Raw genomic sequence first — 55,367 nt, 5'->3', positions numbered from 1 at the left:
ATGTTTTAGCAGTTCTTCCTGCGGATTATAAAGCAAATTTAGAGGCTATTACTTGCGAATTTGACGGTACTAAAACCTCTTTGGCAAGTCCTGCGGAAGTTAGCGAACTTACAGATTGCGTTATCGGCTCGGTTCCGCCCTTTAGTTTTCATGAAAGACTTGAGCTGATCGTTGATAGCAGGCTATTTAAAAGATTTGACGAGATAGCCTTTAATGCGGGCTTACTTGATCGCTCTATCATCTTAAGCACGAAAGACTATAAGCGAATAGTAAAGCCACGAATCGTGAATTTTGCCAGCAAAGAATAATTTATAGTTTTGGCTAGCAGATATATTAATTTCATACTGCTAGCCAAACTTAAAAGACAAGGAAATAATTCATCTTCGTCTTTTGCTATTTAATTTCATCCAACTATAATATTAGCATCCGTAAAATCAACTGCGCCGTTGCTAGAAGTTACAGTGCCCAATAAAGAGACATCATTACTATCAAATACCGCATCGTTATTTGCTGCAATTTTGTAAATTTGAGTTTTATCCGTTCCTTTTACTATTACTACTGCGGTTTTAGATGCTGGTGCACTCATATTAAATTTCTTTCCTGCCCCAAACAATTCCGTAAAATCATTTCCACCAAAGTCCTTTGCTTCCAAAACCTCATCAAGATGAATTTCATATACTTTGTTGTTTTCTATCTCTTTATTCGTAGTAGTAGCAGCCAAATTTAACTCTTTTGCCTTCATTTCTAATCCACTAAAATTTATTTTGTCTTTAGCTACATTAAATTCACTTATAGACAGATTTAAAACATCATTTGCAAGGATAAAAGTTTCATCGGCATTGCTTGCCTCTATATTACCCTTAACTTTTGAAATTTCAAATTTACCTTCTCCTTCAAGTTTTGCTTTAACTTGAGTAAACTCGTCTATGGTTATCTTGATTGTAGAGCCTTGTTTCATTGTAAATTTATCGACGTTTTTATGAATAGCAATTCTTTCATCGGAACTATCAATGTCAGTTATCTTTATTTTATCATCCTCGGATAAAATATCCAAAGCATAATTAACCTTTTCCGCAGTTAGCGTGATCTCCTTACCGTCGCTTGATTTGATAAGTTTGATATCCTCAAAAAGCAAATTAAGTCCCCCTAATTCATTTTTTACAAAATCTTCTATCTCGGCGGCGGTTGATTTTGTGATCTCCATACTCATTGATTGGATCTTATTGCTTAGACTCTCGGACAAATCTTTAGCATCTTGAATAGACATAGGTTCGATTTTTGATATAGCATATGGTGTTAATTTTAATGCATTTCCACTATTTGCTATACTTTTTAGTTGCTCTACCGTAAAAGGATTTTCGTTTATTAAAGATATTGTTTCTTCCTTGATCTTGGCGGATAAATTTTTTATATCGTCACTCAAAAATTCTTCCAGTTTAAGCGGAGAAATTTTTCCTATTGATTTATCTTTTAGTTTATCTTTATGCGGCACTAGAGATTTTATATCTTGATAGCCAATGTTTTCATCTGATTTTAACTCTATCGCCCCATCTTGAATCTTATTTCCAATACCTCTACTCAATATATCCAATAATTTGGAGTGAGTTATTTCAGTAACTTTTTTTATCATTTGATTTTGTCCAAACGTAAAAGTTACTTCTCCATCAATCACAAGCGAATCGTCTTCATTTACAAAGTTATATATATTACCGCTTAAGAATTTCTCTTTGGTCATAGTCTTCGCTTGTTCGAAGGTTATATTATCGTCTCCCTTATCATCTGTAAATTTAAAATAATCTTTCTTAGACTCGACTACGGATACTTTTTTTATTCCGCTGAATACATAAGTCTTATCTTCAGTGATAAGCCAATCGCTATCTTTTGAATTATTCAAAACATAATCAATATTATACTTATTCAAATCGGACTTATTTATCTTTTTTGCTGAGTCAAAACCATAAATATCGCCGTTTGAGAATTTAACTCGACCAACAAATACTCCTCCCGTACTATCAAACAAGTCGATAGGTTGCTCTCCCCGAGCATCTGCAAAGTATTTCCCAAGAGCGTCTTTATATAAAGAGTCATATATGGTTCTAAAAGCAATACCGCTGTTGTCATCCAACAAATTTGCAAATCCGTCTTTATCGCTTATCTTTTGCAATCCCTCTTTAAGAATATTTTCTTGCAAGATAAATTTACCGGCTACAGTTCCTTTAGCCGACTCACCCACTTTTATTTTTCCTAAATTTACATTTTTAAATTCTATTATAACATCATCGTCTCTCTTTCCCGAAACGTCTCCGTATATTATAATCAACAAAGAATCGCCTTTCATTACAAATGCTTTTTTATTTGCGGCATTAATATCAGGCTGATCGTTTCTAGTTATAGACTGAGTATTATCTATAAAATCTATTATATCTCCGGGTTTAGCATCTATAACAAAACCTCCTTTTTTAAGATTAGCATCGGCGGCTATTTGATACGTGGTAACTCCGTTTTTTACTACTTTATATATGTTTGAGACTTCGTCGCCATCTTTTATATTTGTGGCTTCTGCTCCATTTAAAGTCCCTTCTATAAGAGTCTTTCCATCATTTTTTGTCACGTATCCATCTTGAGAATTAAATATCGCACCACTAAAATCTCCCGCTTTTACACCGTTTTCTTGATCTTTTACTACAAATTTATCACGATTTGAAGTTATTACGGACAATACGTCTTCATCTTGGTCAAGTCCTTCTTTTGTCGAGTCGTTGGATGGATTTTTTATATTATAAATTTCCGCTTTTAAATTTTTATAGCCGTTTTTTAAAAATACTTGTTCGCCTCTTAATATTATCTTATCGCCAACTTGCAAATTAGCATCTGCATTATTGTTACCTTTAATATCTATAAAATAGTGTTTGCCGTCTTTTGTAACTCTAGCTGAAAATCCACCTGCTTTTTGTACTAAGCTAACTTCAACCTCTTTTACATCATCGTTATCGTTCGGATTGTTAGGCTTATCAGGTTTTGGCTTGTCAGGCTTTGGCTCATCAGGTTTTGACTTGTCAGGCTTTGGCAAAGGTGGAGTTGTATTATTTCCCAATTCTTTCCTTATCTCATCAGCACTTTTATGCAGGGTCTCTGTTAAAATTTTTATTTTATCGTTTAGTTCGGTTGATTTTTGAAGTTTAGCATTATCTATTTTTAAACTGTTTTTTTGACTGTTAATCGCATTTCTTATGTCTTCTTGTTTAGAAGACGAGCCAATAAGATTATTTATATCTATAAAAGGCTTAAGCTGCTCTTTTATATCTTTTCCTAAAGCAATATCGCCAATACTGTCTGCGACAGCATTTGAAGCTATTATCTTATTAACCAAAAGCTCATGAGCCGCTTTAGTAGCCGGGTCTTTATCCTGCGCGTATTTAGTATCAAGTGCCGCTTTTAAAAGCTCTGAAACTACAGCTCCTCTATCTAGACCTTTATTTAAAGCATCCACCCAAAAAGCCTTACCTTGAGCATCCGAATTAGCATCTTTGTTTAAAGTAGTCTTATATATGTGAGCTATAAAAGCCTCGTTCGAATTCATCGAATTTCCAAAGAAATCCTTAGATGCTTGTGTTTCAAGCATCTTTTGAGCTGTTGTTGCAAAATTCCAATTGTTAGCCTTTGCACTATCTTGCCAGTATTTATTACCGACACCTTCACTCGCTCTACCGAACAAGCTTACGTATAGAGCCGATACTTCTGATTGAGTTAAAGTCATTATATAATCCTTTTAAATTTATTTAAAAATCGTTAATTATACATAAAAATAAAAAAGAAGCAAAATTTTATTAATTTTTACTTTGATGCGATGTTATTATTTTAGTGTTAAATGAATATAAAATTTAACACTAAAACAGATTATTCAAGAAGAAGCCGAGCCTGCTTTTATACTTTTAATAAAATTTTTATTTGATTTTAGTTTTTTGTTATAATCAATCTACTTAATACCCAAAAGGAGTAAAAATGTATCATTTTAGCTTTTATAACCCAGTTAGGATAGAATTTGGTGAAGGCAAAGAGCAAAATATCGGCGCTTACATGAGAGAATTTGGTGCTAAAAAGGTGCTTTTGCTCTACGGAAGCGAGCGCATAAAGCGCACGGGGCTATTTGACGTAGTGGCAAAAAGCCTTAAGCAAGAGAGGATAGAATTTGCCGCACTTGGCGGAGTTAAGAGCAATCCCGTGCTAAGCAAAGTAAACGAAGCCATCAAGCTCGCAAGAGAATTTGGTGCAGATAGCGTGCTAGCTGTAGGAGGCGGCTCGGTGCTGGATTCGGCTAAGGCTATCGCGGCAGGAGCTTGTTATGAGGGCGATGTGTGGGACTTTTTCACAGGCAAAACTCCAAAAGCTGCCCTTAAAATCTTTGACATCATGACTTTGGCTGCGACTGCAAGCGAGATGAACAACGGCGCGATCGTGACAAAAGAAGAGACCAAACAAAAATACGCCATAAGCGGCGAGGTGCTTTTCCCAAAGGTTTCAGTCATCAACCCAAGGCTTCAAGCAACCGTCACAAGCGAGTATCTGGCCTACTCCGCAAGCGATGTGATCGCGCACTCCATCGAGGGGTATTTCACCGCTAGCATCCATCCGCAAATCATAAATTTGCAAGTTGAGGCCAACATCAAAACGATAATAAGAACGACAGAAATTTTGCTTGAAGATCCAAGCGATTACGACGCGAGAGCCGAGTTTGCCTGGGCTGCGACAATGGCACTAAATCACATGACTCGCGCAGGAACAAAAGGTATAAGCTTTCCAAATCACATGATAGAGCATGCCATGAGCGCGGTAACTGATTGTGCGCACGGAGCAGGGCTTTCGGTGGTGATGCCTGCTTGGATGAAGTGGTATAAGGATAAAAATTTGGCGCAGTTTGAGCGGTTTGGACGAGAAATCTTTGACGTAAATTCGGCAGACGAGGGCATAAGAGCGCTTAAAGCTTGGTTTGATAAGATAGGCACGCCAACTAGCCTTAAACAGCTAAACATAGATAAAAGCGCACTAGAAGAGATCCTTGATGTCGCCGCGCAAAATGCCGTAGCTTGGAGAATGGATAAAATTTACACTAGAAAAACGATAGAGGAAATTTTAAATTTGGCAAACTAACACTAACTAACAAGCCGTGTTAGCGCAAAACAGGAGCAAAAATGATAAAGAAAGTAGAGCCTGCGAAGGCATATAGGCTCGTAAATACCGGTCCAACCTGCCTGATAAGCGCCAAATTTGATGGCATAGAAAACGCGATGAGTGCGTCTTGGGTTTGCGCGCTGGATTATGACAAGATAAGTGTGGTGGTTGATTCTGGCGCATTTACTCGCTCACTTATAGAAAAAAGCGGATATTTTGCCGTTAGTATTCCATGCGTCAAACAGGCGAATTTGGTTATGAAGCTAGGCTCCATTTCAAGGCATCAAAACGCCGCTAAAATGCAAGATGTAAGGCTCTTTTATCAAAACAGCTTTGACGTGCCGTTAGTTAGCGACTGCATAGCTTGGTTAGTTTGTAAGGTGCTAACAAACAAGCAAAACCAGAGCGAATTTGACCTATTTATGGGCGATATCGTGGGAGCATGGGCTGACGAGCAAGTATTTAAGGATGGCAGGTGGAAATTTGACGAGTGCAAGGAGGAGTTAAGAAGCCTTCACTACGTAGTAGGCGGCGAATTTTACACGCTTGGCAAAAGGATAAACGTAAAGATTTAATCACTCCATAAACTCATCGAAAAAATCCTTATCGACTTCGCAAATTTCGATATTTTGCCTGACCTCAACGCCCACCTTATACTTTATCATCAATTCCGCAAGTCGCTCGCCGTCAATGAGAGCTATAGAGTGATCCTGCAAGTTTTTCGCATAATGCTCGGCATCTTTAGTAAATTTTGAAGTAGTGATGAAAACGCCCTTTTTCGTCTGCTTATCTAAAATAGCTCCTGCAAATTTATTAAGCTCGGGACGGGTGATGCTTCCTTACCAGCGCTTAGCCTGAATATAAATTTTAGAAATTCCAAGCTCATCTTCGTTTATTATCCCATCTATACCGCCATCGGCTCCATCTTTTGTGAGTGTGCCTTCGCCGTAACCCATCTTAACCAAAAGATTTTTTACCAAGTCTTCAAAGAATTTGGGACTTTTAGCGTTTATCTCATCTAAAATTTGAGTCTTTAGAAGCTCTTTGAGCGCGATATCGGCACTATTTATAGCTTCTATCGGAGTTATATCTTTGTAATTTTGTTCGTTTGTGGATAACGGCTTATTATGTTTACTACTTTTGGTTTTGCTATAAACCTCGTCATACCAAGAGCTAAATTTAGCCTCAGAGTTCTTATCGGAGCAAATTTTTACACCAAATTCTGTTATCTTAAAAGTTCCTCGTCCTATCTTACTGGCAGGTCTTTTATTTTTTGGCAAATTCATAACCTCTTGTATAGAGGCAAGATAGCTTAACGCCCAACTAGCCCTGCTTACGTATAAAAGCACTTTGCCGCTTGGTATTTTAAGCTCCTTTTCATCATAGCTAAGTTTAAAATATTTCGCCACGAATTCATAAATTTCTTTTCTATCGGCTTTGCTTTTAGTGCCAAGAAATCTAAGTATCGGCAGCATCATCTATTTATGACTTGGCACCATATAAATTCTCCTTTACGTTATAAACCACTCCTGAGCGGGGCTTTTATCCTCAAATGGTTTTGTGATGATAGTTTTTTCGCCGACTTTAGCGCTATACTCGCGCTCTTTATCCGCTCTTGTATAAGCAAGCGCAAGCCTCACGGCAAATTTAAGATCCTCCTCATCGGCATTTAAATTTACAAGACTAACCGCGCCCACGACGCTATCGTCAAATTTTATCTGCACAAATTTGGGATTTTCAAGTGTGAGCAGTTTTTCATTATCGCTTTCATCACGCCCGATAACCATCTTTGAGCCGTTTTTAAGCCGCAAATGCCGCCCTATCCTAAGAAGCTGCATATCTTTTAGGCTCATATCTTTATCAAATTTTAAAAAGTCTTTTATCTTGTTTGCAAAGCCTTCAACCGTGAGCAAGCACCCACCCGCAGGGCTTTCAAAATCCACAAAACCGAATTTCTTAGCAAGTGCTATCTGAGGTTTTCTATCTCTTCCGCTAAGTCCAAGCAGACGCTCTCTATCCACCCAGCCTTCGCGCTCGGGTTTGGTTGGCTTCATAAGAAGTGCCGACATCGGACGCAAGATAAGATCGTCTTCATCTCTAGCCAAGGTCTTTACATGCACCATCGCATCGCGCCTTTGGCTCATCGGGCGCTGCCCAAGAACCTCGCCCGTAGCGATAAAGCTCGCACCCTCATCCTCCATCATACTAAGAGCCGTCTTAAACATATACGCGTGACAATCAATACAGGGATTAAAATGCTTGCCATAGCCAAATTTCGGGTTAAAAAGCACATTTTGCAAATATTCGCTTCTGATATCGACTATCTTTAACTCCGCTCCCGCCATCGCCGCACGCTTTTTAAGCACCTCAAATTTACTCTCGCCCGCGCCAAATCCTATATCAATATGAATAGCAAGCACATCTACGCCTTGCTCCTTTAAAAGCCTGATAGCAAGCATACTATCAAGCCCACCGCTAAATAAAACTAACGATTTCACTTTTTAAATTTTTCCTCCAAATCTTCTAATACTTTTCTTATTTTTTTTAAAGTGATCTCTTTTTTTTCATAAGGTATATTTGAAGCCAAACAATTAGCCCGCATATCTTTGTAATAATCAATTTTAAGCCTATAAATAGCTTTTAGTACTGTCGCTTCATCTTGTAAAACATCAACGTTAAATAGCAAAATTTCGCGTAAAATAGGCTCATCCTCATCCGATCTTCGCAATACCGCATCAAATATATCACCGTATCTCAAAAAATACTCTCGCCTTACTAAATCTAAAACCATATCGCTTAAATTCTGATTTTCTAAAATTGTCTTAATAAGCTGAATTTCTACGCTTGAACGAAGCGGAATTTTCATGCCGTTTGTTTGATATGCAATTTGATATTCCTGCTGAGAAACGAAATCTTGAGAGTTAAGATTTTGCCTTGTAACACCGCTTAAACGAAAGGAATTCATATCTATCTTAAGCAAATTTGCCACAAGCGGCGCATAAGAATTTGCGATTATCGGCTTTAAACTCATCGTAAATTCACGCACCTCTTCAAGAGCCTTTTGCTTTTGTATCGGGCGGGTTAGGTCAAATTTGGCCACTAAATTTCTTATATAAAACTCTCCGATCTCAACTCCGCTTTCAAACATATCGCCAAGCTCTTTTATCTTGCCTGCTACGACCATATCGGCAGGATCGGCTCCGCCTTCAAGGATAACGACACTTCCGTCTATCTCGTTTTGCGCAAGCAAGTGAGCAGATTTAACCGCTGCGTTTATGCCCGCACTATCACCGTCAAAGCAAAGCACCACGCTTAGCTCGCCTCGTTTTAAAAGCGGCAAGTGCTTTTGCGTAAGAGCCGTTCCAAGCACTGCTACGGCGTTCGTAAATCCAGCATGATGAAGCATAATCACGTCAAGATAGCCTTCGGTGATGATGATTTGATTTTTGGTGTGAATGTCGCGTTTTGCCAAGTGGTAACCGTAAAAAAGCGTTGATTTATCAAAAATTTCACTCTGAGGCGAATTTACGTATTTAGCCTGATGTCCCGAAAGCGTGCGTCCGCCAAAGCCAACAAGCTTGCCCGTGTGCGTGTAGATCGGAAAAGTGATACGCTGGATAAAACTTGCGTAAATTCCGCTTTCGTTTTGCTTGACGATGCCTGCTTCAAGCGCTTCGTTTGGCAAAATTTGCTCGTTTTCAAGCAGTCTTATCGTCTGAATGCTATCAGGTGCAAACCCAAGTTCAAATTTCTCACAAAGCGCATCCGTAACACCCCGCGAGTATAGATACTCTATCGCCGCAGGAGTCTTATAAAGCAAACTGCGATAGTAGGCGTTTGCTTTTTCAAGGACGTGTTTATTTTCTTTCACATTTTCACGCTCGTTTTTTACGTAATTAAGCGTGAAATTTGAAAGCATTGCGATCTTTTCGATAGCTTCCGGATATGTAAGCTTCTCGTAATCCATCACGAATTTTATGACGTCTCCGCCCGCCTTGCACGAAAAGCAGTGAAATATCCCGCGGCTTGGGCTCACGCTCATGCTCGGGTTTTTATCGTCGTGAAACGGACATACGCAGACGTAGTTTGAGCCTGATTTCTTAAGCGGGATATAGTGCCCTACGATGTCGATTATATCGGCTTGTTCTTTGAGTTTTTCAATGGATTTTGGATCTATCATAAGCGAGATTATACAATCACTTGTTTGATTTCACACTGAACCGCTACCTAAAAGCCATGCGGGCAATCTTTGCTAAAATTTATGAAGCTAAACTGGGCACCAAAGACAAGCGGGAATAAAACCAAACGACATTTTTGCTATAATAAGCTTAAAAATTTAGCGTTGGAATTTACATTGGATATATTTTTTATAGAGTTTAGAGATCCGATTTTCGGGCTTGTCGTGTTTGTTTCGCTTGTCCTTATGATAGCCGTTTTAAGCTACATCTGGGGTGTTTTTAGAAACAAAGACGAAAAGCAGGAGCTGGAGAAATTTTTAAAGAAATTTGACAAAACCGAAGGGCTTAGCAGCGAGCATAAAGATATGCTTGTCAAATTTGAAGTAGATAGTGCCTCTCTTTGTTTTCTAGCAAACACGTTTGCAAAGAGCGGTTACTTCGAAAAGGCGATAAACATCTACTCGATCGCACTTAGCAAAGCAAAGAGCAAAAGCGAAAAAGAGCCTATTTTTACGGATTTGGGGCAGGTATTTTTCAAAGCGGGTTTTTTGCAAAAAGCTAGAGATATATTTTTAGAAGCGTTAAAGCTATCTCCGCGCAACCAAACCGCGCTTAAATTTCTAACAGTCGTTTATGAAAAATTAAAAGAGTATGACGAAGCGCTAAACGCTCTTGATGCGCTTGAAGAGCTTGGACTTGACGTCAAATCCCAAAAAGCCTATATCGATATCATGAAAATTTTGATAGATAGGCAGATGAGTCTGGAAGAAAAAACCGATAAAATTTTAAAGCTTAAAGACAAATTTACTCTTGCCAATCGCATGGCTCTTGAAAACTGGCTGCAAAAAGGAGCGGATATCGTAAATTTCCCTGATTTTCCGCCATTAAAAGACGTTTTTGATATCATCTACAGACAAGAGCGGGCGGTAAATTTAAGCGATGAAGAGTATAAATCGCTATTTTACGCTAAAAATTTAAGCGACGAGCCGGCAAAAGAGCTTGGATTTGAGCTTGAAGTGATGACGAATTTAAAAAAAGCGGGCTTTAACAAAGCCGATCTTAGCTTTAATTACATCTGTAAAAATTGCAAAAACTCCTTTCCGCTTCATTTTTACCGCTGTCCGATCTGTCACGAGCTAGGAAGCGCTCAAATTTTGCCTCATATCACGGAAAAATCCAATGAAAACAGTATGCCTTTTTAGCGACGGCTCATGCCTTAATAACCCGGGCGCAGGTGGTTGGGCATATATCCTAGAATACGGCAAACACATAAAAGAAGCAAGCGGAGCCGAAGCCATGACAACTAACAATCAAATGGAGCTTAGGGCTGTTATCGAAGGTCTAAAAGCTCTAAAAGAGCCTTGCGTCGTTAAGCTTTACACCGATAGCTCATACGTGGCAAACGCGATAAACGAGTGGCTTGAAGGCTGGGTAAAAAAGGCATTTAAAAACGTAAAAAACGTCCCGATGTGGCAAGAGTTTTTAGAAATTTCAAAACCTCACGACATCCGTGCCACACGGGTTAAAGCTCACAACGGACATCCGCAAAATGAGCGTTGCGACACGCTAGCAAGGCAGGCGGCAACTAAGATAAAAGATGAAGGCAACCTACAAAAATGCAAAATTTAAAAACACTCGAAGAAAAGCTGGGATACAAATTTAAAGAGATAAATAACCTAAAAAACGCGCTTACGCACAAAAGCTGTAAAAAAGGCAAAAACAACGAACGGCTTGAATTTTTAGGCGATGCGGTGATGGATCTGGTGATAGCTGATTACTTATTTCGCAAATTTAAAAACACCGACGAAGGCGATATGAGCAAGCTTCGCGCCGCACTTGTCAATGAAAAAAGCTTTGCAAATTTGGCAAGCTATCTGAATTTAGGCGAGCATATATTTATATCCGCAGCCGAAGAAAACAACGGCGGACGCGAGAAAATTTCGATACTATCAGACGCTTTTGAGGCGGTTATGGGAGCTATTTACATAGAAAGCGGTTTTGAGAAGGTTAATAGCGTAGCCATAAGGCTCTTTGAGATATGCTATCCTGATATCGATCTTAAAAATTTGACCAAGGATTATAAAACGACTTTGCAAGAAATCACTCAAGCCAAGCTTGGCGTAACACCCGAATACAAGCTCGTGCGCTCATTTGGACCTGATCACAAGAAGGAATTTGAGATCGCGCTTTTGCTAAAAGAAGTTGAAATTTCTCGAGCCATCGGCAAAAGCAAAAAAGAAGCCCAGCAGCTAGCCGCCAAAACGGCGATAGAAAAGATCAAGGACAAATCATGAATTCATTCGGACGAAAGCTTATTTTAACAACCTTCGGCGAGAGTCACGGAGCGGCAATCGGCGGCGTGCTTGACGGATTTCCTGCGGGAGTTAAGATAGATGAGGAGTTCTTACAAAGCGAGCTTGATAAGCGAAAGCCGGGGCAGTCGAAATTCGCCACCGCAAGAAAAGAAGGCGACAAAATCGAAATTTTAAGCGGGATTTTTGAAGGCGTTAGCACAGGCACGCCGATCGGATTTGTCATCTACAACGAAAATCAAAAATCAAAAGATTATGAGAATTTGCGTGAAATTTTTCGCCCGGGACATGCTGATTATACATACTTTAAAAAATACGCAATTCGCGACCACAGAGGCGGCGGACGAAGCTCTGCAAGAGAAACTGCCGTGCGAGTGGCGGGCGGGGCGTTTGCTCAAATTTTATTAAATGAATTTGGCGTGAAAGTAGAGAGCGGTGTAAGCGGAGTGGGGCTTATAAAGGCTGAGAAATTTAACTTTGAAGCAGCTAAAAGCTCTGAAATTTTTGCCCTTGATAAAGAAAATTTGATGATGGATGAGATTTTAAAAACTAAACAAGCTCACGACAGCGTGGGGGCTAGCGTCATAACGAGAATTTTAAACGCTCCTGCCGGGCTTGGCGAAGGGTTATACGACAAGCTTGACGCAAGACTTGCTGCTGCGATGATGAGCATAAACGGAGTAAAAGCAGTAGAAATCGGCGAGGGCGTAAAAGCAAGCGCAATGCTAGGAAGCGAGAATAACGACTGCATGAATAAAGCGGGCTTTCTCTCAAATCACGCAGGCGGAATACTTGGAGGCATGAGCACGGGGGCTGAAATTTTAATAACTACGCATTTTAAGCCGACTCCTTCGATATTTCTTGCTCAACAAACACAAAATATCCACGGCGAAAATGCAATCTGCGAGCTTCGCGGTAGACACGATCCGTGTATCGGTATCCGTGGAAGCGTCGTTGCAACCGCGATGGCAAGGCTTGTGATAGCTGATTTTATGCTTTTAAATTTGAGTGCGAATTTGGGAAATCTAAAGAAAATTTACAGATAAAGTATTATTTTTTATCGTTTTCTATTTGTAAAAAATATTTTTTTATTAAGTCAAATATTGGCGAGCTCTCATCTGTTTTTATATTTATTACATCACTCGGATTTTTTGCAATTATTTCAAGAGTTTTGCCCATTAAAGATTGTAACAATTCTTTGCTTTTATCATCTAGTTCCAGTTTATCAATTTGTGTTTTATAGCTTTCATATGAACTAGCTATTGCTACTTTGTGAGCATATTCCTGTTCTAGCCTTGCCGCTTCCGTCCTTCTTTTCATAGCAAAAATAGCTATCCATATTAATGGTAAATAAATAGGCATTTTATACAACATAGATAAAATTAATTTTTCAAAAGTCATATCATCTGTAGCTTTAAAAGCACATAATCCTATAAATAACATTAAGATAATACATAGCATGGTAATCCAAGTCCATAGTATTTTAGGACATTTAAAAGATTTTCTTTCTGTTTCATAAGACGAAGCTAGACTAGCGTTTGTTCCAATATGATAAAGCTCTTCAAATTTATCTTTAAATTCTTCATAGAGATTTATCATATTTTGTAAATTTTTATTGACACTCTCATCTATTCCGTTTTTAAAGATTTCTTCTCCGTTTTCATCAACTACTTTTTGTCCAAAAATTTTAGTATAAAATTTACCAAGTTCTTTTAATTTGTCATCTATTTTTTCATTTGCCTCCGTTGCTTCGGTAAGCTTTTTAGTTATTTCATCATTGGATACTATTACACCTTCAAGTATCTTTTGTGTTCCTTTTTGTATATCCAAAATTTTATTGTAAATAGATTGATTATTTTCTTTATCTAGCTCATCGTATATACTAGAAATTGCTGCATGTTTGTCGTCTATGTCATTTTTTACCTGATCTATTTGGTATTTTATACTGCTTTCGCTTTCTAGCAGTTCTTGTTTGTATTGTTTTATTTGCTCAATATTATTCTTTGTTTCCGGAAAATTTATTTCATTAAGTGAATTTTCAATCGTATTGGAATACGCGGTAATCATATCGCTTATATCTTGACTTGAAAATTTAATAAATTTAATCGGAGTATATTGATTTATTTTTTGTAACAAACTATCAATATTGTTGTTTATTGAAACCATATCGTACACTGAATCAATATATGATAAAATTGTTCCTAGCATGGAATTTATTTCATCTATAAAGTTTGCAGTAGTTAAATCCGGATCTATTATCTTTATGCATTTAGAAACAAACTCAATTGCTTTTCTTGCTCTAGCAACTTCTATTTTAGTATTATCACTTGCATTTTCTAATGGATACTTCTCATTAAGGGCATTTTTTATTTGTTCGATATATTGTTTAGATTGTTCAATTCCTTCAGACCATCTCGACATAACCCCAGCTCCAATATAAAATTTATATGTTTTGCAGACTTTCTATAAGTCCGCAAGTTTACTGGCACCCCTCACACTCAATAGAGCGATCGGCTACATTATTTACTTTGTTGCTATCAGGGCTTTCGGAGCGTAGATAGTAGGTTGATTTAAGTCCAAGTTCCCAAGCAAGTGTGTAAATTTCGTTCAGATAGCCGCCACTTGCCTTATCAAGGCTCATGAAGATATTTAGGCTTTGTCCTTGATCTATCCACTTTTGGCGGATAGCACCGGCTTTTACCAAGACTCTTTGATCAAGCTCATATGCAGGCGTGTAAAACTGCCACGTATCAGGGCTTAGATCAGGCACGACAGTCGGTATCATACCGCTTAAATTCTGCTCAAACCACTTGCGTTTATACACAGGCTCAATCGTCTGTGTGGTGCCCACAAGGATAGATATCGAGCTAGTCGGCGCGATAGCCATTAAGTAGCCGTTTCTCATGCCATCGGTTTTAACCTTCTGCCTCAACCAATCCCAATCGCAAGTATCCTCATCAAACAGCCCTCCGCGATTTACGAGAGCTTTTGCATTTTCGTTTGCTACATCTATAGGGAAGATTCCTTTGCTCCATTTTGAGCCTTCAAAAGTCGGGTATTTACCCTTTTCAACGGCTAAATTTGAGCTTGAGTAGATAGCTTGGTAGCTGATATTTTCCATTATGCTATCTATCAAGGCTAAGTGGTCGTAGCTGCCCCATTTGATGCCTTTAAGCGCGAGCATTTGCGCTTCGCCCATCACGCCAAGTCCGATCGAGCGAGAGGATAAATTCGTATGTTTTACTTTTTTGTGCGGATAGAAATTTAGATCGATTACATTATCAAGCATTCTAACGGCGATCGGCACTACTCGCTTGATATCCTCTTTGGAATTTATCTTGCTTAAATTTATGCTTGCCAGGTTACAAACCGCTGTTTTACCCTCTACGTTTTCTTTCTCAACGATGAAAATTTGCTTTTTGTCTATGCTGTCAAGCGCGCTTAGCTTCTTAGCCTTTTTCGTTATGCCACTATCAATAGTAACGTCATCTTCCTCATCAAACACCATCTCTTCGCCATTATCAAAAGTTATTTTGATCTTGTAATAATTCGGCTCGGTATTTTGGAAAATTTCGGTGCATAAATTTGAGCTTCTGATAAGCCCGTCGTGATCGTTTGGATTGGCTCTGTTTGCATTATCCTTAAAGCACAAAAACGGCATGCCCGTCTCAAAGTAACTGGTTAGAATTTTCTTCCAAAGCTCTTTGGCTAAAATAGTGTTTTTCTGGATACTTTCGTCATTTTCATATTCCACATAACGCTTTTCAAATTCTTCGCCATACAGGTCGCACAGATCACTAACTTGCGCAGGGTCAAATAGCGTCCAGCGATCATTTGACTTAAGTCGCTTCATAAAGAGATCATTTATCCACAGCGACGGGAATAACTCGTGCGCCCTGCGTCTTTCTTCGCCCGAATTTTTGCGAAGGTCTAAGAAATCCCCGACATCCATATGCCAAGGCTCGACATATACGGCTATAGCCCCCTTTCTCGTGCCAAGCTGATCGACCGCTACGGCTATGTCGTTAGTTACTTTTAGAAAAGGTATAATTCCTCCTGCGGCGTTTTTATGTCCGTCGATACTGCCGCCCATAGCGCGTACCTTGCACCAATCCCAGCCGATACCGCCTCCAAATTTGCTTAAAAGCGCCATCTCTTTGTAACTATCAAAAATCCCTTCGATATTATCAGGTGTGCTTCCGATATAACAGCTACTTAGCTGGTGGCGAGTTGTGCGGGCATTTGAAAGAGTAGGAGTTGCAAGCATGACTTCAAATTTGCTGATAAGGTCGTAAAATTTCTTAGCCCAACCCTGAGAATCAAGCTCATTTTGCGCTAAAAACATCGCAATAGCCATAAACATCTGCTGCGGAAGCTCGATAGGCATACCCTTGCTATCCTTAATCAAATAGCGATCATAAAGCGTCTTTATGCCAAGATAGGCAAACTGCAAGTCGCGCTCAGGCCTAATGTAGGCGTTTAGATCGTCCAAATCGTATTTTTCTTTAAGTCCGGGGATAATGCGCCCTGCTTTCTCGCCCTTTTCAAAGTATTCGCGCAGATGATTGTAGCCGTTATAACCCGTAACCTTATGATAAAGATCGTATAAAAACAGACGCGCCGCGACAAAAGTCCAGTTAGGACGGTCTATATCTATCTTGTCCACGGCGGTCTTGATGAGTGTTTGCTGGATCTCTTCGGTCGTTATCATGTCACGAAACTGAATCTTCGCATCAACCTCAAGCTCGCTTAAATTTACATTTTCCAGCCCTTCAACCGCGGCACCTGTGTATTTTTTGATCTTACTTATATCAAGCTCTTCAGCTCTTCCGTTACGTTTTATGACTTTCACTTACTTCCTTATCTTTTTGTTCTGTTTGTTATTAAATTTAAGTTATTCATCCGCAAGCGGTTTAATTAAAATAAAAAAGCTCAAACCAGACATTAAGTCCAGTTTGAGCCGCTAAAATTATTATTTAAACACTCTTGCAAAAATTTTATCAACATTTTTCGTATAGTAGCTATACTCAAAACAAGCCTTTATCTCATCCTCGCTAAGCGCTTTATTTAAATCCTCGTCATTTAGCAAATTCTGCAGATACAAGCTCTCACCTTTTTCATTTATCGCAGGCTTGTTTTGCTGCAAATCAGCCCAAACTTTCATCGCGTTTCTTTGCACGATTTTATAGGCATCTTCGCGTGAAATTCCGCGCTTTGGAAGCTCTAAAAGCACGCGCTGAGAAAAGACAAGCCCACCCGTTAGATTTAAATTTTTCATCATATTTTCAGGATAAACGACTAAATTTTCTATCAAATTTGTAAGGCGAACCAGCATAAAATCAGCCGTTATAAATGCATCAGGCAGTACAAATCTCTCAACAGAGCTGTGGCTGATATCGCGCTCGTGCCAAAGCGCTACGTTTTCAAGCATAGGCATAATGTAGCCTCTAAGAACCCGGCAAAGACCGGTGATATTTTCGCTTAGAACCGGATTTCGCTTGTGCGGCATCGCGCTTGAGCCTTTTTGTCCGGCGCTGAAATACTCCTCGCACTCATAAACTTCCGTGCGCTGATAGTGGCGAACGGCTACGGCTATCTTTTCGCAGCTTGAAGCAAGGATTGCGATGGCGTTTATAACGTGAGCATAGCGGTCGCGCTGGATAACTTGATTGCTTGCCGGCGCGCAGCTTAATCCAAGCTCGGCGCAAGTAAATTCTTCAAGCTCAAGCGGAGCGTGAGCGAAATTTCCCATTGCGCCTGAAATTTTACCGTAGCTTATGACCTCTTTTGCATTTTTTATAAGTTCAAGACCTCTTTTTATCTCGTCATACCAGATCGCAAGCACAAGCCCGAATGTGATCGGCTCGCCGTGAATTCCATGACTTCTGCCAACCATTAATGTATGTTTATGCTCATAAGCGCGTTTTTTGATGGCACTCATCAAATTCTCAACATCTTTTATGATAAGCTCTAGGCTATCTCTTACCTGCAAAGCAACAGCCGTATCGATACAATCGCTACTTGTCATGCCATAATGCACAAAACGACTCTCATCTCCCAAACTCTCGCTAATACTAGTTAAAAATGCTATAACGTCATGCTTCGTGGTCTTTTCTATCTCGTCTATTCTGGCAATGTCAAATTTTGCGTTTTTAGCTATCTTTTCACAATCCTCATCGCTTATAAACCCAAGCTTGTTCCAAGCCTTGACCGCCGCTATCTCAACCTTTAGCCAAGCGTCATACTTAGCCTGCATACTCCACTTATCAGCCATCTCTTTGCGAGAGTATCGTTCTACCATAATTAGCCTTTTATGAATATTTTTGTATAATTTTTTAAGAAAAAAATTATACAAAAACTGCCCTGAAAGACGGGTTATAAACGGCTAAATTTGAACTTAAATTTCATATTTGGTTATTTAATAAAATTTAAATTAAAGAGTTAAATTTGCCATACGTTAATAGATTTATCGCGCGCGCAAACCGGCAAAAAGCCTATGAAATTTTGATAAATTCGGGCTTTTCTATGAGAGAGGCTCAACGGCTTATCGATAAGGGAAGGTTAATTTGCAACGGAATAGTAGTGAGTGAAAAAAACGCTATTTTAAGCGGTGAAATTTGCCTTATTGATTACGAAACTAACCCACGCGGACTAAAGCCGATATTTGAGTGCGATAAATTTGCAGTTTTTGACAAACCAAGCGGAGTTTTAAGTCACCCAAACGGCAGAAATTGCGAATACTCGCTCAACGATGAAATTTGGTACTTATACGGGCGTGAAGCAAGTGTGGCGCATCGCTTGGATTTCGAGACGAGCGGGTTAATCGTAGTAGCGCGAGATAAAATTTCGCAAATTCAATTAAAAAAGCTCTTTGAGAATAGAAAAGTTGCAAAAAGCTATGTCGCGATGGTCTCAGGCAAAATTTCTACAAATTTAACCATAAACGCCAAGATGGATCTAGCAAACGATTATGACGACGTCAAGATGAGAATGCAAATTTGCGAAAACGGTAAAGAGGCGATCACTGAAATTTCACCCCTAGAATACTTTGAAGATATTGACGCGACCTTTGTTAGGGCTATTCCGCTTACGGGAAGACAACACCAAATTCGCCTGCATTTGTTTCACGTAGAACGAAAAATTTTAGGCGACCCGCTTTACGGATTACAAAAAGAGCAGATAATCAAAATTTTAGATAAAGATATGAGTGAGATCGAGCGCATAAATTTAACAGGCGCTTCAAGGCTTTTACTTCATTCGGATAGAATTTCATTTGAGTTAGAAGATCAAATTTATGACATAGAGACAAAATTTGATGCAAAAAGAGAATTTTATAATCTTGCGAAAGAGAAATTTGCTCACCGAGCTTAGTAAAAAGCTAAATTTTGTTAGTGAAATTTAACTAACAAAATTAAAAGTTAGTATTATTTTTGATCCATATCTTCAAAAAACATAACTTTTACCATAAGAGATAGTCCCAAAACAACAACAATAGAGATAAAAACAATCTGAGCGATATCAAGAGCCGTCATATGCTCTCATTCCTCTCTTTGAGTTGTCCGCAAGCAGCAGAAATATCAAGGCCTTTGCTTTGGCGAATAGTACAAGTTACGCCATGATCCCTAAGATACTCTTGAAATTTAAGCATATCCTCAAGCTCTGGTCGTTTATACAAACTTCCTTCATGAGGATTAAAATATATCAAATTTACCTTTGCTTTGATGCCGTGAAGTAGCTTGACAAGCTTTTTGGCATCCTTAATGCTGTCATTCATATCCTTGATAACAAGATACTCAAACATAACCCGTTTGCGCATATCGATAGGAAATTCTCTAACAGCCTGCATAACCGCTTCGATATTGTAAGCTTTATTTATAGGCATTAGTTTCGTTCTAAGCTCGTCTGTAACGGCATGCAGCGATATCGCTAACAACACACCTAAATCCATCTCTCCAAGCTTTTTTATCTGTGAGCCAAGCCCGCTAGTTGAAACGGTCTGACGTCTTGCACCTATGGCAAGTCCGTCATTTTCCATAAGAATTTTTATCGCCTTACTAACGTTAGTAAGATTATCAAGAGGTTCGCCCATGCCCATATAAACGATATTTATTCGCCTCTCATAAGGTATATTGTTAGCTTTTTTTATCCACAAAATTTGACCTACGATCTCTCCGGGCGTTAGGTTGCGCGTTAGTCCGCCTTTAGCAGTCAGACAAAACGAACATCCCATTCTACAGCCAACCTGCGAACTAACACATATAGTATAGCGAGCATTCCGTGTTAGCCTGCCGTCTTCATCGCTTTGCTCCTCTTTCATGGGCAAAAGAACACTTTCGATTCGGTATCCGTCTTTTAGTTCAAAAAGATACTTTATAGAACCGTCACTACTCTGTTCGGCTTTTACGCATTTAAGTGGATCGAAATAAAACTCTCCTCTAAGATGCTCTCGCATAGCTTTGGGCAAATTTAACATCTCGTCAAACGAATTTGCATTTTTCTTATAAATCCACTCATAAATTTGTTTGGCACGAAATTTGGGGCTAAATTCACTCTCAAGCTCATCAAGTGTATAATCAAGCAGATTTTTCATATCAAATTTCTCTCTTTAAGTGAATTTATAAGTATCTCTTTGGCTTTTTGGTGATTTTTTACAAAGTCCTCGTGTGCGTTTTGGTTGCAAAAATTTGTTGCGACAAAGATACCTCTGGCGGGAATTTTAAATTTTGTCGCAACTTTTAAAACTGCAAAAAATTCCATATTTTCCAGAGCATAGCCAAGCTCGGCAAGCCTATATGCCAAATTTTCATCAGTCGTGATAAAGTTTGAAGAATTTACTCGGATAGTTTCATGTGAAACTTTGGTGTTTAAATTTTTGTCACAAATTTGTATTGATGAAATTTCTTTCTTGCATGGAGTATAGCTTTTGTCTTCCAAGCTTGAAATTTCGATGTTTGCACCAACCGTACTCTCATAAATTCCAAAAATTTTTCCATCTTTATAAATGCCTGCCGAACCTACAAATAAAATCTCATCAGGCAAATTTCGCTGATTTTCACATAAAAATTTTGTCAAATTTATGCTCATATCGACAAGTCCTACCCCCATAGGCAAAGCAAAATCAAAAATTTCATTTTGACCGGCGGAGATTATCATTTTTTAAGTCCCTCAAGACTAAAGCTTGAAAATTTCAAATTCATAAAATTAAAACTATAAAAAGCAAATTTAGCCATCACAGCCTAACTTCAATCCCGTTTTCACGCAGATACTCTTTAAGTTTTTTTATTTCTACTTCCCTAAAGTGAAAAATCGAAGCGGCTAAACAAGCATCGGCGCCTGCCAAAAACGCCTCTTTAAAATGCTGCATATTGCCCGCTCCGCCACTTGCTATTACAGGTATGCCAAGCTTGCTAAAAAGCTTAGTAATACGCAAATCATAACCGCTTTTAGTGCCGTCTTTATCCATCGTGGTCAGTAAAATTTCACCTGCGCCACGATCTTTAGCCTCTTTCGCCCAAGCAAGAGCCTCCTTGCCCGTATCTATCCTGCCGCCGTTTATGAAGACGTGATAATCCTCATCAAAACTCTTCGCGTCAATGGCCACTACGACGCACTGAGAGCCGAATTTCTTGGCGGCTTCGTCTATTAAATTCGGATTATGAATGGCTGCCGAGTTTAGACTTATCTTATCGCACCCCACGTTTAAAAGCCGTGAAATATCATCAAGAGTCTTGATACCTCCGCCAACCGTTAGCGGGATAAAAAGCTCGCGAGCCACTTTTTCTACCACGTCCACGATGGTGTCTCGCCCCAAGTGAGTCGCCGTGATGTCAAGAAACGTTAGCTCATCGGCACCCTCTTCGTTGTATCTTTTGGCTATCTCCACAGGATCTCCGGCATCTACAAGACCTACGAAATTTACGCCCTTTACAACACGACCGTCTTTAACGTCAAGGCATGGGATTATGCGTTTGGCAAATTTATTCACGGCTTACCCTTTAAGTGATTTTTGCCGATTTTATCAAAAATTTACTTAATAACCGCCAGAAGATCAAAGCAAGAAAAAGCAGATAAGAGCAAGCCAAATTTAAAAAGCTTGCTCTAAAAATTTTATTTTTTATCTGAAATTTGCGTTTTTGCGACCACATTTATAAACACAAGCGGCTCTTCGCCCGTATTTGCTAAAGCATGGCTTTGTCCGGGACGAGCGATAGTTACGTCACCTGCGCTCACTTCGGTCTGCTTGCCGTGAGAGTCTGTAAACACCCCTTTGCCCGAAATGATGATATAGACATCTTCGTTATCGATATGCTTATGAAGCCCTATGGAGGCGCCCTTTGGCAAGGTTAGCCATCCTATCTCTCTAAAAGCGTCTTGATCGCCTGTCTGATGACGGTTATACGCAAAATCCCCAAGCAAAGGCCCCGTGCCTCCGCCTGCATTTTCACGATTCCAAGGAACTAGCGCGTCTCTTTTATAGACCTGCACGCTCCTATCGGTCTCAGGGATGAGCGGGTGAGCGTTTAAAGCGCCAAATGATAGCGCAACAAAGCAAACTGCAAGACTAAATTTCTTCATAACTCTCTCCTTGGATAAAAGTTTCGTGGCTTTATTTTAGCCAAATTTTACAATTACTAAGCATTTTTAAAACGGCTCAAATTTAAGGCGCTTTAAGATGAATTTCATCAATTTTCTTAAAGTTATCCTTGTCAAAAACAAACGCACGGTAGTCCTTGCCGTCATCAAATCTCACTTGTAAAAATTTCGGATCAAAGCTTATTCTAAGACGCATTGTATCCGGATCAAATTTGGTCGTTTCAAGCTCTTTTAGCTCATACTCTTTGCTAAATAGATAAATCTTGCCTACATTAAATGCAAGCCCCATAAATTCGCTATTTTTACTCTCGTTTATATGCAGATACTCAAAATTTTTAAGGCTCTTAACTACTTCAAAACTTACATTGTTATCATAAATTTTGATATTAAAAAACTCGCCCGAATTATCCTTAAAAAACACTCCCGCATCAAAAGGCTTTAGGTTAGTAAATCTTCCAAAAACAGCCTGAATCGGAAATTTCACACCCAAATTTTTAGCCTCTTTATTTAAAATTTGGCTAAATTCGCCCTCCTCGTCACCGTCATGATGAAAAACGCGAAATTTATCCTTATCAAAATAAATCATATCATCACTAAAAGGTATGGCTGAAATTTTAGGATCGGGGTTAAAGAGCGGATAGAGCGGAATTTCAATCGGCACTCCGTCCTTTGGTGCGTAAGTCATCGACATCCTAGCCTGCCTTATATCAGTCTCGCTAAATACCTCATCGCCGATTTTAACGGGCATTTTGCCTTGCTGTTTTAAGTCCATATAGTAGTTAAAGGCAAGCTCGTTTTTATACTCCGTTTCGTTTTTAAAAACCTTTCCACTAGCGCTTCTGTAAGCGAAATAATGCCCGCCCAAATTCTCTTGAAATACAAATTCTTTTAGGCTCGGCGAGTAAAATATATAATACCTTTCGGATTTGTTTGCGAATTTCTGCTCGTAAAATTTATATCCGCCAAATCCCGCTACGGCTAAAATTCCTGCGTAAATCAACGACAAAAAGGCTAAATTTATCGAGGTTTCCTTGTGAGATATAAGAGCATTAAACCCAAGCAAAACGGAAAGCAAAAGTAAAATAAAAATAAGGATAAAACTCTTAAAATAAAACGCAACCGCAAAGCAGATTATGACAAAAATAACGCTTGAGATAGCCGCTCTAAGGCTTTTTTTATCAATTAACGCCGAGCTTGTAAATATATAAAAAACTGCCGAACTTAAGCAAAAATAACACCAATTTATAAAAATCTCTTTTGTGATGACGATAGGATAAAATTTGCTTGCCAAAAACACAAGCCAAGCGCCAAAAACAGCCCAAATAACCACAAAAAACAAGGCGGCAAAAATATAGTGCCAAATCAAAATTTGAAAGCTTGACACAGGCAGATGAAGCAGGCATTTTATACGGTTTCGTTGCGGTAAAAACTGCGCCAAAGCCACACAGACAAAGCTTGCCGAAATAGCCGCAAAAGTTACAAATTCCGGCTCGTTATCAAAAAACACATAGCCGTACCAGATGACTGATTCTGGGTGAATGGCTCCGAATTTGTAGCCAAGATCAAAGCTAAACCAAGCAAAAAACAGAGCCAAAACCAAAATCAAAAATCCAAAAAACAGCCCGAGTCTTGTAATCTCTTTTAAAAATATCGACCTCACTTCACCCTCCTTCTACTCGTATCTGCCTACAAAGCCTAAAAATTTATCCTCAAAACTTGCATTTTGCGCCTCAAATCCATCGATATCTACAAATCCGTAAGCCATTTTATGATGTTTAAATTCATCTATGTTTTTGAAATTTTTTCCGCTTGTATCAAATTCTTTCGGCAGCTTATACACCTTAAATTTGCTCATAAATTCGCTCATCTTGCTTTGAAAAATTCGCCCTCCTCGCTCAACAATCAAAAACTCATCGATCAAATTTTCAAGATCGCTCATTACGTGGCTTGTGACGATCACGGTCTTATCCTTGCCGTCAAGATAGTCCTTCAGATAATCGCCAAAAAGCCGCCTATATCCCGTATCAAGCCCCATGGAATAATCATCAAATATAAGCACCTTGGCATCTTGCGCAAACAGCGAAGCAAGGATAACTTGGGACTTTTGCCCAAACGACATGGAATTTAGCTTTTGATCCTTGCCGAGTTTTAAAAGCTTTGCCAAATCGTTATAAATTTTGCTGTCCCAGCGCGGATAAAACGCGGATAAAAACTCCTCATATTGCGCGATACTTAGATGATCAAAGCTCGTAAATCCCTCAAATAGCAAGGCGATATCGCGCTTGGCTTCGCTGTCAAGGCTGAAGCTATTTTTGCCAAGCACCCTGCACTCGCCGCTTTTTGGACGGATGTAGCCCATTAGGATATTTATAAGCGTGCTCTTACCCACGCCGTTTCTGCCCAAAATCCCAAACACGCTGCCCTGCTTTACGTTAAAACTCAAATTTTCGTAAATCAGCTTTTTGCCGTAAAAATGCGTGACGTTCTTTACTTCAATAGCGTTCATAAAAAGCCTTATATAAAATATTACTGAAAATTCTATTACATTATTTATAAGAAGAATCTTAAGAGTTATTATCATAAATATGCCAAAAATTCAAGGCTAAAATTTCGTCCAAATTTCGATAAAAAACAAATCCGTAATGATATTTATTTTTCAAAATAAACTTTTTATAAGCAAAGTTTGGATAAATTTGCCAAATGATCAAGGCAAAGAAACATTTTGGACAAAATTTTTTACACGATCAAAATGTGCTGAACAAAATCATCCAATCGATTCCCAAAGATATGCAAAACATAGTAGAAATTGGGCCTGGCTTAGGTGATTTGACGTCAAAAATTTTGCAAATTTCAGATTCGGTTACGAGCTACGAGATAGACGGCGAGCTTTACGAACTGCTTGAAAAAAAGTTTGCAAAAGAGATCAAAGACGGACGATTAAGACTTTTTTGCGCAGATGCGTTAAGTCGGTGGAACGAAAGCGGTTTGAGTGAGACAGACTACTTTTTAACGGCAAATTTGCCCTACTACGTCGCCACCAAGATGATTTTAAACGCTATTGAAGATGAGAGATGTCGCGGACTTGTTGTGATGATACAAAAAGAGGTCGCGGTTAAATTTAGCGCCAAAGGCGGTGAGAGCGAATTTAGCGCGCTGGCGATTTTAGCATCGCTTCAAGGTGGCTGTGAGCTACTTTTTGACGTGCCAAGCGAGTGTTTTAACCCGCCTCCAAAGGTAACCTCATCTGTTATAAAGATCGAAAAAAGCAAAAATTTGATAGGCAAAAATGCTGTTTTTAATACCGAATTCGAGTATGAAAAATTTAAAAAATTTCTAAAAACCGCTTTTAGCGCACCAAGAAAGACGCTTAGTAAAAATTTATCGGCAAATTTTGATAAATGCTTGCTGGCTGAAATTTACGGCGAGCTAAATTTTAGCCAAAATTTACGTCCTCACGAGATCGATGTCAATCTTTATCTAAAAATATTTGAAAAATTAAAGGTAAAAGATGAACGAAGACAAAGTTGTAGTCTCCAAAGGAAAGAGCAATAAAAAGCGAAGATTTCGCCCGAAAAACAAAAACAATCAAGGCGAAAACAATACAGAAATAAGTGCCGAACAAAAAGCCAGCAATAACGTTATAGATAATTTTTTTGCGACCTCTTTTGACGGCGAAACGCAAAATAAAAGCCACGAAAGCTCCGCTAAACAAAACGGCAAAAAAGCCAACTCAAAGCAGCACAAAAAACAAAATTCTCAAAATGGCGGACAAAATTCTCAAAATAATTCAAAAAACGGCAAGAAAAACGCTGAAAATAAAAATGCTAGCACTCAGCAAAATAACCAAAACGGCTCAAACGATGACACTAAAAAGCCAAAAAAGAGTAAAAAACCGAAAAAAAATTTGCCGGCCAAACTAAACGGTAGCGAGCAATGGCAACAAGACATCGCAAGTGCGATAGAGGCGAACAAAGCCACTCATGAACTTCGCCTTGAACCGCTAAAATATCTAAATTCAAGCGATCACAAAGTCCGTGTAACTCCTCTTGGCGGACTTGGCGAGATCGGCGGAAATATGACGGTATTTGAGACCGAAACAAGCGCGATAATCGTAGATATCGGCATGAGCTTTCCAAGCGAGAGTATGCATGGAGTTGATATACTCATACCTGACTTTGACTACGTGCGAAAGATAAAAGACAAGATAAAAGGCGTTATCATAACTCACGCCCACGAAGATCACATCGGTGCGGTGCCGTATTTTTACAAAGAGTTTAAATTCCCTATCTACGCCACGCCTCTTCCGCTTGGAATGATAAATAACAAATTTGAAGAGCATGGGCTAAAGCAGGAGCGTTCGCTATTTCGCTCGGTTGAAAAGCGCAAGCCTTATCTGATCGGTGATTTTGAAGTGGAGTGGATACATATAACTCACTCGATTATCGATTCATCGGCACTTGCCATTACGACAAAGGCGGGTACGATCTTGCACACGGGTGACTTTAAGATAGATCACACGCCTATAGACGGCTATCCGACCGACTTAGGACGTATCGCATACTATGGAGAGCGAGGCGTGCTGTGCTTGATGAGTGATAGCACAAACAGCTATAGAGAAGGTATCACAAAGAGCGAAAGCAGCGTAGGAAAGACCTTTGACGCTATATTTGCCAAATCCAAAGGGCGCGTGATAATGAGCACATTTAGTTCAAACATCCACCGCGTATATCAGGCTATCGAGTGGGGACTTAAATATAACCGCAAAGTCTGCGTCATCGGCAGAAGCATGGAGCGAAACTTATACACCGCAATGGAGCTAGGCTACGTAAAGCTTGATAAGAAAATTTTCATAGACGCAAATGAAGTAGGCAAATACAAAGACAATGAGGTGCTAATCGTAACCACCGGTAGCCAAGGCGAAACGATGAGCGCGCTATATCGCATGGCGACAGATGAGCATAAATATATAAAAATTAAGCCGACCGATCAGATCATAATAAGCTCAAAGGCGATCCCGGGAAATGAAGGAAGCGTATCGACGGTGCTAAATTTCTTAATAAAATCAGGCGCAAGCGTAGCGTATCAGGATTTTAGCGAAATTCACGTAAGCGGACACGCCGCGCAAGAGGAGCAAAAGCTCATGATACGCCTAACGAAGCCGAAATTTTTCCTTCCGGTTCACGGCGAATACAACCACATCGCAAAACACAAAGAGACAGCCATAAGCTGCGGAGTGGACGAAAGAAACATATATCTTATGAGTGACGGCGATCAGGTTGAAATTTGCCAAAAATACATGAAACGAGCAAAAACCGTTAAAACAGGTAAAGTCTTTATAGACAATCAAATCAACAAGCAAATTTCAGATGATGTCGTTATCGACCGCCAAAATTTGGCGGAAGCGGGCGTAGTAATGATCATCGCTCAAATTTCACGCCACAGCCAAAAGCTCATAAACAAACCGCGTGTAATTAGCTACGGTCTTGTTGCAGACAAGCAAGACGGGGAATTTAGCAAAGAGATGGAAGAGGTGCTCGTGCAGTTTTTAAGCAACGTAAAAGAGGAGCTTCTCAAAGACAGCCGCATGCTTGAAAGCCAGGTGCGGCAAGTGATAAGAAAGCATATATTTAGAAAAGTGAAAAAATACCCGACTATCGTTCCGATAATTTATTTGATGTAAGGTTTAAAATGCAAGATATGATACAAATCGCAAGCGAAGTGCTAAAAGAAGAGGCCGCCGAGCTCATTCGTCAGGCTAACAAGCTTGGAAGCGAGATAGATGAAGCGGTAAATTTGATGTATAACGCCAAAGGCAAGGTTATCGTAACGGGAGTCGGCAAAAGCGGTCATATCGGCGCTAAGATAGCTGCCACGCTTGCAAGCACGGGCACGCCAAGCTTTTTTATACACCCGACCGAAGCGATGCATGGCGATCTTGGCATGATAGATGAAAATGACGTTGTTTTAGCAATCAGCTTTAGCGGCGAGAGCGATGAGCTCGTGCGAATTTTGCCGCATATCAAGCGATTTGGTATCAAGATAATCGGCATGGCAAAGAGCAAGGAAAGTAGCCTTGGCAAATTTAGCGACGCACTTTTAAATTTAGACATCATCAAAGAGGCCTGCCCGCTAAATATCGCTCCAACAACATCAACGACACTAACCTTAGCACTTGGCGACGCGCTTGCGGTTTGCCTGATGAGAAAAAGAGAATTTAGGCAAGAAGATTTTGCAAATTTCCACCCGGGCGGAAGCCTTGGCAAGAGGCTATTTGTCAAGGTCAAAGACGTGATGAAAACGCAAAATTTACCGATTATAAAAGATAATGTTAGTTTAAAAACCGCGATTGATACGATGACTCACGGCAAGCTTGGCAATGTACTGCTGGTTGATGGCGAGGGCAAATTAAAAGCCGTTTTAAGCGACGGGGACTTGCGTAGAGCGCTCATGAGCGAGAGCTTTGACATCAACGAAAAAGCGATAACTTACGCAACCAAAACACCAAAAACACTAACAAACAAAGAGATGTTAGCGATAGATTCGCTAAGGCTGATTGAAGAGTATAAGATCCAAATTTTAATAGTGCTTGACGAGGGCGAAAGACCGATCGGAGTGCTACACATACACGATTTATCGAGCTTGGGGCTATGATGGAAAATTCAAAAATGAGACTAAATAAATTTATCTCGCACAACACAAGCTACTCGCGCCGAGAGGCTGACGAGCTAATCAAAAACGGCAAAGTTAGCGTAAATAACCGAGTTGTTAGCGAGCTTGCCACAAGCGTTAGCGATGAAGATAAAGTTAAGATAAACGGTCGCCCGGTCAAGCTTAAAAAGGATTTTACAGTGATCGTCTATCACAAGCAAAAAGGCGAGCTCGTTAGCAAAAAAGATGATCGCGGACGAAAGACGATATATGATAGTTTGCCGCGAAATTTTGCTAAATTTGTAAGCGTTGGAAGGCTTGATTATGCGAGCGAAGGGCTTTTGCTGCTAACTGACGCACCTGCAATCGCAACTGCGCTCATGGAAAGCGACATAGAAAGAATGTACTATCTAAAAGTGAAAGGTGAAGTAGGGCAGGAGGTGATAACCGCGATGCAAGAGGGCTTTTTCGCTGCAGATGCAACCAAAGGCGCACATGCTAAAACCGAGATCAAATCAATGGAATTTAAGCCTTTTTTGGCGTATAAAATTTTTGGCTCAAGCGGAGGATACACAAAGCTAAAAGTCATCATAAACGAGGGCAAAAACCGAGAGTTAAGAAGGTTTTTTGGGTATTTTGATCTTGAAGTTATGGATCTGAAGCGCGTTAGTTTCGGCCGAGTTGATCTTGGTATGCTAAAGCCCGGCAAATGGCGCTACTTTGAAAACAGCGAATACGAAGACTTAAGGGATTTTTTAAAAACCAACAAAATTCGCTACTAAATTTAGCCGACTCTCTTCGGCTAAATTCTTAAATTTCACACTACATAACACTTCTTTTATTACAATTTTGCAAATTTTAAAAAATAGGACAAACATGCAAAATCTAATTCATAAATTTATAAATTCGGAATTCGAGATCAAATTCGCAAGATTTGCGCTCATCTTAGTGCTGTTTTTATTTGGCAACTACAAATGGTTTGAATTTGAAGTAGAGCTTTTAAAGCCGATCATCTCTGGCACTTGGCTAAATTTTCTCTATACTATTTTCGGCTTTCACGGAGCAAGCTATTTTCTGGGAGTTGTTGAAAGTATCGCGTATATAGCTCTTGCGGTTGGATATAAAAAGCCAAAAGCCGGAGTTTTGGGTTCACTTATCGTTATCATGACAGGTCTTGTCACACTTAGTCTAATTCCTCAGCTTGGCAAGCCAGATGGTTTCATACTAAAAGATATTTTCATGGTCGCACTTGGGTTTATCATCCTAAAATACGATCTAATCAGAATACAAAAAGCTAGTAATCAAGCCTCGCTAGTCTAAATTTTACACTTTTAAACTCGCACGATAAATAAGCCTAATCGCTAAAAAGCCGTGCGGGTTAATAAACTAAATTTGGCTTTTAATTTCAGCAAATTTCATCCTTGACAAACTATTTTTAAAGTTATATACTTGCTCAAATGAATAATTGTTCATATATAAAGGTAAAAAATGCAAGAAAATATACAAAACAGCGATTTACAGGCAGTTTGTGAAACCACGATCATACATCAAGATGTGATAGAAAAAGTAAGAAGCGAGCTGAAAAGCGAAGAAATCTTATACGATCTTGGCGATTTTTTTAAAATTTTAGGCGACACGACGAGGATAAAAATTTTAAGCGCGCTATCCAAATCGCAAATGTGTGTCTGCGATATCGCGGCACTTTTTGGCATGAGTCACTCGGCAATCTCACATCAACTTAGAGTGCTCAAGCAAGGAAGGTTAGTTAAACACAAAAAGCAAGGTAAGGTGGTTTATTATTCGCTTGATGACGAACACGTAAAAAGCATCATCGAACAAGGGCTTACACACATCATGGAGAGATAAAATGAGCACCAAGATAACTCTATCGATTGAAAATTTAACTTGCGCTAATTGCGCTGCGAAGATCGAAGCGAAAATAGCAAAAATGCACGGTATCAAAGAGGCGAATTTAGACTTTTTAGGGCAAAAAATTTCAATAACAAGCGACAAAAAAATAAAGACAAATGAGTTTATCAAAGAAATTCAAGCTCTCGTTGACAGTATAGAAGATGGCGTGCTAGTAAGTGAGAAAAAGGCGAATTTAAATTCGCATGAAAGCTTGCAAGAAAATACCAAAACAAAACTCATAGCCCTTAAAATAGCGGTGGGTTCGGTGATATTTGCCTTCGCTCTTGCCGCTCCTATTGATCATGGGCTTAAATTTGCCCTGCTTTTCATAAGTTACCTGATAATAGGCGGAGGAGTTGTGGCAAATGCCGCTAGAAACATCATAAAAGGGCGTGTGTTTGATGAAAATTTCCTTATGAGTATAGCTACGATCGGGGCTTTTGCCATAGGCGAGTACTCCGAAGCTGTTGCGGTTATGCTTTTTTACAGGATAGGCGAGCTGTTTCAAGAAACGGCTGTAAATAAATCTCGCAAATCAATCGCCTCACTAATGGACATAAGACCTGAATTTGCAAATTTAAAACTCGGCGCACAGGTGCAAAAAATCTCACCTCAAAAGGTTCAGATAGGAGATCTCATCGTCGTAAAACCGGGCGAAAAAGTGCCTCTTGACGGCGAGATCGTAGAGGGATTTTCGACTTTTGACACCTCCGCGCTAACAGGAGAATCTTTGCCAAAAGAGATCGGAGTAGGGCAAAGCGCACTAAGCGGCTATATAAACAAAAGCGCGCTGGTAACGATAAAAGTAAGTAAAATTTTTGCCGAATCAACGGTTTCAAAGATACTTGATCTCGTGCAAAATGCAAGCTCTAAAAAATCAAAAACCGAAAATTTCATCACTAAATTTGCAAGATACTACACGCCAAGCGTAGTTTTTATCGCTCTTATAATCGCCTTTGTCCCGCCGCTTGTGTTTAACGAAGAGCTTGCGGCTTGGGTTTATAAAGCGCTTGTGTTTTTGGTTATCTCATGCCCTTGCGCACTTGTGGTTTCAATCCCGCTTGGGTTTTTCGGCGGGATCGCAGGAGCTTCAAGGCACGGCATACTCATCAAGGGTGCAAACTATTTAGAGGCGTTAAACAGCGTGGACACGGTCGTATTTGATAAAACAGGAACGCTCACAAAGGGAATTTTTAAAGTAAGCCAAATTGAGCTAAACGACAAAATTTTACAAATAAAAAACCAAGAGGAATTCCTAAAGCTAGTAGCCCACGCGGAATTTTTCTCAACCCACCCGGTAGCAACTTCGATCGTAAAAGAGTATGAAAGAGTAGGCGGCAACATAGACGAGTCGCTCGTGCTTAAATTTGAAGAGATAGCGGGGCAGGGCATAAAAGCAAACATAAACGGCAAAGAGATAGTGGCGGGTAATGCTAAATTTATGCTCTCACAAGGAGTTAAATTCAAAGCTTCAACTCAACTTGAAACGGTGCTTTATGCAGCCATAGACGGTAAATTTGCAGGCAAATTTATAATAACCGACGAGCTAAAAACAGATGCCAAAGAGGCAATTTTGCAAATCAAAAAAGAGGGCTCAAAAGAGATAGTAATGCTAACGGGCGATAATCAAAATATCGCCCAAAACATCGCAAATAAACTTAGTATAACAAAATTTTTTGCAGAGCTTTTACCGACGCAAAAAGTTGAAATTTTGGAAGAAATTTTAGCCCAAAAAGCAGGGCAGGGCAAAGTGGCTTTCGTAGGAGACGGCATAAATGACGCGCCCGTGCTTGCAAGAGCCGACGTGGGAGTGGCTATGGGCGCGGCAGGAAGCGATGCGGCGATAGAAGCTGCCGATATCGTCATAATGAACGACGAGCCATCAAAAGTGGCAACCGCAATCAAAATCGCCAAGAAAACCCGCACGATAGTCTGGCAAAATATCGTATTTGCACTCGGCGTGAAAGTCGCGATCATGATAATGGGAGCTTTGGGATATGCAACTATGTGGGAGGCGGTCTTTGGCGATGTTGGCGTAGCGCTAATAGCGATATTAAATTCTATCAGGGCGATGAGATAGCCTAAGTTAGGTATGTTTTGGCTAAAAATAGAAGTATTGTTTTAAGAGAATTTATTACAAATGTCGTATAAAATCAAATAGCTAGTTGTGTTAATCAAGAATACAATAGAGCTGCCAAATATACCAAACTAACTTGATTTGTTTAAATAGCGATATAACAACTACTTTAAGGACAAGTTAAACAAAATTCAAAAAGAGACTGAAAATTTATATTACGAGCTTTTTATCGCACTGGCAAAGACCGATCACGTCGTGTTTAAAGTAAACGGCTATGAGAAAATTTCAAAACAAGATCAAGAAAAAATGAGCGACCATCATAGCTGCAGACTTGGCAAATGGTATCAAGGCGACGGCAGGGAAATTTTTGGCTCAAGCGAGATATTTAAGCAGCTTGATAAGCCTCACTCCGAAGTTCATAAGCTCATCAACGATTCGTTAGCTATAAATAGCGACAAGGGTCTGATCGCACAAAATTTCCAAAAAGCAGAAGAAGCGTCGCAAACTCTATTTAGCCTATTTGATAAAATGCTTAAAGAGAGGCTTCATAGGCTTAATTGATTTAGACCTGTCAAACCCGCACAGCATGAAAGCGAATTTGTAAATTTAACCCCAAAAAAGCTACAATAAATTTGCGCTTAAATTTTATGCAAAGGATGAGCTATGCCAAGACCTACCACAAAAGACGATCTGGTCTTACTTGCGAATGGAAATTTTATTAAACTTTTTGATCTTATCGAATCTATGAGCGCAGAAGAGCAGGAGATGAAATTTAACTTTGAAGATAGAGATAAAAATATAAAAGATGTGCTTATACATCTTTACGAGTGGCATGTTTTGCTTTTAAATTTCATCAGATCAAATCAAAATTCAAAAGAGATAAAGCCGTTTTTATCGCATCCTTACAACTGGCGAACATACCCGAAGATGAATATTGAAATTTGGCAAAAACACCAAAATACACCACTTGATACAGCTAAAATTTTGCTAAAAAATAGCCACAAAGAGGCTATAAAAGCAATTGATAAATTCAGCAATGAAGAGCTTTTTACTAAAGGCAAATTTGCCTACACTCTTGGCTCTACGCTTGGAAGTTACTGTATATCAGCCACCTCTTCGCACTATGATTGGGCGATAAAGAAGATAAAAAATCACAAAAAGAGTTTTAAGAAGCTATAAATACAAAGCCAGGCAAATCAACTTATACAAACATCAAAAACAAAAACACGCCTAAAATAAGTCTGTAAACAACAAAAGGAAGCATACTCATCTTAGAGATAACCACCATAAACAGTTTCACGCACAGATAAGCACTCACTGCACTTACCGCCATCGCTATAGCAAGATCTCCCCAAGCGACCGCCTCTTTAAGCCTTACAAGCTTAACCGCTTCAAGTCCGCCCGCAAGCAAAATAACGGGTATGGACATAAGAAAAGAGAAATTTGCACTTCCTGTTCTGCTAAATCCTAAAAATAGTGCCGCACTCATAGTAATGCCCGAGCGAGAAACACCCGGAATAAGAGCTAAAATTTGAGCCGCACCGATGATAAGAGCAAGCTTAATAGTCATATCATATTCGCTTTTTGAACCGTGATTTTTATCTGCAAAATAAAGCACGACACCAAAAATTATAGTCGTAAATGCTATAACAATGCCGCTTCTTGCGTAATTTTCGATAAAATCATTCAAGAGTAAGCCTGCAAGCCCCACAGGGATCGTCGCAAATCCGACCGACCAGACAAGCGCACTATCACCAACTTTTTTGCGCGCCTTAATAGAAGCAAAAAAGTCGCTTAAAAGCGACAATATCCTATCTTTAAAATAAAACAAAATCGCCGCAAGGGTGCCCACATGCACTGCCACGTCAAAGGCAAGCCCCTGATCGCTCCAGCCTAGGAGTTTTGGTACCAGCACGAGGTGAGCGGAGCTTGATATGGGCAAAAACTCGCTTATGCCTTGAATGAGTGCAAGCAAGATGATATGTGAAATTTCCATTAAAGGCCTCTCTTTTCTAAAATTTCACCGAACACTTTAACTTCAAATTTCACTTAATGGCTTGCATAGCAAATTTACAAAGCTTTTCAGGGCTAAATCCAAAATGCTCAAACAGCATTTCAGCCTTGCCGCTTTCGCCAAAAGTTTGCATTCCATAGACGATATCGGCGAACTTATACCACTCCATCGCGGTTGCAGCCTCAACGGCTATGATTTTGGTGTTTGGATTTAAAATTTTATCCACATACTCTTTAGGCTGCTTGCAAAGCAAGTCAAAACAAGGCGCAGAGACCACGTTTGCGCCTACGCCGTTTTCTTTGAGTAAATTTGCGGCTTTTACGCACAAGCTCACTTCGCTACCGCTTGATACAAATGTGATTTTGGCATTTGGTTTAGATTTAAGAAGATAAGCTCCGTTTTCAACGCTACCGAATTCTCCGCTTTGCAGAGGATCAAGTCCTTGACGAGAACACACAAACGCGCAAGGAGCGCTTAAATTTAAAGCGACTTGCCAACATTTGGCGTTTTCGTTACCATCAGCTGGGCGGAATGTGTAAAAATTCGGCATAGCTCTAAACTGACTTAGTTGCTCTATAGGCTGATGAGTAGGTCCGTCTTCGCCCACGCCGATACTATCGTGAGTGAAAACGAAAAAGTGTTTAATGCCCATAAGTGCCGCTATCCTAGCACTTGGCTTGAGATAGTCGCTAAATATAAAAAATGTCGCCGAAAACGGCAAAAATAGTCCGTATCTGGCAAAGGCGTTATTTATCGCAGCCATTGCATGCTCACGAATTCCGTAGTGGATATTGCGACCGTTTGGAAAATCGCCCATGCCTTTTAATTCGGTCTTGTTTGAAGGTGCTAAATCAGCACTTCCGCCGATAAATCCGGGTAAGACTTTAGCGATCTCGTTCATGATTACGCCGTTGCTATCCCTTGTGGCTACTTTTTTATCGGTAAAATCAGGGAAATTTATCTTTGAAAAATCAGGATTTAAAAGCGAATTTAAAATTTTCTTGCTATCCGCGCTTAATTTTTCTATCTGTTTATTCCATAAAGCCTCTGCCAAATCGCCTTTTTCCACAGCGGCTCTAAATCTAAAAAGCACATCTTCATCTATGGCAAATTTTGCCTCCGGGTCAAATCCCGCAGCCGTTTTTGCCGCTTTGATCACATCTTCACCAAGCGGTGCGCCGTGGCTATGATGACTTCCTTCAAGCTCGCCCGCGCCCTTTGCGATGCGAGTGTTTGCGATAATGAGATAAGGACACTCCTTCTCCTTTGCCTGCTCGAGCGCGAACTCTATCTCATCATAATCATGCCCGTTGATACGAGCCACGTCCCAGCCTTGGGCTTCAAAGCGCGCCTTTACGTCCTCGCTCCATGCTATAGAAGTGTCGCCTTCGATAGTTATATTGTTTGAGTCGTAAATCACGACTAAATTATCAAGCTTTAAATTTCCGGCTATCGCGCAAGCTTCATAGCTTATGCCCTCTTGCAAATCCCCGTCACCGCAAAGACAATACACCTTATGATTTATCACTTCGTTATCAGGCAAATTTAGCAAATTCGCAGCATATTTTGCGGCCATAGCAAACCCAACCGCATTAGCGATCCCTTGTCCAAGAGGACCGGTTGCTACTTCAACGCCTTTTGTGTGAATTTCAGGGTGTCCCGGCGTAAGAGAGCCGAGCTGACGGAAATTTTTAAGCTCGTCAAGGCTTAGATCATATCCGCTTAGATGTAAAAAGCTATAAACCAAACTACTTGCATGCCCGCCGCTAAAAACAAGCCTATCGCGATTAAGCCAGTTTGGATTTTTTGGATTGTGATTTAAAAATTTCATAAGCACGACCATGATATCCGCTAGCCCCATCGGCGCTCCCGGGTGGCCGCTATTTGCCTTTTGAACCATATCCGCACATAAAAATCTTATAGTGTCCGCTTGTTTTTTTAACATCTTAATTCCCTTCTTAAAATTAACGCAAATGCTTATCTATCAAATTTAAGATCATCTCGCCCAATTTAGGCTCAAATTCCCTTAAATCGTCTTGAATTTTATCTATCATTTTGTTTTTTGTCTCTATGGCTTCTTTGACGCCGAGTAAATTTGTAAATGAGTTTTTCATGCCGTCGTTTCCGGTAGGCTTGCCCGCTTCATTTGCACTCGTAGTGGCATCGATGATGTCATCTTGAATTTGAAATGCAAGACCCAGGTCAAGTCCGATTTGATAAATTTTCTCGCACACCTCATCGCTCATCTGAGCTATTACACAGCCTACTTTTAAGCTAGCGGCGATTAGCTTTGCGGTTTTATGGATATGCAAGAAAGTAAGCTCTTCTAAATTTAGCCGCCTGTCCGCCACTTTAAATTTCTCTCTCACGGCTTTTGCTTTTTGGCTCGTTTCAAAAAAGCAATCAATCGCTTGCCCCAAAACCATGCCCGATACGCCTGCGTTTAGAGATAAAATTTCAACGCATTTTAAAGCTGTTTTAGGATCTAAATTCGCCTTTGAAATTTGATAAAAGGCGTGAGTATTTAAGCCGTCTCCAACCAAAATCGCCGTTACGTCGTCGTATTTAACATGCAATGTAGGCTTTCCGCGTCTAAGGTCTGAATCATCCATCAAAGGTAGATCATCATGCACAAGCGAATATGTATGCATAAGCTCAAATCCCAAAGCTACGTCAAATGCGCTCTTTAGCATCTCAGGCTTTAGTGCATTTACTACGCCAAGCACAAGCATAGCTCGAAAATGCTTGCCTCCCGCAAGAAGCATGTATTTTAAAGCTTCATCGAAATTTGGATGAAAACTAGGCGCGCTTGGCAAATTTTCTCGTAAAAAAGACTTAAATTCCTCTAGTAAATTTTCGCTTCTCATCATCTTGCTTTATAGAAAAAATCAAATCCGTTTCGCCTAAACAGCAAGATATGCTCGGCGCTGTTTTTTGATGTTAGCTTGATGGCGTCGTTGCGATTTTTTACTTGATTTTTACCAACCTGTATCAGCTTATCGCCTGTTTTGATGCCGAAATTTGCCGCTTTTGAGCCTTCATCTACCTTCTTAACGTTTAGTTGCCCGTCAAGAGTTATGCCTTGCGTTTTGAAAAAATCATTAGTCGTATTTGCCTGCTTTATCTCTTTTGTCTCTTGGCTCTTAACATCAGGCTTCATCTCATCTTTGGATTTTTTATCTTTTGCACCAGCCGAGTCCGAAACGGCTATGTTAAATCTTTCGACAACTCCGTCGCGCATAATCTCAAAAGTTAAAATTTCGCCCTTTTTAGCAAATAAAATTCTCTCATTTAGCTCTCTTAAGGTTTTAAATTTCTCTTTATTTATAGATAAAATTTCATCTTTTGCCATGAGAGCTTGACCTCGCCCGAGCTGCTCTACGCTTTTTACGTAAAATTTGCCGTCCATTGCCTCGAATATAGCCCCGACATCGCCGTAATAAACATCTGGATAAGCTATAAAGTGTCTTAAGTATCTATTCGGGATAAATTTGTTTCCGCCCACGCTAATGCCTCTTAGGTTGCAGCATGCCGATAGCACGGCTGTAGTATCATTTACGTCAAAAGTAAGCGTATCAAGCTCGCCAAGCCTTTCGCCAAGAGATTTGACGTGCCCGTAAACGGTTGAGTTGATATCCTTTGTAACACTCACCCAATCGCTTTTTTTAGTTCTGTTATCCTCGCTCATCTTGATAGGATCAAGGCTCATATCCGAAGCGACCAGATAAAGCCCTAAAAAAGGATCAAATTTTATGTAGTTTCTAAGCGGCATCTCATCTTTTTTTACAACCGCGATTAGATTAGGGCTAAGTGCGATGCCTTCATGACCTGCGACATTTACTATACTTGGGAGGTTTTTTTCGTAGCAGGCGTTAAAATCATCTTGAGTCGGGCGCGGTGCGCTAAAAGCCAATGCACATAAAGATATGAGAAATAAAATTTTTCTCATTTGCCGCCCATTCCCGCAAATCCGCCAAGCATCTTTGCGGCAAGATGCCTTTTATCATCCTCGACCATTTTCATCACGTCATTTACCGCGCTAATCAGTAAAATCTGCAAACTCTCCTTATCTTCAAGCAAACTATCGTCTATCGTGATGTCAAGCAGTTCGCCCTTGCCGTTTGCTTTGACGCTGATAAGTCCACCACCGCTTTTTACGCTAAATTCTCTGCTTGAGGTCTCATTTTCAAGCTCGCGCGCCTTTTTTTGAACCTCTTCAAGCATATGGTTCATTTTCGATAAATCAAGTCCTTCAAACATAAAAAATCCTTTTCAATTTTGCTTGATTATAACAAATTTGAGCTTATATAATTTTTTCAAACAGCTTGTAAGCTAAGCGTAAAATCAAAATTTATGAGCTTTTTAAGCGGAATAAAAAATAAAATTTTAAGCAAATTTGTTTAATCAAACTATCTCGTTTTTTTCATTTACATGAACTATCGTGGGCTCAAATTTTTTAGCTTTTTTAAATTTCATAGTTGCGTAAGCTACGATTATAACTACATCACCGATGCAAACTTTTCTTGCAGCAGCGCCGTTTAAGCAAATTTCACCTTTTTTGTCGCCTTTTATGACATATGTGGAAAATCTCTCGCCGTTATTTACGTTTAGAATTTCGACCTTTTGAAATTCCGTTAAATTTGCAGCATTTATAAGCTCTTCATCGATGGTTATAGAGCCTACGTAGTTTAAATTCGCATCCGTTACAACGGCTCTGTGAATTTTACTTGCTAAAACTTCTACTCTCAAAAAAACTCCTTATTTATCTCGTGCCAAAAATTAGGTCAAATTTCGCAGGCAATTATCTATCTTTTCTTCCCAAAAATTCCAAAACGACCTCCTTATCGCTAAAAGGATATTTAACCCCTTTTATCTCCTGATAAGGCTCGTCTCCTTTGCCTAAAATCACTAAAATTTGCCCTTCCTTTAGGCTTTTTAGCCCGATTTCAATCGCTTTTTTGCGATCAGGCTCGCAGATAACGGTATCGTTCATTTGCATGCCGTTATATATCTGCTGGATGATTGACATCGGCTCTTCGCTTCTTGGATTATCGCTTGTTACTATGCAAAGCTTTGCAAAATGCTGCACGATAGAGCCCATCTTAGGGCGCTTGGTATTATCCCTATCGCCTCCGGCTCCAAAAACGACAACTTGCTCATAGTGGCAAAGCGCGCTCAAAACTTTCTCGATCCCATCGGGCGTATGAGCAAAATCAACGATGACAAGAGGATCTTGGCTAACAACCTCCATCCTGCCCTCAACGCCGCCAAAATTACTAACTGCAGATGAAATCTCCTCGCAACTCTTATCCGTTAAGCTAACAACGCAAGCGGTGGCGGCGATAAGGTTATAGAGGTTAAATTCGCCCTGCAAATTCGAAGCTATCTCAAGATCGCCTTTTGGGGTTTTAATAATAGCGTTTATGCCGTTTTTTAGCCCGTAAGCGATAGGCGAAAATGATGCGTGCTTTCTAAGAGAGTAAGTAAGCGCATTTTTAGCGTTAAATTTCAAATTTCCGTCGTCTATGTTTATGATTTTTAAGCTGTCATCTTCAAAAAAGCTGCTCTTAACGCGCGCATACTCTTCAAATGTTTTGTGATAATCAAGATGATCTTGGGTTAAATTCGTAAAAATTTTAGCTGCGAATTTAAGCCCCTCTATGCGATTTTGATCTATCGCGTGAGAGCTTACCTCCATCACGAAATACTCGCATTTTTGCTCACTGGCGGATTTTAAATAACTAAGCGTGCGTAAAATTTCGCTTGTGGTAAGAGCCTTTTGATCTATTCGCTCATCATTTATAAAAGCTCCGCGAGTTCCGCAAAGTCCGCACTTATAACCCAAATCAAGCAAGATAGAATAAATCGCCGCAGCAGTTGTCGTCTTGCCGTTTGTGCCTGTTATGCCTATTATCTTGATATTTTCATCTATGTTTAAGAGCTTTTTACACTCCTTTAGGCTAATGATTTTAGCGCCTTTGTCTATAGCGTTTTGAGTAAATTTCGAGTTTGTGTGAGTTTGGACAAACAAACACCCCTCTTCGCATTCGTTTGAATTGTCCGTGATAAATGAATTTTCAATGTAAATTTTCACTTTTGCGCCTTTTGTTTATCTCGCAAATCAAAGAGTTTAACCTCTCATCGCCAGCAAATAAGACAGCCACGCTTTCAAGGTAGTTTAATCCCATCTCTATAAAATCATTTTTAATTAAATTTTCTAAAAAGTCCAAAAAATCATCGCGATTGTTTATCATAACTCGAGTTGAGAACATTATATCTTCAAAAACGCTTTTGAAATTTCCCTCTTTTTTAACCGCATCCATAAAATCATCATAACTTATGGCGTTTTGAGCTTCAAGCTCGTCTTTTTCGTCAAATTTAGACTCCAAAGTAGCTAAAATTTCGTCCAAATCCTCAGCGCTCATGCCAACTTTTTCTTTAACTTTAAAAATTTCAAACAGCATCATGGCTTCATCGTGTCTGGTTTTAGCAAGCGAGCAAATCATGATAAAAAACAAAAGCCTTTTATCCTTTTTTTTATCGTAAGCCAAAGAAAAATAATTTATAGCCTCGTCAAAGCTGCCTTTATAAAAGGCCTTGATACCAAGTTTTTTATAATCAATCAATCTAATCTTACCTCTTCTCCGATAGGGATATTTATCACCTCAAGTTCAGGGTGAATATCCATTCTAAGCTGTCTTTCGATACCGTATTTAAGAGTAGTTCCGCTGGCTGCACAACCGTGGCAATGCCCCGTTAAGCGAACATAAACTTTGCCGTTTTTTATACCTAAAAGCTCCATGCCGCCACCGTCTCGCTCAAGCATAGGCATTACCTTTTGCAAGCTTGCGCTAACAGGTTTTAAAAGCTCTTCATCTGTAAATGGGATCATCTCTTGCCCTTTGTTTTTGCTTGAATTATACACCTACTTTGGCAAAATAAATTTTAAATTTTGGAAGTTTCGGGAGTTTTTAAGGTTTAAGGGCGAATCCGCCCTTAAAATTTTAGTTTAGCAGAAGTGATTTTATGTCTATTTTTTGCTCTATCATCTTGCTTTCAAGCATAAATTCCTGAGTAGCCTCAAGCGCTTTTATATCTTCAGCCGTGATCTTTGAGCTAAAATCATACTGAGGATACATGCTTTTAACGGCCTCTATGCTAAGTCCTGTCTCCTCGGCGGTAAATTTAAGCGCCTCTTCTTCGTTTGCTTTTATAAAATCTAAAATTTCATCTTGAGTCTTTTTAAATTTTTCAACCAAATCTTTGTGCTTCTTATAAAACTCTCCACTTGTCGCAGTTACTATCACGGGGCTTATCACGCCTTTGCCCGTAGTTACGATGTGAAGTCCTGATTTTTGTGCGTTATAGGCGGCAGGTCCCGCTAAAAGCGCCATATCAACGCTTCCGTTTTCAAGTGCGGCTTGCGCAGGCGGGATACCCATAGATATAAACTCAACGTCGTTTATACTAAGTCCTCCAAGCGCAAGGTATCTAACTAAAAGCTCGTTTAATATCGTGCCTTTTGGTCCTGCGATCTTTTTGCCTTTTAGATCTTTTGGCGATTTTATGCTTTTATCTTTTGCAAATATCACAAAAGCTTCAGGCGCTCTTGAATACGCGCTTATGATCTTGATGTCAGCCTTGTTTGCAGCCGCCAAAATAACCGAAGTGCCGCCCACGCAGTTAAGAAACTGAAGCGAATTTGACGCAAGCGCTTGAGTCTGCTTGGCTCCTGAGGTTATCTCAAAGTATTCAACCGGTACGCCAAATGATTTGGCGTAAAAGCCTTTGAATTTATCGACGATTGACGGAACGTTTAGCGGCGATTTGACGTAAGTGATGCCGATTTTGTCTAAGCCTTCTTTAGCGTTTGCAATAGAGCAAAGCAAAGAAAACGCACATAAAATTTTAAAAATTTTTCTCATCTTTTCTCCTTTTTGATATTTTAAAATAAAATTATATAAAAACTTAACTTTATCTTGGTTTTAATTATCAATTACTATAATACTTTTTGCGAATTTCAAATTATTCAAAGGAGTAAAGATGAAAGATTTAGTTATTTTGGAAAATTCCGGAAATTTCAATCCCGCAGATATCGATGAGATAATGCTAAGCATTGGCTGGACGCACGAAAAATACGCTCATAAAGATGAAAAATGGGCTCATTTTAATATGTTTAGAACCTATGACTACGTAGCCATAGCCAAGCTTGGCGATAAGACGATCGGCACACTTGAAGCGTTTTGCGACAGGGATAATTTTGCAACTTCATATCTTTACTCGATCATGGTGCACAAAGACTATCAACGCAAAGGCGTTGGAACTGCACTCATGGAGGCTTTCAACAAGAAATTTAAGCATACTACGACTTGGGTCGTAACGCCGATTAGTAAAGGCAAGGATGCGATCGCTTTTTTAGAGAAATTCGGCTTTAAGGATAACTCGGCAAATTTTGCTGTTTGCACTAGAATGAGAGATAGACCGCTAAATGTGAGCTAAAATTTCGCGCTTTAGCCTTATGAGATCGCCCTCAAGCAGATCTCTGGGCTTAGCTAAATTTGACAGATCATAACTTGCTTTGATAGCGCCGTTTTCAAGCAGAATTATCTCGTCGGCCAAAAACAGCGCTTCATCGATGTTGTGCGTTACAAAAAGGATGGTTTTATCCGCTTGAATCTTTAAAATTTCAGCCTGCATATTAGCTCTCGTAAAGGCGTCAAGCGCCGCAAAAGGCTCATCCATAAGGATCAAATTCGCCTCATACGCAAGCACTCTTGCAAGCGCCACGCGAGAAGCCATGCCGCCTGAAAGCTGAGAAGGCTTAGCGAATTTAAACTCGCTAAGCCCTATCGTGTCGATTAGTTTATCGATTTTGACCTCGCTTATCTCATGCTTTTTAAGCGAAAAAACGATATTTTCATATACATTTAAAAAAGGCATGAGCCTAGCCTCTTGAAAAACAAATCCGATTTTAGCGCCTTGCTTGATATCAATCTCGCCTGTGGTTGGATTTTCAAGCCTTGAGATAAGACGCAAAAGAGTGGTTTTACCACATCCGCTTCTACCAAGAACTACGGTAATCTTGTCTTTTTTTATAGTCAAATTTAAATTTTTTAAAATTTCAAAGCTCTTATCTTGAATGACAAAGCTCTTGGATAAATTTGATATTTGTATCATCTGCCCGCCTTTAAGGGCTCAAATTTAGATATGAGCTTTAAAAATATACGATCAATCAGCACCCCGCAAACTCCAATCGTAAAGATACCCACAAATATCCTATCCGCGCGCGAAAGTTCCTCTGCATCAAGGATAAGATAGCCAAGTCCGCTTGAAGCCGCGATCATCTCAGCTCCTATGATAGCCCTCATCGCATATCCAAAGCCGATACGCATACCCACAAAGATATCTTTAAGTGCGCTTTTTAAGATGATTTTGTAAAAAATTTCAAATTTGCTAAAACCGAAAATTTTACCTACTTCAATAAGCTTGATATCGCAACTCGTTAGTCCCTTGGAGATACTTAAAAACATCGGAAAAAACGAAGCAAGAACGATGATGATAACTTTTGGAGTCTCGTTTATGCCAAACCAAAGCACCAAAATTGCAATTAAGCTAAGAGGCGGGATATTTCTAAAAAACTCCAAAATCCACTCGTAATAAGAGGTGATTTTAGGCTTGAGCGATGTAAGTCCGCCAAGAAGTAAAGCAAGCGCGAAAGCAAAAGCATAACCTATAAAAATGCGCTTAAAGCTAATGAGAGTGTGAGTCGCAAGCTCGCCGCTTAAAATCATGTTAAACATTGTTTTAAAAGTTGTAGCAGGACTTGGCAGGATATAGGCGGTAAAAATTTCAAGCTCGCAAACTATATGCCAAGCTGCAAATATAATAAAAATCAAGATGCTCTTTTTGAAAATTTGCTTCATAGGCCGTCTCCGTTGTGACAGCCGTTTTCGCAGTGTAAAAGCTCTACGATCTGATAGCTCTTAAGCTCGTGAAATCTATAAGCAAAAGCATTTTCTATCTCGTCTTTGCTTTTTAAGCTTATGGCTTTAACGCCTAAATTTTCAAAAAATCCAACCGGAATAGGACTTGAATTTATCTTTGTGGCAGGCAAATTTATCTCATTTAGCTCTCTAAATTCTTTCCATGTCAAAAATGTGGTTCGAGCCAAATTTAACCCTCTGCCAAGCTCGGCTAGATCCTCGCAAGGAGTAGTTATAAAAAGGTGTTCGTCATCTTTTAAATTTGCGCTAAGCTCAAGTGCGCTCTCTATCAAAATAGGATTTGAGGTTGAAATTTGAGCTGATTTATCTTTAAAATTCGAACTTATAAAATTTACGGCTCTTGGACATCTAGAGTCTAATATGAACTGTTTGGATTTTAATTCCGCTTTATATGAATTTTTAACATTTAGTATATGATTTACCTTGCACTCTACAATCTCAAATCCTTTATCCGCAAGTAGCTTTTGCAAATTTTTTACTTGATACATACTTTTTACGACGGGATTTAGCCAAACTAATTTTTTCATAAGCTCTTTCGTTAAATTTATGAATAAACTTGATAATTAAACTTAAAATTGTATCTTTTGAAAATTTAAAATGAAGTAAAAATAGGATTTGAAAATATATTTTATGCAGATTGTGTGGATTAAAATTTTAGAGAGCCGAAGCTCTCTAAAAAGTTATTCGCTTACTAGCTCTATATAAGCCATTTCCGCAGCATCGCCGCGTCTTAAGCGAGTTTTGATTACTCTTGTATAACCGCCGTTGCGTCCTACGAATTTAGGAGCAATCTCGGTAACTAGTTTATTTGTAGTCTCTTTATCTTGAAGACTTGCAAAAACCGCTCTATGGGCGTTACTATCGCCTTTTCTGGCTCTTGTGATAAGCTTTTCTATATAACTTCTCAGCTCTTTTGCTTTTGGCAGAGTAGTCTCAATTTTTTCGCTTTTTATAATCGCGATTGCTAAATTTTTAAGCAATGCCGAGCGATGAGATGATGTTCTGCCTAATTTTCTATAACCATGTCTATGTCTCATTTATTTTCCTTTACTCGTTTGCACTCATTTGTGATTTCAGCTCAGCAATCTTCTTTTTGAGCTGGTCTTTGCCATCTTTTAGAATGTCGCTACCTACAGGATAGCCGATCTCTTCCATAACGGCTTTTATCTCTTCAAGAGATTTTTTACCTAAATTTTTAAGCTCTTTTAGCTCATTCTCATCCATTAAAGCAAGTTCACCGATAAATCTAACTTCAGCTCTATCAAGACAATTAAAGCTTCTAGCGCTTAAATTTAGCTCTTCAACACTTTGAAGTAGTTTTGCATGCTCTCCACTTATTGTACCGCTTCCGATCTGTGATGCAATGTCAATATCCAAAATTCCTTTAAATACAGACATCTGCTGATACATAGCATCAACAGCATTCTTAAATGCTTCAATCGCACCCACTTGACCGTCAGTTGTAACAGTAAAGACTATCTTTTCATAGTCTGGATTGTCTTCAACCAAAACATTTTCAATATCATATACCGCTTTTTTCACCGGAGTAAAGAAAGCATCAAGAGCTATATAATCCTCTTCCATCGCATCGCGAATTTCTTCGCTTGGAACATATCCTATGCCTTTTTGGATAATAACTGAAAATTTAAACTCAGCATCTTCATTTATAGTAGCAAGATATGCTTCAGGATTAACAACTTCTACTATAGAACTATTTAAGTCCTTTCCGTTTATCTCTTTCGGTCCTTTAAATGAGTATTCTACAACTTCGCGCTCAGAATCGGTTTTAAGCTTAAATCTTAAATTTTTCAAATTTATAATAAATTGCGCTACATCTTCAAGCATGCCTCTCATAGAGTCAAACTCATGAGAAACACCTTCAATCTTAACGCCCGTAGGAGCAAATCCAACGGTACTGCTATAAAGCAGACGGCGCAACGGATGAGCCAATGTTACGGCATATCCTGCTTCAAAAGGATAAGTCGTTATTTTAGCAACATTCTCGCTTATACTTTGAACCTCAATCTCTGTAGGCATATAAGCTGATGTAGTAATCTTTCTCATTATTACACCTCTTATTATTTAGAATAAAGCTCTACTATAAATCTTTCCTCTACAGGAATGACAACCTCTTCTCTTTCCGGTGTTCTTGTAAAAATTCCAAATTTTTTATCTTTTTCAACATCAACCCAAGAAACAATTCCAGTTTGAGCGGTAAGATCAATCGCTCGAACGATTTGAGGATTGTTTTTTGACTTCTCTACTATTTCTATCTTAGATCCAGCATCAACCCTATATGACGGGATATCTACTTTTTTACCATTTACCAATATATGTCCGTGAGTAACAAGCTGGCGAGCAAATCTTCTAGTTGTTGCAAAGCCCATTCTATAAACTACGTTATCAAGTCTTTGCTCTAAAAGTTGAACCAAAAGTGCACCCGTATTACCTTCTCTTCTAGCCGCTTCTTGAAACAATCTTCTAAACTGCTTTTCAGAAATTCCGTACATAAATTTAGCTTTTTGTTTTTCGCGAAGCTGCAAGCCGTATTCGCTGATCTTAGCTCTTCTTTGTCCGTGCTGTCCCGGTGCATAAGGGCGTTTATCAAGCGCTGATTTACCGGCCAATCTTCTCTCGCCTTTAAGAGCCAAACTTACACCCAAACGTCTTTCTAATTTTTCAACAGGTCCTCTATATCTTGCCATAATAATTCTCCTAAATTTCTAATTACACGCGGCGGCGTTTTGGTGGTCTGCAACCATTGTGAGCAAGCGGAGTTATATCTTTAAGGAATACAACTTTAATACCTTCGATTGCGCCTACACTTTTCACGGCTGTTTCTCTACCGCTTCCAGGACCTTGAACTTTTATGCCCACCTCTTTAATTCCATGCTCTTTAGCTTTATTCATAGCATCTTCTACCGCTTGCTGAGCTGCATATGGAGTTGATTTTTTACTACCTTTAAAGCCAAGCGCGCCTGCACTGCTCCAAGCTATGGTATTACCCATCTCATCGGTAACCGTAACCATAGTGTTGTTAAAAGTCGCACTTATGTAAACAACACCTTTGGCAATACTTTTTCTTACTACTTTCTTTTTAGTTATCTTTCTTTTTGCCATCATCTATCCTTATTTTGTTGCAGAGCCAACAGTTTTACGCTTACCTTTTCTGGTTCTAGCGTTTGTTTTAGTCTTTTGACCGCGCACCGGAAGACCCTTTCTATGGCGAAGACCTCTATAGCTTCCAAGATCCATAAGCGCTTTTATATCCATAGCAACGCTCTTTCTAAGATCACCTTCAACCACATGTTTCTCTTGGATCTCTTTACGAATAGCAGCAGCCTCATCTTCAGTTAGCTCATGAACTCTCTTGTCATAAGAAATTCCGGTAGCCGTAAGAATCTCTCTTGATTTATGAAGGCCGATACCATAAATGTAAGTTAGACCATACTCAATTCTCTTTTTTTTCGGTAAATCTACACCTGCAATACGAGCCATTCTTTTATCCTTGTCTTTGTTTATGTTTTGGATTTTCACAAATTACGTGAACTATGCCTTTACGTTTGACAACTTTACATTTGTCACACATCTTCTTTACAGAAGGACGAACTTTCATCTTAGTCTCCTAAAAATTTATTCCACTTTTTTAGGGCTGCATCAGGTTTAAAGAAATTGTTAAACCAACTATTTTCAAAACAAGTGGTAGGCTTTGAAAACAATTCTTCATACAGCATTTGTTGCAAAGGGCTGATTTTAGCCAAATTTAGCTTTTGTTTTACTTATGGCGATAAATTATTCTACCCTTATCAAGACTATACGGCGTGAGTTCTACCTTTACCCTGTCTCCGGGCATTATCTTGATATAATGCATTCTCATCTTGCCTGCGATATGGCACAAAATGACATGCTTATTGTCAAGTTCAACTTTAAAAGTTGCATTAGGCAAAGCCTCTATAACGTTACCGTCAATCTCTATGACGTCGTCTTTTGCCACTATTTTCCTCCTTTCATAAATTTTATTTTTATTCGGTTGCAAGATTGCAACGTGAATGACCTTAAATTTTAACTCACCACAAATTAAAATTTTACAATTCACAAATCAAATTTGTAAACTGCAAAAACTTAGGCGATAAATTTGATATAAATTTTACGCTTTGCTTAAAATTTCAGCTCTTCCGTTTATCACGGCAACGCAGTGTTCATAATGGCTAGTTCTTAAACCATCCTTGCTGGTTACTTTCCACTTATCATCGCCGACTACGGGAGTGCCTTCTTTTTGACAAATCATTGGCTCTATGCAAAAAACCATTCCGTTTTTGATCTTTGGGCCGGCTTTTGGATTGTTCCCTTCTAAGTAGTTTGGCACTTCAGGCTCTTCATGCGGGCGCTTGCCTATGCCGTGTCCACAAAATCCTCTTAGCGGCACAAACCCTCTTGCAAGGATAAATTTCTCAAGCTCATAACTAAGCTCTTTAAAATGCATTCCCTCTTTTATGATATCAATGGCAAAATAAAGCGCATCTTTAGAGCAAGCTATTAAAGCCTCATCCTCTTTTGAAATTTGACCCACTCCGAATGTACGAGCGGAATCACCGAAAAAACCGTTTAAATTCGTTCCTATATCAACCCCGACTATATCACCCTCTTGCAGGATTGTCTTATCAGGAATTCCGTGGATTACAACTTCATTTAGGCTTATACAAGCCGCATTAGGAAAGCCGTAAAGTCCTTTGAAAGCAGGCTTTGCACCGGCTTTTATTATCATATCCTCACAAATTTTATCAATCTCAAGAAGCGAAATTCCTGGCTTTATAATACTTTCAACATAATCAAGAGTGCGAGCGACAATTTGATTTGCCGCTCTAAGCTTTTCGATTTCAGCCGGTTTTTTAAGCGAAATCGCCATTTTATAAACCTACCGCACTTAAAGTTTGGTATTTGTTCATATAAATTTGAGCCTCGATCCTTCTCATAGTATCAAGAGCAACCGAAACAACGATCAAAACAGATGTTCCGCCAAAATAAAACGGCACACCCATAAATTTAACCAAAACCCAAGGTAGGGTTGAGATAAGACCAAGATATATAGAACCGCTAAAAGTTAGTCTTGAAGCGATCTCGTTTAGATATCCTGCAGTGCCTTCGCCCGGTCTAATTCCAGGTATAAATCCGCCTTGTCTTTTTAAATTCTCGCTGATATCTTTTGCGTTAAATACGATTGACGCGTAAAAATATGCAAAAAATACGACAAGCAAGAAAGTTAAGAAGTTAAACATATAGCTGTTCGGGTTTAAAAAGTCGTTAATCGCTTGGATGTATTTATTTGTGCTTGCCTGAAAGATGGTGCTTGGAAACATCAATATAGCACTAGCAAAGATAGGCGGGATAACACCGCTTAAATTTACTTTAATAGGTATATAGTTCATTATGCGCTTATTTTGATTTTCCATAACAACTTTTCGTGAGTAAGATACAGGAATTCTCCTCTCGCCCATTTCGACAAATATAACAACACCTACGGTTATGAGTATAACAAGCAAAATTCCAATAACTACTAAGAAGTTCATTTCGCCTGTATTTACTAAATTTATAGTTCCACCGATCGCTGCTGGGATTCCGCTAACGATACCCGCAAAGATAATAAGACTGATTCCGTTACCTATACCTCTTTGAGTTATTTGCTCGCCTATCCACATCAAAAGCATAGTACCAGCTAGCATTGAAGCTGCCGAAATAGCTATAAACAAACTCATATCTATCATGATAGCTTGCTCACCGCCTCTTCCGCTCAGACCTTGCAAGCCTATACTAACACCGATTGCCTGAACGATAGTAATGACGATAGTTGCATAACGGATAATCTGCATATATTTTTGCATACCGTCGCGATCTTTTTTCATTTTTCCCAGTGCGGGGAATGTAGCTGCGAGTAGCTCCATAATAATCGAAGATGTAATATAAGGCATAATACCAAGCGAGATGATACTTAATCTTTCTGCAGCGTTACCGCTGAACATATTAAATAATCCTAGTGCATTAGAACTGTTTGAATCAAAAAATTCTTTAATGACGTCGACATTAACACCAGGAACCGGCACGTATGCCAGTATCCTGTAAGCAAATAAAAATGCCAACGTGATGAGTATCTTGTTGGTCAATGTCTTATTCATTATGCACGTCCGCTAACGGTTACGTTCTCGTCTTTGATTTTTGCAACAAGCCCTTTAGCTCCTGTTCCGATCAATTTAATTTTCAAAACGCTGCTTGAAATTTTATGAACGGTTGCTATGCTAGCGACAGTGATCTCGCTCAGCTCTTTTACGGCTGTTATCTTATCTACGTTGATCACATAAGGCTTTACTACTCTAGATGTAAATCCTACTTTTGGAAGACGTCTTTGAAGTGGTTGTTGTCCACCCTCAAAACCTCTTTTTTCATTATAGCCTTTTCTAGCCCTTTGACCTTTATGCCCTTTGCCTGCAGTTTTACCTTGACCGCTACCTTGACCGCGTCCTAATCTCTTAGTTTCACGAGTTGAACCGACAGCCGGAGTTAATTTTTCAAGTCCCATATTCCCTCTCCTTAGCTTTTAAGCATGCTTAATGCTTTGATTGTAGCGCGAACAACGTTTGCAGAGTTGTTTGAGCCAAGTGATTTTGTCAAGATATCCTTGATACCTGCAAGCTCTAGAATAGGGCGAGTTGAACCGCCTGCGATAACACCCGTACCTTCGCTTGCCGGACGAAGTAAAATTCTACTTGCGTTATATTTTACCTCTATATCGTGAGGAATTGTCGAGCCTTTAAGCTTAACATTGATAATGTTTTTGAAAGCATCATCAACGGCTTTTCTGATCGCATCAGGAACTTCTTTAGCTTTACCGAAGCCAAAACCGACTAGTCCGTTTCTATTTCCGACTACTATAAGAGCCGTAAATCTAAATCTACGACCGCCTTTAACAACCTTTGTAACCCGACCGATATCGACGATTACTTCTTCAAATTCTTCTCTATTATATTTTTCCATCGATTTTCCTTTGGGTTATAGCTTAATGCCATTTTCTCTTAAAGCGTCTGCAAAAGCCGCTACAACGCCGTGATACAAATAGCCGTTTCTATCAAATAAAGCCTCTTCTACGCCTTTTGCCTTAAGAGCTTTTGCAAATTCTTTTGCCAAAACTACAGCGCCTTCTTTATTGGCTTTAATGCCTAGCTTTCTTCCGTCAGCCGCTGCAATAGTAGTTGCCGTAACATCTTCGATGGCCTGAACATAAAGCGTTCTATTTGATTTAAAAATAGAAACTCTAGGTTTTGATGCAGTGCCGGAAATTTTAGCTCTGATTCTTCTCTTTCTCTTTATTCTAAGAGCGAGTTTTCTTTTTAATACATTTGCTGTCATTGCCTATCCCTTACTTCTTAGATGTTTTACCGGCTTTGCGGATAATGCGCTCTTCAGCATATTTTATACCCTTGCCTTTGTATGGCTCAGGCGGGCGATATCCTCTAACTTGAGCTGCTATTTGTCCTACAACTTGCTTATCATCGCCTTTTATAGTGATGACGTTTTTCTCTACGCTTATCTCGACACCTTTTGGCACTTCGTGATTTATCGGGTGAGAAAATCCTAAACTTAGTTCAAGCACGTTGCCTTTTGCAGCTGCCTTATAACCAACACCGTTTATTTCAAGCTTGCGAACAAATCCGTCCGTAAGACCTGTAACGATATTATTAGCTAGCGCTCTGTATGTGCCCCAGTATGCTCTACTTTGTCTATCTTCACCTTTAGGAGAAAATACGATTGAGCCGTTTTCTACCTTAACATCAACATGACCTTTTGTGTCAAGTTCTTTTGTATTATTGCCTTTTTTAAATTTAAGCAAATTTCCTTCTACGCTGACATCTAATCCGCTTGGAATAGCTATCGGCTGCTTACCTATACGTGACATTTTTTTCCTTTTTACTTGTCTAGGGTATGTCTACTTTATACGAATGGATACCACAATACCATAAAAAGCAGAAACTAAATTCCACCTCGTCCAAATTTTAAATTCGGACTATTAAAAGAATCGAAACTCTTTTAAACCTATTTGAATTCTTTGCTATCTCAAATTTGAGATTTATATCGTAAATTTAGCAAATTTAAAGCTAAATTTTGGAGTTTTGCAAAGTAGGCAATAAACTTAGCCTATTATATAAACTCCATTACAAAGTGTTATAAACGATGTTTTGACATCGTTTATATTCATTACCACACAGTACAAAGAATTTCGCCGCCAACACCCGCTTTATGAGCGTCTTCGTTGCTCAAAACGCCTTTGCTGGTGCTAACGATAATTGTTCCATAACCGTTTTTAAATCTTTTAATCTCGTCTTTGCCTTTATAGACGCGGCGACCAGGCTTTGAAACTCTTTTAAGTTCGTTTATAACGCTATTTCCACGCTCATCATACTTTAAAACAACGTTTATAAATTTCTTTTTATCCTCTTCAACTACATTGTAGCTTTCTATGTAGCCTTTTGCAGACAAGATCGTCAAAGTCGCTTCAACAACGTTTGAGTGAAGCAGCTTCGTAGTCTCAAGCTTTCTCATAGAGGCGTTTCTGATGCGTGTTAGTCCATCCGATATTAAATCATTCAACATTTTTCTTCCTTACCAGCTTGCTTTTTTAAGACCAGGGATTAGTCCTTCGTTGGCCATTTTTCTTAGGCATACTCGGCAAATTCCAAAATCTTTATAAACAGAGTGCGGACGTCCGCAAATTTGGCATCTTGTATAACCGCGAACTTTAAATTTAGGAGTGCGAGCTGCCTTTGCTATCATTGATTTTTTTGCCATATTACTTTCCTTTTGCAAACGGCAAACCAAAAAGCTCAAGCAATTTGAATGCCTCTTTGTCGCTATCTGTTGTCGTAACAATTACGATATTCATACCGTGAGTGCGCATAATCTTATCATACTCAACCTCAGGAAACATTAGCTGCTCATCAAGACCAAAGTTAAAATTTCCTCTTCCGTCAAAACCATCTCTCGGTAAGCCTCTGAAGTCTTTAACTCTCGGAAGAGCAACGCTTATAAGCTTATCTAAAAACGCATACATCTGCTCTTTTCTAAGAGTCACTTTGATACCCACAGGAAAGCCTTCGCGAACTTTAAAGCCCGCAACTGATTTTTTAGCATCGGTTACAACAGCTTTTTGTCCTGCTATAAGCGAGATAGTATCCGCCATATTTTGAAGAAGCTTTTGATCTTTTGCACCTTCGCCAGCACCTACGCTAATTACAATTTTTTCAATTGCAGGTATAAGCATAGGGTTTTTGATATCAAATTCTTTTGCTAAAGCCGGTTTAACAACTTCATTATATTTAACTTTCAATCTACTCATAATTAAGCCTCAACCTTCGCCACGTTTGAAATATCAATTGGCATCTCTTTATTTATAAAGCCACCGTTTGGAGTCTTTTCACTTGGCTTGATAGCCTTTTTGGCTACTTTGCAACCCTCAACGATAACTTGTCCTTTTTTTGCTAATACAGATAAAACTTTTCCTGTTTTACCTTTATCATCACCGGCAATAATCTTTACGGTATCGCCTTTTTTAATCTTAAATTTAATATTAGCCATTATAAAACCTCCGGAGCAAGCGAAACAATTTTCATGAAGTTTGCATATCTAACTTCACGACCGACCGGTCCGAAGATACGAGTTCCGATAGGCTCTCTTTTGTTATCAAGTATTACGGCTGCATTTTCGTCAAATCTAATAAGCGAGCCGTTTTCTCTTTGAACCTCTTTTTTAGTTCTTACGACTACGGCTTTTACGACTTGACCTTTTTTAATTTTGCCGTTTGGAAGCGCCTTTTTAACAGAGCACACGATAACATCGCCAAGCGTTGCATATCTTCTTTTGCTACCGCCTAATACTTTTATACACATTAACTCTTTTGCACCGCTATTATCAGCTACTGCAAGTCTTGTAAAAGATTGTATCATTACTCAACTCCCTTTGCCAATACAGCTTTTAAGCGAAAGCTTTTGCGGGCAGAAAGCGGTCTGCACTCAACTGCTATAACGGTATCTCCGGCTTTTGTCTCATTTTTTTCGTCATGAATCATATATTTCTTAAAACGTTTTACAAATTTATGATATCTTGGGTGCATAACACGTCTTTCTACCAAGATTGTGGCTGTTTTATCTCCAGCTTTTTGCAAAACTACACCTTGAATTTCTCTTTTAAATGCCATTTCTCACCCCTTACTTTGAAGCGCTAATTGCAGTATTGATTTGTGCAATCTCTTTTTTAACTGCACGAATCTCGTTAGGGTTGCTTAGCTGCATAGTTTTTAGCTTTTGTCTTAATGTAAATAAAAGCACCTTTTTCTCTTTCAATAACGCGTTTAATTCTGCAACGCTTTTTTCTTTTAACTCAGTATATTTCATTTTCACTCTCTCGCGTTACAATTTT

63 protein-coding genes and 1 pseudogene (1 of these 64 running past the window's edge) are annotated in these 55,367 nt (G+C 39.3%); 18 read left to right on the top strand and 46 right to left on the bottom strand.

The features are described from left to right. Positions 1-308, top strand: the 3' portion of a protein-coding gene (locus CDOM16188_RS00320) for a YbaK/EbsC family protein (RefSeq protein WP_172197152.1). The gene continues 256 nt to the left of window position 1, outside the view; 308 of the gene's 564 nt are visible here — the last part of the coding sequence; the start codon falls outside the window, past its left edge; its stop codon occupies positions 306-308. A gap of 95 nt (positions 309-403) precedes the next feature. On the opposite strand, the gene CDOM16188_RS00315 is transcribed toward CDOM16188_RS00320, so the two are convergent. Continuing rightward, a complete protein-coding gene (locus tag CDOM16188_RS00315) occupies positions 404-3,757 on the bottom strand; it encodes a DUF4214 domain-containing protein (protein WP_172197149.1) in 3,354 nt (1,117 codons plus the stop codon). A gap of 245 nt (positions 3,758-4,002) precedes the next feature. Between CDOM16188_RS00315 and CDOM16188_RS00310 the strand changes: the two genes are divergently transcribed. Next, a complete protein-coding gene (locus tag CDOM16188_RS00310) occupies positions 4,003-5,148 on the top strand; it encodes an iron-containing alcohol dehydrogenase (protein ID WP_172197146.1) in 1,146 nt (381 codons plus the stop codon). 41 nt (positions 5,149-5,189) lie between these two features. Then, positions 5,190-5,744, top strand: coding sequence for a flavin reductase family protein (locus tag CDOM16188_RS00305; RefSeq protein WP_172197143.1), 555 nt, complete (start codon positions 5,190-5,192; stop codon positions 5,742-5,744). Here the strand turns inward: CDOM16188_RS00305 and CDOM16188_RS00300 are convergent. The 3 genes and pseudogenes from CDOM16188_RS00300 to dnaG all read right to left on the bottom strand — a co-directional run bounded on the left by CDOM16188_RS00300 (position 5,745) and on the right by dnaG (position 9,349). Then, a pseudogene (locus CDOM16188_RS00300) lies at positions 5,745-6,644 on the bottom strand (restriction endonuclease). Positions 6,645-6,680: 36 nt separating this feature from the next. Then, the gene (locus CDOM16188_RS00295) at positions 6,681-7,667 is read right to left on the bottom strand and encodes an argininosuccinate synthase domain-containing protein (protein ID WP_172197141.1); all 987 of its coding nucleotides are present in this window, start codon (positions 7,665-7,667) and stop codon (positions 6,681-6,683) included. After that, positions 7,664-9,349, bottom strand: coding sequence for a DNA primase (gene dnaG, locus CDOM16188_RS00290; protein WP_172197139.1), 1,686 nt, complete (start codon positions 9,347-9,349; stop codon positions 7,664-7,666). The genes CDOM16188_RS00295 and dnaG overlap by 4 nt, the downstream gene beginning before the upstream one ends. Before the next feature lie 81 nt (positions 9,350-9,430). On the opposite strand from dnaG, the gene CDOM16188_RS00285 reads away from it, so the two are divergent. The 4 genes from CDOM16188_RS00285 to aroC are packed head-to-tail and all read left to right on the top strand — an operon-like array spanning position 9,431 to position 12,705. Further along, positions 9,431-10,549 (top strand): hypothetical protein, encoded by a 1,119-nt coding sequence (locus CDOM16188_RS00285; RefSeq protein WP_253908101.1) that lies wholly within the window; start codon positions 9,431-9,433, stop codon positions 10,547-10,549. Then, entirely contained in the window at positions 10,527-10,976 is a 450-nt protein-coding gene (gene rnhA, locus CDOM16188_RS00280) for a ribonuclease HI (RefSeq protein ID WP_172197137.1), read from the top strand. The genes CDOM16188_RS00285 and rnhA overlap by 23 nt, the downstream gene beginning before the upstream one ends. Continuing rightward, on the top strand, positions 10,964-11,641 hold the full coding sequence (rnc, locus tag CDOM16188_RS00275) for a ribonuclease III (RefSeq protein ID WP_172197135.1): 678 nt from the start codon (positions 10,964-10,966) through the stop codon (positions 11,639-11,641). The genes rnhA and rnc overlap by 13 nt, the downstream gene beginning before the upstream one ends. Continuing rightward, positions 11,638-12,705, top strand: a complete 1,068-nt coding sequence (gene aroC / locus CDOM16188_RS00270; protein WP_172197133.1) for a chorismate synthase — start codon at positions 11,638-11,640, stop codon at positions 12,703-12,705. The genes rnc and aroC overlap by 4 nt, the downstream gene beginning before the upstream one ends. A 4-nt stretch (positions 12,706-12,709) precedes the next feature. On the opposite strand, the gene CDOM16188_RS00265 is transcribed toward aroC, so the two are convergent. The 3 genes from CDOM16188_RS00265 to purB all read right to left on the bottom strand — a co-directional run bounded on the left by CDOM16188_RS00265 (position 12,710) and on the right by purB (position 17,960). Beyond that, positions 12,710-14,080 (bottom strand): hypothetical protein, encoded by a 1,371-nt coding sequence (locus tag CDOM16188_RS00265; RefSeq protein ID WP_172197131.1) that lies wholly within the window; start codon positions 14,078-14,080, stop codon positions 12,710-12,712. A gap of 58 nt (positions 14,081-14,138) precedes the next feature. Then, complete coding sequence (locus CDOM16188_RS00260) at positions 14,139-16,511, bottom strand: ribonucleoside-diphosphate reductase subunit alpha (protein ID WP_172197129.1); 2,373 nt, start codon at positions 16,509-16,511, stop codon at positions 14,139-14,141. Positions 16,512-16,631: 120 nt separating this feature from the next. Continuing rightward, positions 16,632-17,960 carry an adenylosuccinate lyase gene (purB, locus tag CDOM16188_RS00255; RefSeq protein ID WP_172197127.1) on the bottom strand — a complete coding sequence of 443 codons (1,329 nt, stop codon included), beginning with the start codon at positions 17,958-17,960 and terminating at the stop codon, positions 16,632-16,634. Positions 17,961-18,106: 146 nt separating this feature from the next. Between purB and CDOM16188_RS00250 the strand changes: the two genes are divergently transcribed. Beyond that, positions 18,107-19,030, top strand: a complete 924-nt coding sequence (locus tag CDOM16188_RS00250; RefSeq protein WP_172197125.1) for an RNA pseudouridine synthase — start codon at positions 18,107-18,109, stop codon at positions 19,028-19,030. Positions 19,031-19,187: 157 nt separating this feature from the next. Here CDOM16188_RS00250 and rlmN read toward each other — a convergent pair whose 3' ends face one another. From rlmN to CDOM16188_RS00220, 6 genes are all read right to left on the bottom strand, one after another. Beyond that, positions 19,188-20,249, bottom strand: coding sequence for a 23S rRNA (adenine(2503)-C(2))-methyltransferase RlmN (gene rlmN, locus CDOM16188_RS00245; RefSeq protein WP_172197122.1), 1,062 nt, complete (start codon positions 20,247-20,249; stop codon positions 19,188-19,190). Then, positions 20,246-20,812: a purine-nucleoside phosphorylase gene (locus tag CDOM16188_RS00240; protein ID WP_172197119.1), complete on the bottom strand. Its 567-nt coding sequence runs from the start codon at positions 20,810-20,812 to the stop codon at positions 20,246-20,248. Before CDOM16188_RS00240 ends, rlmN begins: the two co-directional genes overlap by 4 nt. A 76-nt stretch (positions 20,813-20,888) precedes the next feature. Beyond that, positions 20,889-21,644, bottom strand: a complete 756-nt coding sequence (gene hisF, locus CDOM16188_RS00235; protein ID WP_172197116.1) for an imidazole glycerol phosphate synthase subunit HisF — start codon at positions 21,642-21,644, stop codon at positions 20,889-20,891. Positions 21,645-21,766: 122 nt separating this feature from the next. Beyond that, a complete protein-coding gene (locus tag CDOM16188_RS00230; RefSeq protein ID WP_172197113.1) occupies positions 21,767-22,234 on the bottom strand; it encodes a cupin domain-containing protein in 468 nt (155 codons plus the stop codon). A gap of 82 nt (positions 22,235-22,316) precedes the next feature. Next, entirely contained in the window at positions 22,317-23,912 is a 1,596-nt protein-coding gene (locus CDOM16188_RS11450) for a DUF4857 domain-containing protein (RefSeq protein WP_172197110.1), read from the bottom strand. A gap of 12 nt (positions 23,913-23,924) precedes the next feature. Further along, the gene (locus CDOM16188_RS00220) at positions 23,925-24,758 is read right to left on the bottom strand and encodes an ATP-binding cassette domain-containing protein (protein WP_172197107.1); all 834 of its coding nucleotides are present in this window, start codon (positions 24,756-24,758) and stop codon (positions 23,925-23,927) included. A 194-nt stretch (positions 24,759-24,952) separates the two neighbouring features. Here CDOM16188_RS00220 and rsmA point away from each other — a divergent pair, with 194 nt between their 5' ends. The 9 genes from rsmA to CDOM16188_RS00175 all read left to right on the top strand — a co-directional run bounded on the left by rsmA (position 24,953) and on the right by CDOM16188_RS00175 (position 34,067). Continuing rightward, positions 24,953-25,804 carry a 16S rRNA (adenine(1518)-N(6)/adenine(1519)-N(6))-dimethyltransferase RsmA gene (gene rsmA, locus CDOM16188_RS00215; RefSeq protein ID WP_172197104.1) on the top strand — a complete coding sequence of 284 codons (852 nt, stop codon included), beginning with the start codon at positions 24,953-24,955 and terminating at the stop codon, positions 25,802-25,804. Next, positions 25,761-27,932, top strand: a complete 2,172-nt coding sequence (locus CDOM16188_RS00210; protein ID WP_172197101.1) for a ribonuclease J — start codon at positions 25,761-25,763, stop codon at positions 27,930-27,932. Before rsmA ends, CDOM16188_RS00210 begins: the two co-directional genes overlap by 44 nt. Positions 27,933-27,940: 8 nt before the next feature. Beyond that, entirely contained in the window at positions 27,941-28,903 is a 963-nt protein-coding gene (locus tag CDOM16188_RS00205) for an SIS domain-containing protein (protein WP_172197098.1), read from the top strand. Between the two features lie 14 nt (positions 28,904-28,917). Then, entirely contained in the window at positions 28,918-29,682 is a 765-nt protein-coding gene (locus CDOM16188_RS00200; RefSeq protein WP_172197482.1) for a pseudouridine synthase, read from the top strand. A gap of 94 nt (positions 29,683-29,776) precedes the next feature. After that, complete coding sequence (locus tag CDOM16188_RS00195) at positions 29,777-30,220, top strand: DUF417 family protein (RefSeq protein WP_172197095.1); 444 nt, start codon at positions 29,777-29,779, stop codon at positions 30,218-30,220. A 168-nt stretch (positions 30,221-30,388) separates the two neighbouring features. Further along, the gene (locus tag CDOM16188_RS00190; protein ID WP_172197092.1) at positions 30,389-30,766 is read left to right on the top strand and encodes a metalloregulator ArsR/SmtB family transcription factor; all 378 of its coding nucleotides are present in this window, start codon (positions 30,389-30,391) and stop codon (positions 30,764-30,766) included. A gap of 1 nt (position 30,767) precedes the next feature. Further along, positions 30,768-32,891, top strand: coding sequence for a heavy metal translocating P-type ATPase (locus tag CDOM16188_RS00185; protein WP_172197089.1), 2,124 nt, complete (start codon positions 30,768-30,770; stop codon positions 32,889-32,891). A gap of 252 nt (positions 32,892-33,143) precedes the next feature. Continuing rightward, the gene (locus CDOM16188_RS00180) at positions 33,144-33,449 is read left to right on the top strand and encodes a CZB domain-containing protein (protein ID WP_172197086.1); all 306 of its coding nucleotides are present in this window, start codon (positions 33,144-33,146) and stop codon (positions 33,447-33,449) included. A gap of 102 nt (positions 33,450-33,551) precedes the next feature. Further along, on the top strand, positions 33,552-34,067 hold the full coding sequence (locus CDOM16188_RS00175) for a ClbS/DfsB family four-helix bundle protein (RefSeq protein ID WP_172197083.1): 516 nt from the start codon (positions 33,552-33,554) through the stop codon (positions 34,065-34,067). A gap of 22 nt (positions 34,068-34,089) precedes the next feature. On the opposite strand, the gene CDOM16188_RS00170 is transcribed toward CDOM16188_RS00175, so the two are convergent. The 10 genes from CDOM16188_RS00170 to CDOM16188_RS00125 form a co-directional block, all read right to left on the bottom strand. After that, positions 34,090-34,884, bottom strand: a complete 795-nt coding sequence (locus CDOM16188_RS00170; RefSeq protein ID WP_172197080.1) for an undecaprenyl-diphosphate phosphatase — start codon at positions 34,882-34,884, stop codon at positions 34,090-34,092. 49 nt (positions 34,885-34,933) lie between these two features. After that, a complete protein-coding gene (tkt, locus tag CDOM16188_RS00165) occupies positions 34,934-36,847 on the bottom strand; it encodes a transketolase (protein WP_172197077.1) in 1,914 nt (637 codons plus the stop codon). 19 nt (positions 36,848-36,866) lie between these two features. Continuing rightward, complete coding sequence (locus tag CDOM16188_RS00160) at positions 36,867-37,769, bottom strand: polyprenyl synthetase family protein (RefSeq protein WP_172197074.1); 903 nt, start codon at positions 37,767-37,769, stop codon at positions 36,867-36,869. Then, positions 37,769-38,851 (bottom strand): PDZ domain-containing protein, encoded by a 1,083-nt coding sequence (locus CDOM16188_RS00155; RefSeq protein ID WP_172197071.1) that lies wholly within the window; start codon positions 38,849-38,851, stop codon positions 37,769-37,771. Before CDOM16188_RS00155 ends, CDOM16188_RS00160 begins: the two co-directional genes overlap by 1 nt. Then, positions 38,848-39,162, bottom strand: a complete 315-nt coding sequence (locus CDOM16188_RS00150) for a YbaB/EbfC family nucleoid-associated protein (RefSeq protein WP_169941697.1) — start codon at positions 39,160-39,162, stop codon at positions 38,848-38,850. Before CDOM16188_RS00150 ends, CDOM16188_RS00155 begins: the two co-directional genes overlap by 4 nt. Positions 39,163-39,306: 144 nt before the next feature. After that, complete coding sequence (gene panD, locus CDOM16188_RS00145) at positions 39,307-39,651, bottom strand: aspartate 1-decarboxylase (protein ID WP_169941699.1); 345 nt, start codon at positions 39,649-39,651, stop codon at positions 39,307-39,309. A 52-nt stretch (positions 39,652-39,703) separates the two neighbouring features. After that, complete coding sequence (locus CDOM16188_RS00140) at positions 39,704-40,996, bottom strand: UDP-N-acetylmuramoyl-L-alanyl-D-glutamate--2,6-diaminopimelate ligase (protein ID WP_172197068.1); 1,293 nt, start codon at positions 40,994-40,996, stop codon at positions 39,704-39,706. Beyond that, a complete protein-coding gene (locus CDOM16188_RS00135; protein WP_172197065.1) occupies positions 40,980-41,528 on the bottom strand; it encodes a histidine kinase in 549 nt (182 codons plus the stop codon). The genes CDOM16188_RS00140 and CDOM16188_RS00135 overlap by 17 nt, the downstream gene beginning before the upstream one ends. Then, the gene (locus CDOM16188_RS00130; RefSeq protein ID WP_169941705.1) at positions 41,525-41,794 is read right to left on the bottom strand and encodes a NifU family protein; all 270 of its coding nucleotides are present in this window, start codon (positions 41,792-41,794) and stop codon (positions 41,525-41,527) included. Before CDOM16188_RS00130 ends, CDOM16188_RS00135 begins: the two co-directional genes overlap by 4 nt. A 112-nt stretch (positions 41,795-41,906) precedes the next feature. Next, on the bottom strand, positions 41,907-42,827 hold the full coding sequence (locus CDOM16188_RS00125; RefSeq protein ID WP_172197062.1) for an ABC transporter substrate-binding protein: 921 nt from the start codon (positions 42,825-42,827) through the stop codon (positions 41,907-41,909). Positions 42,828-42,945: 118 nt separating this feature from the next. On the opposite strand from CDOM16188_RS00125, the gene CDOM16188_RS00120 reads away from it, so the two are divergent. Then, complete coding sequence (locus CDOM16188_RS00120; RefSeq protein WP_172197059.1) at positions 42,946-43,401, top strand: GNAT family N-acetyltransferase; 456 nt, start codon at positions 42,946-42,948, stop codon at positions 43,399-43,401. On the opposite strand, the gene CDOM16188_RS00115 is transcribed toward CDOM16188_RS00120, so the two are convergent. The 23 genes from CDOM16188_RS00115 to rpmC all read right to left on the bottom strand — a co-directional run bounded on the left by CDOM16188_RS00115 (position 43,387) and on the right by rpmC (position 55,342). Beyond that, positions 43,387-44,079 carry an ABC transporter ATP-binding protein gene (locus CDOM16188_RS00115; RefSeq protein ID WP_172197056.1) on the bottom strand — a complete coding sequence of 231 codons (693 nt, stop codon included), beginning with the start codon at positions 44,077-44,079 and terminating at the stop codon, positions 43,387-43,389. The genes CDOM16188_RS00120 and CDOM16188_RS00115 overlap by 15 nt on opposite strands. Next, positions 44,076-44,825, bottom strand: coding sequence for an ABC transporter permease (locus tag CDOM16188_RS00110; protein WP_172197053.1), 750 nt, complete (start codon positions 44,823-44,825; stop codon positions 44,076-44,078). The genes CDOM16188_RS00115 and CDOM16188_RS00110 overlap by 4 nt, the downstream gene beginning before the upstream one ends. Next, positions 44,822-45,433 carry a hypothetical protein gene (locus CDOM16188_RS00105; protein WP_172197050.1) on the bottom strand — a complete coding sequence of 204 codons (612 nt, stop codon included), beginning with the start codon at positions 45,431-45,433 and terminating at the stop codon, positions 44,822-44,824. The genes CDOM16188_RS00110 and CDOM16188_RS00105 overlap by 4 nt, the downstream gene beginning before the upstream one ends. Before the next feature lie 153 nt (positions 45,434-45,586). Then, a complete protein-coding gene (rplQ, locus tag CDOM16188_RS00100) occupies positions 45,587-45,943 on the bottom strand; it encodes a 50S ribosomal protein L17 (protein ID WP_172197047.1) in 357 nt (118 codons plus the stop codon). 10 nt (positions 45,944-45,953) lie between these two features. Next, entirely contained in the window at positions 45,954-46,970 is a 1,017-nt protein-coding gene (locus CDOM16188_RS00095) for a DNA-directed RNA polymerase subunit alpha (RefSeq protein ID WP_172197044.1), read from the bottom strand. 14 nt (positions 46,971-46,984) lie between these two features. Beyond that, positions 46,985-47,611, bottom strand: coding sequence for a 30S ribosomal protein S4 (gene rpsD / locus CDOM16188_RS00090; protein WP_169941720.1), 627 nt, complete (start codon positions 47,609-47,611; stop codon positions 46,985-46,987). 22 nt (positions 47,612-47,633) lie between these two features. Then, a complete protein-coding gene (gene rpsK, locus CDOM16188_RS00085) occupies positions 47,634-48,026 on the bottom strand; it encodes a 30S ribosomal protein S11 (RefSeq protein ID WP_172197041.1) in 393 nt (130 codons plus the stop codon). A gap of 9 nt (positions 48,027-48,035) precedes the next feature. Next, positions 48,036-48,404, bottom strand: a complete 369-nt coding sequence (gene rpsM, locus CDOM16188_RS00080; RefSeq protein WP_169941724.1) for a 30S ribosomal protein S13 — start codon at positions 48,402-48,404, stop codon at positions 48,036-48,038. 4 nt (positions 48,405-48,408) lie between these two features. Continuing rightward, positions 48,409-48,522: a 50S ribosomal protein L36 gene (gene rpmJ, locus CDOM16188_RS00075; RefSeq protein WP_169941726.1), complete on the bottom strand. Its 114-nt coding sequence runs from the start codon at positions 48,520-48,522 to the stop codon at positions 48,409-48,411. A 159-nt stretch (positions 48,523-48,681) separates the two neighbouring features. Further along, on the bottom strand, positions 48,682-48,900 hold the full coding sequence (infA, locus tag CDOM16188_RS00070; RefSeq protein ID WP_002943098.1) for a translation initiation factor IF-1: 219 nt from the start codon (positions 48,898-48,900) through the stop codon (positions 48,682-48,684). A gap of 153 nt (positions 48,901-49,053) precedes the next feature. After that, positions 49,054-49,812, bottom strand: a complete 759-nt coding sequence (gene map / locus CDOM16188_RS00065) for a type I methionyl aminopeptidase (RefSeq protein WP_172197038.1) — start codon at positions 49,810-49,812, stop codon at positions 49,054-49,056. 1 nt (position 49,813) lies between these two features. After that, positions 49,814-51,076: a preprotein translocase subunit SecY gene (secY, locus tag CDOM16188_RS00060; RefSeq protein ID WP_169941730.1), complete on the bottom strand. Its 1,263-nt coding sequence runs from the start codon at positions 51,074-51,076 to the stop codon at positions 49,814-49,816. After that, positions 51,076-51,477: a 50S ribosomal protein L15 gene (gene rplO / locus CDOM16188_RS00055; RefSeq protein WP_172197035.1), complete on the bottom strand. Its 402-nt coding sequence runs from the start codon at positions 51,475-51,477 to the stop codon at positions 51,076-51,078. The genes secY and rplO overlap by 1 nt, the downstream gene beginning before the upstream one ends. An 11-nt stretch (positions 51,478-51,488) precedes the next feature. Further along, positions 51,489-51,932, bottom strand: coding sequence for a 30S ribosomal protein S5 (gene rpsE, locus CDOM16188_RS00050; RefSeq protein ID WP_169941734.1), 444 nt, complete (start codon positions 51,930-51,932; stop codon positions 51,489-51,491). A 15-nt stretch (positions 51,933-51,947) separates the two neighbouring features. Further along, positions 51,948-52,304 carry a 50S ribosomal protein L18 gene (gene rplR, locus CDOM16188_RS00045; RefSeq protein WP_172197032.1) on the bottom strand — a complete coding sequence of 119 codons (357 nt, stop codon included), beginning with the start codon at positions 52,302-52,304 and terminating at the stop codon, positions 51,948-51,950. 10 nt (positions 52,305-52,314) lie between these two features. Beyond that, positions 52,315-52,851 carry a 50S ribosomal protein L6 gene (gene rplF / locus CDOM16188_RS00040; protein WP_172197029.1) on the bottom strand — a complete coding sequence of 179 codons (537 nt, stop codon included), beginning with the start codon at positions 52,849-52,851 and terminating at the stop codon, positions 52,315-52,317. A 299-nt stretch (positions 52,852-53,150) separates the two neighbouring features. Next, complete coding sequence (gene rpsH, locus CDOM16188_RS00035) at positions 53,151-53,546, bottom strand: 30S ribosomal protein S8 (RefSeq protein WP_172197026.1); 396 nt, start codon at positions 53,544-53,546, stop codon at positions 53,151-53,153. 9 nt (positions 53,547-53,555) lie between these two features. Further along, positions 53,556-53,741, bottom strand: a complete 186-nt coding sequence (locus tag CDOM16188_RS00030; protein WP_169941742.1) for a type Z 30S ribosomal protein S14 — start codon at positions 53,739-53,741, stop codon at positions 53,556-53,558. 1 nt (position 53,742) lies between these two features. Beyond that, the gene (gene rplE / locus CDOM16188_RS00025; RefSeq protein ID WP_169941744.1) at positions 53,743-54,288 is read right to left on the bottom strand and encodes a 50S ribosomal protein L5; all 546 of its coding nucleotides are present in this window, start codon (positions 54,286-54,288) and stop codon (positions 53,743-53,745) included. Positions 54,289-54,290: 2 nt separating this feature from the next. Further along, the gene (gene rplX / locus CDOM16188_RS00020) at positions 54,291-54,527 is read right to left on the bottom strand and encodes a 50S ribosomal protein L24 (RefSeq protein WP_169941746.1); all 237 of its coding nucleotides are present in this window, start codon (positions 54,525-54,527) and stop codon (positions 54,291-54,293) included. Beyond that, on the bottom strand, positions 54,527-54,895 hold the full coding sequence (gene rplN, locus CDOM16188_RS00015; protein ID WP_169941748.1) for a 50S ribosomal protein L14: 369 nt from the start codon (positions 54,893-54,895) through the stop codon (positions 54,527-54,529). The genes rplX and rplN overlap by 1 nt, the downstream gene beginning before the upstream one ends. Beyond that, the gene (rpsQ, locus tag CDOM16188_RS00010; protein WP_169941750.1) at positions 54,895-55,146 is read right to left on the bottom strand and encodes a 30S ribosomal protein S17; all 252 of its coding nucleotides are present in this window, start codon (positions 55,144-55,146) and stop codon (positions 54,895-54,897) included. The genes rplN and rpsQ overlap by 1 nt, the downstream gene beginning before the upstream one ends. 10 nt (positions 55,147-55,156) lie before the next feature. Then, positions 55,157-55,342, bottom strand: a complete 186-nt coding sequence (rpmC, locus tag CDOM16188_RS00005) for a 50S ribosomal protein L29 (RefSeq protein WP_169941752.1) — start codon at positions 55,340-55,342, stop codon at positions 55,157-55,159. Between the last annotated feature and the right edge of the window lie 25 nt (positions 55,343-55,367).

Origin of the sequence: Campylobacter sp. RM16188 (genome assembly GCF_012978795.1) — a bacterium.
GTDB lineage: Bacteria > Campylobacterota > Campylobacteria > Campylobacterales > Campylobacteraceae > Campylobacter_A > Campylobacter_A canis.
Note: the sequence above shows the minus strand (reverse complement) of the source record. Positions and strands in the feature narration are given on the sequence as shown.

Excerpts from the sequence above, each read along its gene's own strand:
- CDOM16188_RS00315 (WP_172197149.1), bottom strand. The coding sequence starts at position 3,757 with ATGACTTTAACTCAATCAGAAGTATCGGCTCTATACGTAAGCTTGTTC.
- CDOM16188_RS00310 (WP_172197146.1), top strand. The coding sequence starts at position 4,003 with ATGTATCATTTTAGCTTTTATAACCCAGTTAGGATAGAATTTGGTGAA.
- CDOM16188_RS00305 (WP_172197143.1), top strand. The coding sequence starts at position 5,190 with ATGATAAAGAAAGTAGAGCCTGCGAAGGCATATAGGCTCGTAAATACC.
- dnaG (WP_172197139.1), bottom strand. The coding sequence starts at position 9,349 with ATGATAGATCCAAAATCCATTGAAAAACTCAAAGAACAAGCCGATATA.
- CDOM16188_RS00285 (WP_253908101.1), top strand. The coding sequence starts at position 9,431 with ATGAAGCTAAACTGGGCACCAAAGACAAGCGGGAATAAAACCAAACGA.
- rnhA (WP_172197137.1), top strand. The coding sequence starts at position 10,527 with ATGAAAACAGTATGCCTTTTTAGCGACGGCTCATGCCTTAATAACCCG.
- rnc (WP_172197135.1), top strand. The coding sequence starts at position 10,964 with ATGCAAAATTTAAAAACACTCGAAGAAAAGCTGGGATACAAATTTAAA.
- aroC (WP_172197133.1), top strand. The coding sequence starts at position 11,638 with ATGAATTCATTCGGACGAAAGCTTATTTTAACAACCTTCGGCGAGAGT.
- CDOM16188_RS00265 (WP_172197131.1), bottom strand. The coding sequence starts at position 14,080 with ATGTCGAGATGGTCTGAAGGAATTGAACAATCTAAACAATATATCGAA.
- purB (WP_172197127.1), bottom strand. The coding sequence starts at position 17,960 with ATGGTAGAACGATACTCTCGCAAAGAGATGGCTGATAAGTGGAGTATG.
- rlmN (WP_172197122.1), bottom strand. The coding sequence starts at position 20,249 with ATGAAAAATCTGCTTGATTATACACTTGATGAGCTTGAGAGTGAATTT.
- CDOM16188_RS00240 (WP_172197119.1), bottom strand. The coding sequence starts at position 20,812 with ATGATAATCTCCGCCGGTCAAAATGAAATTTTTGATTTTGCTTTGCCT.
- CDOM16188_RS00230 (WP_172197113.1), bottom strand. The coding sequence starts at position 22,234 with ATGAAGAAATTTAGTCTTGCAGTTTGCTTTGTTGCGCTATCATTTGGC.
- CDOM16188_RS00220 (WP_172197107.1), bottom strand. The coding sequence starts at position 24,758 with ATGAACGCTATTGAAGTAAAGAACGTCACGCATTTTTACGGCAAAAAG.
- rsmA (WP_172197104.1), top strand. The coding sequence starts at position 24,953 with ATGATCAAGGCAAAGAAACATTTTGGACAAAATTTTTTACACGATCAA.
- CDOM16188_RS00210 (WP_172197101.1), top strand. The coding sequence starts at position 25,761 with ATGAACGAAGACAAAGTTGTAGTCTCCAAAGGAAAGAGCAATAAAAAG.
- CDOM16188_RS00205 (WP_172197098.1), top strand. The coding sequence starts at position 27,941 with ATGCAAGATATGATACAAATCGCAAGCGAAGTGCTAAAAGAAGAGGCC.
- CDOM16188_RS00200 (WP_172197482.1), top strand. The coding sequence starts at position 28,918 with ATGAGACTAAATAAATTTATCTCGCACAACACAAGCTACTCGCGCCGA.
- CDOM16188_RS00195 (WP_172197095.1), top strand. The coding sequence starts at position 29,777 with ATGCAAAATCTAATTCATAAATTTATAAATTCGGAATTCGAGATCAAA.
- CDOM16188_RS00190 (WP_172197092.1), top strand. The coding sequence starts at position 30,389 with ATGCAAGAAAATATACAAAACAGCGATTTACAGGCAGTTTGTGAAACC.
- CDOM16188_RS00185 (WP_172197089.1), top strand. The coding sequence starts at position 30,768 with ATGAGCACCAAGATAACTCTATCGATTGAAAATTTAACTTGCGCTAAT.
- CDOM16188_RS00175 (WP_172197083.1), top strand. The coding sequence starts at position 33,552 with ATGCCAAGACCTACCACAAAAGACGATCTGGTCTTACTTGCGAATGGA.
- CDOM16188_RS00170 (WP_172197080.1), bottom strand. The coding sequence starts at position 34,884 with ATGGAAATTTCACATATCATCTTGCTTGCACTCATTCAAGGCATAAGC.
- tkt (WP_172197077.1), bottom strand. The coding sequence starts at position 36,847 with ATGTTAAAAAAACAAGCGGACACTATAAGATTTTTATGTGCGGATATG.
- CDOM16188_RS00160 (WP_172197074.1), bottom strand. The coding sequence starts at position 37,769 with ATGAGAAGCGAAAATTTACTAGAGGAATTTAAGTCTTTTTTACGAGAA.
- CDOM16188_RS00155 (WP_172197071.1), bottom strand. The coding sequence starts at position 38,851 with ATGAGAAAAATTTTATTTCTCATATCTTTATGTGCATTGGCTTTTAGC.
- CDOM16188_RS00150 (WP_169941697.1), bottom strand. The coding sequence starts at position 39,162 with ATGTTTGAAGGACTTGATTTATCGAAAATGAACCATATGCTTGAAGAG.
- CDOM16188_RS00130 (WP_169941705.1), bottom strand. The coding sequence starts at position 41,794 with ATGATCCCATTTACAGATGAAGAGCTTTTAAAACCTGTTAGCGCAAGC.
- CDOM16188_RS00125 (WP_172197062.1), bottom strand. The coding sequence starts at position 42,827 with ATGAGAAAAATTTTTAAAATTTTATGTGCGTTTTCTTTGCTTTGCTCT.
- CDOM16188_RS00120 (WP_172197059.1), top strand. The coding sequence starts at position 42,946 with ATGAAAGATTTAGTTATTTTGGAAAATTCCGGAAATTTCAATCCCGCA.
- CDOM16188_RS00115 (WP_172197056.1), bottom strand. The coding sequence starts at position 44,079 with ATGATACAAATATCAAATTTATCCAAGAGCTTTGTCATTCAAGATAAG.
- CDOM16188_RS00110 (WP_172197053.1), bottom strand. The coding sequence starts at position 44,825 with ATGAAGCAAATTTTCAAAAAGAGCATCTTGATTTTTATTATATTTGCA.
- CDOM16188_RS00105 (WP_172197050.1), bottom strand. The coding sequence starts at position 45,433 with ATGAAAAAATTAGTTTGGCTAAATCCCGTCGTAAAAAGTATGTATCAA.
- rplQ (WP_172197047.1), bottom strand. The coding sequence starts at position 45,943 with ATGAGACATAGACATGGTTATAGAAAATTAGGCAGAACATCATCTCAT.
- CDOM16188_RS00095 (WP_172197044.1), bottom strand. The coding sequence starts at position 46,970 with ATGAGAAAGATTACTACATCAGCTTATATGCCTACAGAGATTGAGGTT.
- rpsD (WP_169941720.1), bottom strand. The coding sequence starts at position 47,611 with ATGGCAAGATATAGAGGACCTGTTGAAAAATTAGAAAGACGTTTGGGT.
- rpsK (WP_172197041.1), bottom strand. The coding sequence starts at position 48,026 with ATGGCAAAAAGAAAGATAACTAAAAAGAAAGTAGTAAGAAAAAGTATT.
- rpsM (WP_169941724.1), bottom strand. The coding sequence starts at position 48,404 with ATGGCTCGTATTGCAGGTGTAGATTTACCGAAAAAAAAGAGAATTGAG.
- rpmJ (WP_169941726.1), bottom strand. The coding sequence starts at position 48,522 with ATGAAAGTTCGTCCTTCTGTAAAGAAGATGTGTGACAAATGTAAAGTT.
- map (WP_172197038.1), bottom strand. The coding sequence starts at position 49,812 with ATGGCGATTTCGCTTAAAAAACCGGCTGAAATCGAAAAGCTTAGAGCG.
- secY (WP_169941730.1), bottom strand. The coding sequence starts at position 51,076 with ATGAATAAGACATTGACCAACAAGATACTCATCACGTTGGCATTTTTA.
- rplO (WP_172197035.1), bottom strand. The coding sequence starts at position 51,477 with ATGGGACTTGAAAAATTAACTCCGGCTGTCGGTTCAACTCGTGAAACT.
- rpsE (WP_169941734.1), bottom strand. The coding sequence starts at position 51,932 with ATGGAAAAATATAATAGAGAAGAATTTGAAGAAGTAATCGTCGATATC.
- rplR (WP_172197032.1), bottom strand. The coding sequence starts at position 52,304 with ATGACAGCAAATGTATTAAAAAGAAAACTCGCTCTTAGAATAAAGAGA.
- rplF (WP_172197029.1), bottom strand. The coding sequence starts at position 52,851 with ATGTCACGTATAGGTAAGCAGCCGATAGCTATTCCAAGCGGATTAGAT.
- rpsH (WP_172197026.1), bottom strand. The coding sequence starts at position 53,546 with ATGTTGAATGATTTAATATCGGATGGACTAACACGCATCAGAAACGCC.
- CDOM16188_RS00030 (WP_169941742.1), bottom strand. The coding sequence starts at position 53,741 with ATGGCAAAAAAATCAATGATAGCAAAGGCAGCTCGCACTCCTAAATTT.
- rplE (WP_169941744.1), bottom strand. The coding sequence starts at position 54,288 with ATGAGTAGATTGAAAGTTAAATATAATGAAGTTGTTAAACCGGCTTTA.
- rplX (WP_169941746.1), bottom strand. The coding sequence starts at position 54,527 with ATGGCTAATATTAAATTTAAGATTAAAAAAGGCGATACCGTAAAGATT.
- rplN (WP_169941748.1), bottom strand. The coding sequence starts at position 54,895 with ATGATACAATCTTTTACAAGACTTGCAGTAGCTGATAATAGCGGTGCA.
- rpsQ (WP_169941750.1), bottom strand. The coding sequence starts at position 55,146 with ATGGCATTTAAAAGAGAAATTCAAGGTGTAGTTTTGCAAAAAGCTGGA.
- rpmC (WP_169941752.1), bottom strand. The coding sequence starts at position 55,342 with ATGAAATATACTGAGTTAAAAGAAAAAAGCGTTGCAGAATTAAACGCG.